Source organism: Dyella sp. GSA-30 (assembly GCF_027924605.1).
GTDB lineage: Bacteria > Pseudomonadota > Gammaproteobacteria > Xanthomonadales > Rhodanobacteraceae > GSA-30.
Window position 1 is genome coordinate 4,014,664 of record NZ_AP027042.1, and the last position, 57,671, is coordinate 4,072,334.

Annotated in this window: 38 protein-coding genes (2 of these 38 only partly in view); 14 read left to right on the plus strand and 24 right to left on the minus strand. The window is 61.4% G+C overall.

Translation table 11 applies throughout. The features are described 5' to 3' along the window. The 3 genes from QMG46_RS16800 to QMG46_RS16810 all read right to left on the minus strand — a co-directional run. Positions 1-2,024, minus strand: partial view of a glycosyl hydrolase family 95 catalytic domain-containing protein gene (locus QMG46_RS16800; protein ID WP_281848998.1) — the 5' portion only. It extends 403 nt beyond the left edge of the window; the window shows 2,024 of its 2,427 coding nt (coding positions 1-2,024); its start codon is at positions 2,022-2,024; its stop codon lies beyond the left edge, outside the window. 31 nt (positions 2,025-2,055) lie between these two features. Beyond that, the gene (locus QMG46_RS16805) at positions 2,056-4,308 is read right to left on the minus strand and encodes an alpha-galactosidase D (protein WP_281848999.1); all 2,253 of its coding nucleotides are present in this window, start codon (positions 4,306-4,308) and stop codon (positions 2,056-2,058) included. 1,006 nt (positions 4,309-5,314) lie between these two features. Next, positions 5,315-6,634 carry an MFS transporter gene (locus QMG46_RS16810; RefSeq protein ID WP_281849000.1) on the minus strand — a complete coding sequence of 440 codons (1,320 nt, stop codon included), beginning with the start codon at positions 6,632-6,634 and terminating at the stop codon, positions 5,315-5,317. A gap of 166 nt (positions 6,635-6,800) precedes the next feature. On the opposite strand from QMG46_RS16810, the gene cyoA reads away from it, so the two are divergent. The 5 genes from cyoA to QMG46_RS16835 all read left to right on the plus strand — a co-directional run bounded on the left by cyoA (position 6,801) and on the right by QMG46_RS16835 (position 11,608). After that, entirely contained in the window at positions 6,801-7,757 is a 957-nt protein-coding gene (gene cyoA, locus QMG46_RS16815) for a ubiquinol oxidase subunit II (protein WP_281849001.1), read from the plus strand. A gap of 69 nt (positions 7,758-7,826) precedes the next feature. Beyond that, on the plus strand, positions 7,827-9,800 hold the full coding sequence (cyoB, locus tag QMG46_RS16820; RefSeq protein ID WP_281852913.1) for a cytochrome o ubiquinol oxidase subunit I: 1,974 nt from the start codon (positions 7,827-7,829) through the stop codon (positions 9,798-9,800). After that, positions 9,793-10,425, plus strand: a complete 633-nt coding sequence (gene cyoC, locus QMG46_RS16825; RefSeq protein ID WP_281849002.1) for a cytochrome o ubiquinol oxidase subunit III — start codon at positions 9,793-9,795, stop codon at positions 10,423-10,425. The genes cyoB and cyoC overlap by 8 nt, the downstream gene beginning before the upstream one ends. Beyond that, positions 10,422-10,808, plus strand: coding sequence for a cytochrome o ubiquinol oxidase subunit IV (gene cyoD, locus QMG46_RS16830; protein WP_281849003.1), 387 nt, complete (start codon positions 10,422-10,424; stop codon positions 10,806-10,808). The genes cyoC and cyoD overlap by 4 nt, the downstream gene beginning before the upstream one ends. A gap of 32 nt (positions 10,809-10,840) precedes the next feature. Further along, entirely contained in the window at positions 10,841-11,608 is a 768-nt protein-coding gene (locus QMG46_RS16835) for an SURF1 family protein (RefSeq protein ID WP_281849004.1), read from the plus strand. 81 nt (positions 11,609-11,689) lie between these two features. Here QMG46_RS16835 and QMG46_RS16840 read toward each other — a convergent pair whose 3' ends face one another. From QMG46_RS16840 to QMG46_RS16850, 3 genes are all read right to left on the minus strand, one after another. Next, positions 11,690-12,436: a 3-keto-disaccharide hydrolase gene (locus tag QMG46_RS16840; protein ID WP_281849005.1), complete on the minus strand. Its 747-nt coding sequence runs from the start codon at positions 12,434-12,436 to the stop codon at positions 11,690-11,692. A gap of 85 nt (positions 12,437-12,521) precedes the next feature. Beyond that, positions 12,522-12,995: a hypothetical protein gene (locus QMG46_RS16845; protein WP_281849006.1), complete on the minus strand. Its 474-nt coding sequence runs from the start codon at positions 12,993-12,995 to the stop codon at positions 12,522-12,524. A gap of 73 nt (positions 12,996-13,068) precedes the next feature. Beyond that, positions 13,069-24,534, minus strand: a complete 11,466-nt coding sequence (locus tag QMG46_RS16850; RefSeq protein ID WP_281849007.1) for an autotransporter-associated beta strand repeat-containing protein — start codon at positions 24,532-24,534, stop codon at positions 13,069-13,071. An 894-nt stretch (positions 24,535-25,428) separates the two neighbouring features. Between QMG46_RS16850 and QMG46_RS16855 the strand changes: the two genes are divergently transcribed. After that, positions 25,429-26,178, plus strand: coding sequence for a dienelactone hydrolase family protein (locus tag QMG46_RS16855; RefSeq protein ID WP_281849008.1), 750 nt, complete (start codon positions 25,429-25,431; stop codon positions 26,176-26,178). 12 nt (positions 26,179-26,190) lie between these two features. On the opposite strand, the gene QMG46_RS16860 is transcribed toward QMG46_RS16855, so the two are convergent. The 9 genes from QMG46_RS16860 to moaA form a co-directional block, all read right to left on the minus strand. Further along, on the minus strand, positions 26,191-26,865 hold the full coding sequence (locus QMG46_RS16860) for a TorF family putative porin (RefSeq protein WP_281849009.1): 675 nt from the start codon (positions 26,863-26,865) through the stop codon (positions 26,191-26,193). 12 nt (positions 26,866-26,877) lie between these two features. Continuing rightward, positions 26,878-28,179, minus strand: coding sequence for a S8 family peptidase (locus QMG46_RS16865; RefSeq protein ID WP_281849010.1), 1,302 nt, complete (start codon positions 28,177-28,179; stop codon positions 26,878-26,880). Between the two features lie 2 nt (positions 28,180-28,181). Then, complete coding sequence (locus tag QMG46_RS16870; RefSeq protein WP_281849011.1) at positions 28,182-28,838, minus strand: anti-sigma factor family protein; 657 nt, start codon at positions 28,836-28,838, stop codon at positions 28,182-28,184. Further along, positions 28,835-29,425 carry an RNA polymerase sigma factor gene (locus QMG46_RS16875; RefSeq protein ID WP_281849012.1) on the minus strand — a complete coding sequence of 197 codons (591 nt, stop codon included), beginning with the start codon at positions 29,423-29,425 and terminating at the stop codon, positions 28,835-28,837. The genes QMG46_RS16870 and QMG46_RS16875 overlap by 4 nt, the downstream gene beginning before the upstream one ends. 463 nt (positions 29,426-29,888) lie before the next feature. After that, positions 29,889-30,227 carry a DUF7009 family protein gene (locus tag QMG46_RS16880; protein ID WP_281849013.1) on the minus strand — a complete coding sequence of 113 codons (339 nt, stop codon included), beginning with the start codon at positions 30,225-30,227 and terminating at the stop codon, positions 29,889-29,891. Further along, entirely contained in the window at positions 30,224-31,489 is a 1,266-nt protein-coding gene (glp, locus tag QMG46_RS16885; protein ID WP_281849014.1) for a molybdopterin molybdotransferase MoeA, read from the minus strand. Before glp ends, QMG46_RS16880 begins: the two co-directional genes overlap by 4 nt. 3 nt (positions 31,490-31,492) lie before the next feature. After that, positions 31,493-31,984, minus strand: coding sequence for a molybdenum cofactor biosynthesis protein MoaE (locus QMG46_RS16890; protein WP_281849015.1), 492 nt, complete (start codon positions 31,982-31,984; stop codon positions 31,493-31,495). Then, a complete protein-coding gene (locus tag QMG46_RS16895) occupies positions 31,981-32,223 on the minus strand; it encodes a MoaD/ThiS family protein (RefSeq protein WP_281849016.1) in 243 nt (80 codons plus the stop codon). The genes QMG46_RS16890 and QMG46_RS16895 overlap by 4 nt, the downstream gene beginning before the upstream one ends. A gap of 18 nt (positions 32,224-32,241) precedes the next feature. Beyond that, positions 32,242-33,297 carry a GTP 3',8-cyclase MoaA gene (gene moaA / locus QMG46_RS16900; protein WP_281849017.1) on the minus strand — a complete coding sequence of 352 codons (1,056 nt, stop codon included), beginning with the start codon at positions 33,295-33,297 and terminating at the stop codon, positions 32,242-32,244. A 225-nt stretch (positions 33,298-33,522) separates the two neighbouring features. Between moaA and QMG46_RS16905 the strand changes: the two genes are divergently transcribed. Genes QMG46_RS16905 through QMG46_RS16930 form a run of 6 tightly spaced genes read left to right on the plus strand, consistent with a single transcriptional unit; the run spans position 33,523 to position 41,212 of the window. Beyond that, positions 33,523-35,175, plus strand: a complete 1,653-nt coding sequence (locus QMG46_RS16905; protein WP_281849018.1) for an OFA family MFS transporter — start codon at positions 33,523-33,525, stop codon at positions 35,173-35,175. A 25-nt stretch (positions 35,176-35,200) separates the two neighbouring features. Then, positions 35,201-35,701: a formate dehydrogenase subunit gamma gene (locus QMG46_RS16910; RefSeq protein WP_281849019.1), complete on the plus strand. Its 501-nt coding sequence runs from the start codon at positions 35,201-35,203 to the stop codon at positions 35,699-35,701. Continuing rightward, positions 35,698-37,257: a formate dehydrogenase beta subunit gene (locus QMG46_RS16915; protein ID WP_281849020.1), complete on the plus strand. Its 1,560-nt coding sequence runs from the start codon at positions 35,698-35,700 to the stop codon at positions 37,255-37,257. The genes QMG46_RS16910 and QMG46_RS16915 overlap by 4 nt, the downstream gene beginning before the upstream one ends. A 12-nt stretch (positions 37,258-37,269) precedes the next feature. Beyond that, positions 37,270-40,152, plus strand: a complete 2,883-nt coding sequence (fdhF, locus tag QMG46_RS16920; RefSeq protein ID WP_281849021.1) for a formate dehydrogenase subunit alpha — start codon at positions 37,270-37,272, stop codon at positions 40,150-40,152. Further along, the gene (fdhD, locus tag QMG46_RS16925; protein WP_281849022.1) at positions 40,149-40,994 is read left to right on the plus strand and encodes a formate dehydrogenase accessory sulfurtransferase FdhD; all 846 of its coding nucleotides are present in this window, start codon (positions 40,149-40,151) and stop codon (positions 40,992-40,994) included. The genes fdhF and fdhD overlap by 4 nt, the downstream gene beginning before the upstream one ends. Next, positions 40,991-41,212, plus strand: coding sequence for a formate dehydrogenase subunit delta (locus QMG46_RS16930; RefSeq protein ID WP_281849023.1), 222 nt, complete (start codon positions 40,991-40,993; stop codon positions 41,210-41,212). The genes fdhD and QMG46_RS16930 overlap by 4 nt, the downstream gene beginning before the upstream one ends. Before the next feature lie 27 nt (positions 41,213-41,239). Here QMG46_RS16930 and QMG46_RS16935 read toward each other — a convergent pair whose 3' ends face one another. From QMG46_RS16935 to QMG46_RS16960, 6 genes are all read right to left on the minus strand, one after another. After that, positions 41,240-43,015: a glycoside hydrolase family 15 protein gene (locus QMG46_RS16935; protein WP_281849024.1), complete on the minus strand. Its 1,776-nt coding sequence runs from the start codon at positions 43,013-43,015 to the stop codon at positions 41,240-41,242. Positions 43,016-43,023: 8 nt separating this feature from the next. Next, positions 43,024-44,565 (minus strand): glucose-6-phosphate dehydrogenase, encoded by a 1,542-nt coding sequence (gene zwf, locus QMG46_RS16940; RefSeq protein WP_281849025.1) that lies wholly within the window; start codon positions 44,563-44,565, stop codon positions 43,024-43,026. A 117-nt stretch (positions 44,566-44,682) separates the two neighbouring features. Further along, positions 44,683-44,967, minus strand: coding sequence for a hypothetical protein (locus tag QMG46_RS16945; protein WP_281849026.1), 285 nt, complete (start codon positions 44,965-44,967; stop codon positions 44,683-44,685). A 329-nt stretch (positions 44,968-45,296) separates the two neighbouring features. Continuing rightward, positions 45,297-47,444 carry an elongation factor G gene (fusA, locus tag QMG46_RS16950; protein WP_281849027.1) on the minus strand — a complete coding sequence of 716 codons (2,148 nt, stop codon included), beginning with the start codon at positions 47,442-47,444 and terminating at the stop codon, positions 45,297-45,299. Between the two features lie 93 nt (positions 47,445-47,537). Next, entirely contained in the window at positions 47,538-48,908 is a 1,371-nt protein-coding gene (locus tag QMG46_RS16955) for a CoA transferase (RefSeq protein ID WP_281849028.1), read from the minus strand. 101 nt (positions 48,909-49,009) lie between these two features. Continuing rightward, complete coding sequence (locus tag QMG46_RS16960) at positions 49,010-49,402, minus strand: hypothetical protein (protein WP_281849029.1); 393 nt, start codon at positions 49,400-49,402, stop codon at positions 49,010-49,012. 157 nt (positions 49,403-49,559) lie between these two features. Here QMG46_RS16960 and QMG46_RS16965 point away from each other — a divergent pair, with 157 nt between their 5' ends. Together QMG46_RS16965 and QMG46_RS16970 are read left to right on the plus strand one after the other, a co-directional pair. Continuing rightward, positions 49,560-50,024 carry a MarR family winged helix-turn-helix transcriptional regulator gene (locus QMG46_RS16965; RefSeq protein WP_281849030.1) on the plus strand — a complete coding sequence of 155 codons (465 nt, stop codon included), beginning with the start codon at positions 49,560-49,562 and terminating at the stop codon, positions 50,022-50,024. 73 nt (positions 50,025-50,097) lie between these two features. Beyond that, positions 50,098-50,523 carry an organic hydroperoxide resistance protein gene (locus QMG46_RS16970; protein ID WP_281849031.1) on the plus strand — a complete coding sequence of 142 codons (426 nt, stop codon included), beginning with the start codon at positions 50,098-50,100 and terminating at the stop codon, positions 50,521-50,523. Positions 50,524-50,702: 179 nt separating this feature from the next. On the opposite strand, the gene QMG46_RS16975 is transcribed toward QMG46_RS16970, so the two are convergent. The 3 genes from QMG46_RS16975 to QMG46_RS16985 all read right to left on the minus strand — a co-directional run. After that, complete coding sequence (locus tag QMG46_RS16975; RefSeq protein ID WP_281849032.1) at positions 50,703-52,301, minus strand: GMC family oxidoreductase; 1,599 nt, start codon at positions 52,299-52,301, stop codon at positions 50,703-50,705. Positions 52,302-52,429: 128 nt separating this feature from the next. After that, complete coding sequence (locus QMG46_RS16980; protein ID WP_281849033.1) at positions 52,430-55,246, minus strand: TonB-dependent receptor domain-containing protein; 2,817 nt, start codon at positions 55,244-55,246, stop codon at positions 52,430-52,432. Positions 55,247-55,413: 167 nt separating this feature from the next. After that, positions 55,414-57,671, minus strand: partial view of a GH92 family glycosyl hydrolase gene (locus tag QMG46_RS16985; protein WP_345781773.1) — the 3' portion only. The gene runs 1,153 nt beyond the window's last position; only the last 2,258 of its 3,411 coding nucleotides appear in the window; its start codon lies off the right edge, out of view; it ends in the stop codon at positions 55,414-55,416.

Sequence of the window (57,671 nt, forward strand, 5' to 3'; positions counted from 1 at the left end):
GCCTTTTCCGGCTCACCCAGACGTGCCCAGCACATCGCACGCCAGGCACAGGCCCAGCCATAACCGCCCGTGCCTCGGTCTTCGAGTAGTTTGGCAACGCCTTCGATCACGTCCGGTGGGCTGGTATCGGTGCGGATGCGATCGCCAGGAAAGAAGCCCACCAGCGGCGACAGATGCCGATGTCCCGGTTCACCGAGATTATCCGGACTCATCCATTCCTCCAGCCAGCCATTCCTGGGGCTGACCACAGGCAGATACAGACGCGCCTGCAACTGCGCTATCGATGCGGCATAGCCCGCGTCCTTGCCCAATAGTGCACTTGCCTGGCGATAGTTCTCGAACAGATCCCAGACCCACTCCTGCGAATAGGTGTTGCCCTTGGCATCGAGCGGCCCCTGCTCCGGCGACCAGTCGGCGTCGTCGATCAGGACCTCGCGCGCGACACCCGTTTTCGGATCCGTCACGGTAGTGGTCAACAACCGCGCCTCCCAAAACTCGCAAGCCCCCTTGAGCAGCGAATAGATTCGCGCAAGGTAGGTGCGATCCTGGGTGTACTGATAGTGCTGCCACAGGTTGTTGCACAGCCACGCGTTGCCGGCCGGGTGCCACCGCCAGCCGCCACCACCATAGATATTGGTGGAAATGCCCATCGTCCAGCCGGCGATCTTGCCCGAGCTGTTGCGAAACACGTTACGCGGATCGTTGAAGTGTTGATGCGTTGACGCCGTCCAGGAGGTGACCTGGCTGAGGCAATAGTCGGTCAATGCATCGAAGCACGAAGGCAGGCCCGCGCGGTCGGGTAGCCAGTAGTTCATCTGGATATTGATATCGCTGTGATAGTCGGCCATCCAGGGCGGCGAGTTGTCGTTTATCCAGAGGCCTTGCAAGCCGGTCGGCAAACTGTCGCGCGAGCCGGCGATCGTCAGATAACGCCCGAACTGCAGATAGGACGCTTCAAGCTCCGGATCGGCCGGCGAGCCTGCCGCTGCCCGCGCCTGCAGACGCTCCCACGAGTCCATCTCGCGTTGCGCTTTCGTCGATGCACCCAGATCGACACGCATCGTGTCGAACAAGGCACGATAATCGACTACGTGCGTGTGCAGCAGCGTAGCCGGCGTCTGCGTCGCGGCAGCTTCGGTTTTCTGGATCGACCGCTTCAATGGATCGAGCGAGGCATCCATATAGCCCTTGGCGACGTCCGGCGTGTAATTGGTACCGCCGCAAAAGATGACCGTGAGCGCTTCGCAGTTGGCAAAGTGAAGACCCTTGGCGTCGGCCGTCACGGTGCCGGACGATGCAAAAGCCTTTATGTTCGATGCGTACTTGAGGCCATTGTCCAGAGCGCCTTCGAAATGGCAGCTTGCGCTTTCAGCGTCCGCACGCGAGGTATCGCCGTGCATCCCGAACAACTCGACGGTGCCGTTGTAGATACCGCCACCAGTTTGCGACAGATGGATCGCAACCATGTCATCCGGATAGCTGGCAAAGATCTCGCACGTATACGCGACACCGTCCTTTCGATACGAAACGCGAATACATCCCTGGCCTAGGTCCAGTTCGCGACGATACTCGGTGATGTTTGCGGCCTCATGTCCTTCCACCGCCAGATACAACTTGGCCAGCATCACCAGGCTGCCGAAGTGCTCCGGGGTGTAATCAAACTGGCCTTCGTCGCCCAGCACGACATCGCGCTTGCCCAGCCACATCGATGCATCGGTGAGGTACAGACAGTTCAGTGCGGGGTCGCCACCGACCAAGGCACCGAGACGTCCATTACCGATCGGCAAGCCTTCGCGCAATAGGTTCGACTCCGCTGCCGGCGTGCGATACCAAAGCGCGTGCTTTGAAGCGCCCGCCGGCAAGGGGCCGGCGGGGCGTTGTACAGGGCGGCTCTGGGCGAACCTGGGCAGGCCAAGCCAGGGCAGCGTGGCCATCATGACGCCGGTCGTTTTCAAGAACCGGCGCCGGGCGATCAGATCGACATGTTCTTCATCCAGGCACGCTTGCTGCACTTCGTTACGCATCAGCACTCTCTTGGAAAATAACGAGCAGCAACTACTTGCTACCCGGGCAAGTCTGGGTACTGACGCCGACCAAACCCGCACCGGGTGCCACCACGATGCGATCAAGATCGGGGGCATAGCCACCCGCGTTGGGATTGCCGATCTGGATCGTATTGGTACCGGCCTTGAGCGGCACGGTAATGATCGTCGGCACCGGATCGTCGAACGTACTTCCGTTCAGATCCAGCTGCCGCGCCTGGCCACCGTTGACCGTGACGAAGAACGTGCGCTGTCCGCTCGTCATATAGTCGATCTCCAGCTGATAGACGCCGGATACCGGGACGGTCACATTGGTGAAGGTGACGCTGTTGGCGGCACCGTTGCCGATATTGCCCGCCTTGGAAAGACCCGATGCGTAGTTGCTGAAACCTGCGGTCACCGTACCGCCCAAACTGGCCGCCTCGGCCTCATACACGGTGGCTGCCGGCAGCGGCGCGCGACCATCGCCGCTGATCACGATGCGATCCATATCCGGCGGATAGCTGGTCGGATTGCCGAACTGGATGCTGTTGTAACCGGCCTTCAGGCAGACCGGCACCGTGCTTGCCGATGGAATCTGGAAGCTGCCGCCACCGGAGTTGAAGGTCTGGAATGGACCGTCATTCACCTTGTACAGCGACGAACGCAGACTCAACGTCAACGAGTCGATCTGCATCAGATAGACGCCGGCATGACTCACATAGACATTGTTGAAGGTAACGGTGTTACCGGCGCCGAGGCCAAGACCACCGACCTTGCTGCCACCGGAACAACCGCTGCAACTGGCCACGCCTGCCGATCCGGCCAACGTCGCCGATTCGGCTTCGTAGCTGGTGCTGGGCGTCGATGCGGCATGCCCCGTCGCCGAGATCTTGAGCAGGCGCACGCCATGGCCTTCCAGTCGGGTCGAGAACGAACGCCATGAGCTACCGAGTTCGGTATGCGCCCACAAGTCGCGTACACGCCAGGCACCATTGATGCCGAGCTCATTCCACGGCAACTCGACCACCGCCGGTATCGCATTCATATTGAACAAGGCAACGTAATAGTCGCCGTGACCGAGATCGGAAACCCATACCTGCTGATCGCCGCCCCGTACCTGAGTGGCCGGCTTGCCGGACTGGTCGACGGCAAGCACCTCGTCGTTGGTCATCAGGCGTTTGCCGAAATCGTCGATCTTGGTGAGATCGCCACCCAGATACATCGGTGCATTGGCCATCGCCCATAACGTCACCGCCGAGCGCTTTTCATCCTTGGTCAGACCGTCAAGCGTGCCATCGCCGACATCGAGCGAATCCAAATCGTTCCATCCCAGCGTCGCATTGGTCGCGTGCTCCCAGCCGGGGATATCGCGAAAACGTTTGTAGATGCGCGGCCAGTCGGTCAATGTCGCGCAACGGCCTTCGCACTCGACGTCGTCATCGATACGGCGTGCATTGGAAAACTGCTGCCACGTGCTCAGATAGTCCTGATCGACTTGCCATGACACCGTCATCCAGATCGGCCGCCCGCTCTTGGCAATCGCCTTGGACCATGCGGCGACGTCATCGAGGTTGTTGATGCTCAGGTTGTCGCTATACGAGCCCGGCGTAACGCCGTCGAGCTTGATGAAATCCACGCCCCAGGACGCAAACAAGGCAACGACCGAATCGATGTACTCCTGCGCGCCGGGTTTGCTGAAATCGATCTTGTAGTGATACGGCGACGTACCCGGACCACCGAATGCATTACCGGCGGTATATGGCACCGCCAGGATGTCCTGGATGTGATACGACGTGCCGAGAATCGGCGAGTTCGCCAGCACCGCCGGCTCCTCGACACCGGGAATCCAGTAGATACCGGCCTTCTGTCCGTTCTGGTGGATGTGATCGATCAGCCCTTTGATATCCGGGAAAATCGCCAGATTGGGCGTCGGCCGACCATTGGCATCAAAACTCCCCTGCCACCCCGAATCCATATTGATGTAGTCGAAGCCGTGCGCCTGCAAACCCGACGACAGCAGCGCGTCGGACTGCGTGATCATGTTGGCCTGGGTCAGGTAATTCGAGTCGAGCGTTTGCTGGCTGAAACTGCTCCAGCCGAGATAAGGCTTATGCGCGACGCCATTGACTTGCGCGCTCGCCATCGCGGCAACGCCAAATAAGCCAAGCGCCAACGCGCAACGCGGAAAAAGAGAACTGACCGCACGCCGCAAGGAGAGGCTGCGACTGCGTACAGCGGGAGTAACTACGTTCGGATCGCGAGGCGCCCATACAGAGACATTCATCGAAGAATTCGTCCTTTAGGTATTAAACGGCCACAGGCGGGCTTTCACCGAAGCGTCCCCACGCCCCGACAAAAGTATATTTGTAGTACAAATTAAACTAGGCCCGCGCGGCTTACCCTGTCAAGAATTATTTGTAGGACAAATGAGAACTGCGGCATGGGGCGGTGGTATTGCGGCGGCGCAATATTTTTGCAGCGCAATATTTTTGCTGCGAAGAAGTATTGCGAGGAGTGAGTGGAGAGGAGTGAGTGGAGAGGAGTGAGTGGAGAGGAGTGAGTGGAGAGGAGTGAGGAGTAAGTAAGAGCGCAGTCGCACATCTCACCTCATTCCACCTATCCGTCATTCCGGCGAAGGCCGGAAGCGCTTTTCAACAGCGAAGCTGGTCATCTATTCCTCGGTCTCTCGCTCGTCAGAGGACATTTCGAAAACGGAAACGCTGAGGAATGGATTCCGGCCTTCGCCGGAATGACGAAAGGGATAGGCGAAGGTGAGAGGGCGAACGCTTTAAGTCCTCACCGCCACGACGCCTCGCGCACAGATTCGGCGTACCTCAGAAGCGCCAGAAGTGTCCCCTATCGGTTCGAGCAGGCGGCACGAACGGTTTTATCCCTCAATGCTGCTCAGAGCTCTTGATCCACAGGCCATTTCTCTTGGGTTACTTTCTCTTTACTCCGGACCTAAAGGTCCTCCGCCCTGCGGGCCGGCTTCGCCGTTCGCATGCGCTACGCGCAAGCGTGGGCCAGCAAAGAGAAAGTGACTCGCTCGCCGGCAGGCGAGTGAAACGCCCGCTGCGTAAGCGGCCAGGTCGCGAAAGCACCCAGGCAAGAACCAAGCACTGACGCCACTGGGTTCCGGCCTACGCCGGAATGACGATGTAGGAGGGTCTGCGTAAGCGGCCAGATCGCCCGAACACCCAGGTAAGAACCGAACACTGGCGTCACTGAGTTCCGGCCTACTCCGGAATGACGATGTAGGAAGGATGTCGATAATCCAAATTCACTGCAGCTCAGCCACGCGTCTCCAACGCCCGATTAACCCGCAACGCAATCAACGTACACCCCACACCCGAAAGCAAATAAACACTCACCGCCACCAGCCCAAACCTGGACGAAAGCCCAAGCGCAACCAACGGCGCAAACGCCGCCCCGATCAACCAGGCCATATCGGTAGTAAGCGCCGCCCCGGTATAACGAAACTTCGGTGCAAAGTTGGACGTCACGGTACCCGCAGCCTGCCCGTACGAAAGCCCCAACAAGGCAAAGCCAACGAGAATAAACGCGTCCTGCGCCGCCCGCCCGCCACCCAGCAACCAGGGCGCAAAAAGACTGAAGACACCAATCAGACAAGCCAGCGCACCAAGCGTATTACGACGACCAATCCGATCGGCGATGAAGCCGGAAGCGATCGTGCCGACAATCCCCAGAGCGCCACCGACGATCTGGATCGTCAACACCTGATCCACGGACTGTTCCGTACCCAACGAGATCCACGACAATGGAAATACCGTCACCAGATGGAACAGCGCATAGCTGGCCAGCGCAGCGAACGCACCGAGGAAAAGGTTGTAGCCCTGCCCTCTCAGCAACTCGATAGTGCCGATCGGCTCAAGCTCCCGCTCTTCGAGCAATTGGGAATATTCCTCGGTAGCGACCAGGCGCAAACGCGCGAACAGCGCAACCACATTGATGGCGAAAGCGACAAAGAACGGATACCGCCAACCCCAATCGGCAAAGTCGTCGACCGATAGATGCGTATGCAGATAAAGGAACAGCGAGCTGGCGATGACAAAACCGATCGGCGCGCCGGTCTGTCCCAGCATGGCGTACCAGCCGCGCTTTTGCGGCGGCGCGCTCAACGCGAGCAACGAAGGCAAGCCATCCCATGAACCACCGAGCGCGATGCCTTGCAGAAAACGAAAAAACGCCAGCAAGCCGATCGACCAGGCCCCGATCTGGTGATAACCGGGCAGGAACGACATGCCCGCCGTCGCGGTACCAAGCAAAAAAAGTGCCGCGGTCAATTTGGTGCTGCGGTCCCAGCGCCGCTGCACCGCCATGAAGATGGTCGTGCCCAGCGGCCGCGCGATGAACGCGAGGGGAAACACCGTAAAGGAATACAGAATACCGGTCAGTGTGCTTTCGAACGGGAAAAACACCGTCGGAAACACCAGCACCGCGGCGATGCCGAACACGAAAAAGTCGAAGTACTCCGAGGCACGTCCGATAACTACGCCGATCGCTATCTCACCTGGCGTGACGGCGACGTGAGCATCGTGATGCTCGTTTCCCGCGGAAAGATCTTGCGGATCGCCAAAGTTGCTCGACATGGCACGCCTCTCCCATTCGACTCAAACGGGGCTACAAAAAACCGTTCCCGGTAGTAGCATCTGGCGTGCATGCTACTACCGCCATGGGACATTGTGTCCTATGTCTTGTGCACATTCGATCGCGTAACGTTCGACACGGGATCTTTCTAGGGATGCGTTGCCGGCCATGTCCTTGAAACCTTTTCGCGGACTGCTTCCCATTGCCCTCGTCGTACTGGCGGGCTGCAGTACGGTCTTGATGTCCCCCTCGGGCGATGTGGCGCTCCAGCAGCGCAACCTGATCATCAACGCGCTGGTGTTGATGTTGATCATCATCGTCCCGGTGATCGCGCTTACCCTGTTCTTCGCCTGGCGCTACCGCGCCTCGGCCAAAGCCACCTACGCCCCGGAATGGGATCATTCCGTCATGCTGGAGCTGCTGATCTGGTCGGCTCCGCTATTGATCATCATCGCCCTGGGCGCACTGACCTGGGTCAGCACGCACAAGCTCGACCCGTATCGCTCGCTGGATCGCCTCTCCGCCGGGCGCCCCATCCCTGCAGAAGTGAAGCCGCTGGTCGTCGATGTCGTCACGCTCGACTGGAAGTGGCTGTTCATCTATCCCGAGCAGGGCATCGCCACCGTCAATGAGATGGCCGCGCCGGTCGACCGGCCGATCGAGTTCAAGATCACCTCGTCGACCATGATGAATTCATTTTTCGTCCCTGCCCTTGCTGGACAGATCTACGCGATGCCCGGCATGGAAACGCAGCTCCACGCCGTGATGAACAAGCAAGGACAGTTCGAAGGTTTCTCGGCCAACTACAGCGGAGCCGGCTTCTCCTATATGCGCTTTGCGTTTCATAGCTTGAGCGCCGATGCATTCGACCAATGGGTGGCGCAGGCAAGACAATCCGGTGACAAGCTCGATCGCGAGAGCTACAACGCGCTGGCCAAGCCCAGCACCAACGATCCCGTCCGACATTACGCGAGCGTGGCCCCGGGCCTGTATGAGGCCATCCTGAATCTCTGCACCGATCCTCAGCGCCAGTGTGTGAGCGACATGATGCATATGGGCGAGATGCGCCAGTCCGGCAAGTCCGGCGACGAACATCGGATGGATGCACCGGGAGCCGCCCAATGAGCCTGCACGTTGTTGAATCTTTGCGCAGGATGAGCCGCGATGCTTGACCATCCCGACATGACTCGAATGATTTTCGGCCGCCTGACCTGGGATGCCATCCCGCTGCACGAGCCGATCCTGCTATGGACCTTTATTGCCGTGGCGATCGGCGCCGTGGCCGTGCTCGGCCTCATCACCTATAACCGCCTATGGGGATATCTCTGGCGCGAATGGTTCACCAGCATCGACCACAAGAAGATCGGCATCATGTACATGGTGCTGGGATTGATCATGTTGCTGCGCGGTTTCTCCGACGCCGTCTTGATGCGTATCCAGCAGGCGATATCGTTCGGCCATTCGGTCGGCTACCTGCCACCGCATCACTACGATCAGATCTTCACCGCGCATGGCGTGATCATGATCTTCTTCGTGGCCATGCCGCTGATCACCGGCCTGATGAACTTTGTCGTTCCGCTGCAGATCGGCGCGCGCGACGTGGCGTTCCCCTTCCTAAACAATTTCAGCTTCTGGATGAGCACCGGCGGCGCCATCCTAGTGATGATGTCGCTGTTCGTGGGCGAATTTGCACGCACGGGCTGGCTGGCCTATCCACCGCTGTCGGGCATTGCCCAGAGTCCGGATGTCGGGGTGGATTACTACATCTGGGCGCTGCAGATAGCCGGCGTGGGGACCTTGTTATCCGGCATCAATCTATTGGTGACGATCGTCAAGATGCGCGCACCCGGCATGAACCTGATGAAGATGCCGATCTTCACCTGGACCGCGCTGTGCACCAACGTGCTGATCGTCGCCGCGTTTCCCGTACTGACTGCCGTGCTCGCCCTGCTCGCGCTGGACCGTTACGTCGGCACCAACTTCTTTACCTACGACCTTGGCGGCAACGCCATGATGTACGTTAACCTCATCTGGATATGGGGACATCCGGAGGTCTATATCCTGGTGCTTCCTGCCTTTGGCGTGTTCTCCGAAGTCACCTCCACCTTCAGCGGGAAGCGACTGTTCGGTTATACGTCGATGGTCTATGCCACAGTCGTGATCACGGTGCTGTCCTATCTGGTCTGGCTGCATCACTTTTTCACCATGGGCTCGGGTGCCAGCGTCAATTCGTTCTTCGGCATCACCACGATGATCATCTCGATACCGACCGGCGCGAAGGTGTTCAACTGGCTGTTCACCATGTATCGCGGGCGCATTCGCTTCGACGTGCCGATGCTCTGGACCGTCGGCTTCATGGTGACCTTCGTCATCGGCGGCATGACCGGCGTGATGCTCGCCGTGCCACCGGCGGATTTCTCATTGCACAACAGCCTGTTCCTGGTCGCACATTTCCATAACGTGATTATCGGCGGCGTGCTGTTCGGCCTGTTTGCCGGTATCAACTATTGGTTTCCCAAGGCCACCGGCTTCCGGCTGGATCCGTTCTGGGGCAAATGCGCGTTCTGGCTATGGCTGGTAGGTTTCTGGGTCGCCTTTACGCCGTTGTATGTGCTTGGACTGATGGGCGTGACGCGACGCCTCAGCCATTTCGAAGACCCGTCGCTACAGATCTGGTTCCAGATTGCCGCCTTCGGCGCCTTTCTGATCTTGCTCGGTATCTTCAGCATGATCGTGCAGTTGATCGTGAGTATCCGGCGACGCGAATCGTTGCGCGATATCACGGGCGATCCGTGGCAGGGACGCACGCTTGAATGGTCGACGTCGTCACCACCGCCGGCATACAACTTCGCCTTCACGCCGCAGATCCACGATACCGATGCCTGGTGGCAGATGAAGCACATGGGCTACCGCCGCCCCTTGCAAGGCTTTCTGCCGATTCATATGCCGAAGAACACCGGCGCAGGAATCATTCTGGCCGGCCTGAGCACGGTGCTTGGCTTCGCACTGATCTGGCAAATGTGGCTGCTCGTTATCGTGACCTTCGTGGCACTGCTGGTAGTCGCCATCGGGCATACGTTCAACTATGACCGCGACTATCACATCCCGGCCGATGAAGTCGCGCGCGTCGAAGCGCTTCGCACGGAGCAGCTAGCCAGCCATGTCTGAGACCACACTGTTACCCGCCGGAACACCGGGCTCGCCCCTGAGCTTCCAGGTTGCCGAGGACTACCATCCTCAGAACGGCACCTTGCTCGGGTTCTGGATTTACCTGATGAGCGATTGCCTCATCTTCGCCTGCCTGTTCGCGGTCTACGGCGTGCTGGGGCGAAGCTACGGCGGCGGCCCGACGGGACGCGAGGTGTTCGAGCTCCCGGTGGTTGCGCTCAATACGTCGCTGCTCCTGCTCTCGTCGATCACCTACGGCTTTGCCGTGCTGGAAATGCAGCGCAAACGTCAAAGCGGCACGCTGATCTGGCTGGCCATCACCGGCCTGCTCGGTGCCGGCTTTATCTTCTTCGAGCTGAAAGAATTCGCGCATCTGATCCATATCGGTGCCGGTCCGCAGCGCAGCGCGTTCCTGTCGTCGTTCTTTACGCTGGTAGGCACGCATGGCCTGCACGTTACCTGCGGCATCATCTGGCTGATCACCTTGATGGTGCAGGTCTCGAAGAAGGGCCTGATCGAAGCGAACCGGCGACGCCTGATGTGCCTTTCGATGTTCTGGCATTTTCTCGACGTCGTGTGGGTCGGCGTCTTCAGCTTTGTCTATCTGATGGGAGTGCTGCCATGAGCGCACCGACCGAGGTGACCGGCCACGGTCATGAGCATCATGAAGATGAAGCGGCGCACAGCACGCTCAAGGGTTACCTGACCGGATTCGTGCTTGCGGTGATTCTCACGGCCATCCCGTTCTGGCTGGTGATGAGCGGAGGCCTGGCCAAATCGAGCACCACGGCACTGGTCGTGCTTGGCTTGGCTGCCGTGCAGATCGTGGTGCACATGATCTACTTCCTGCACATGAACGCCAAATCGGAAGGCGGCTGGAACATGCTTGCGTTGATCTTCACCCTGGTGCTGGTGGTAATCACCTTAAGTGGCTCGATATGGATCATGTATCATTTGAACAACAACATGATGCCGGCAAGCATGCACGACATGTCGAACTTGCCCTAGCCCGATAGTCAGCGACCGATATGCCTCAAACCATGGAAGAACCGCGCACCCCGCGAGGGCTGTTTTCTCTCGCCCTGTGGGTCATTTTCGGTGCGATTATTTTTGCCGGCTTTGTCGCGCTCGGCACCTGGCAGGTCTATCGCCGTGCGTGGAAGCTCGATCTGATTGCCCGCGTCGATCAACGTATCCATGCACCGGTGACGACCGCACCCGGCCCGTCCCAATGGCCGCAGGTGAATGCCGCCAGCGACGAATACCGTCATGTGCAATTGAGCGGCTCCTATCTCTACGACCGGCAGGTCCTGGTGTGGACGTCCAGCGACCTGGGCAGCGGCTATTGGGTCATGACGCCGCTGCGGATGGCCGACGACTCGATCGTCATGATCAACCGCGGGTTCGTGCTTGCCGACCACTGCTCGACCACGGCCCCCTGCGTACCGGGAGCCACCGGCGACATTACGTTGACTGGCCTGATCCGCATGCCGGAAACCAGGGCGTTCCTGCGCCATAACGATATCGCTGCCGATCGCTGGTACACGCGCGACGTCGCGGCCATGGCAACGACACGCAAGCTTGAACACGTGGCGCCCTATTTTGTGGATGCGGACGCTCCGGTCAACGCGACATCGCAACCTGATACGTCCTGGCCACGCGCAGGTCTTACGATCGTGTCGTTCCCGAACAACCACCTGTCCTATGCGATCACCTGGTATGCGCTGGCGCTGCTTACGCTGGGCGCGGTGACATACGTCGTTCGCGATGGCCTGCGCTCACGCAAGACGCAAAGCAGATCCAACTAAGCGCACGAGTGCAGAGGGGTAAGAAGCAGGTACGAACTGTCGCACTCTCACTCCTCACTCCTCTCCACTCACTCCTGCTCTTCAAAGCGCCTTGATCTTGATATCCCGAAACCAGAGATGGATCGGCGTCTCGCCCTTGTCTTCGGTGCCCTGCAGGGAAATATGCCCCTTGTGAAACTTGGCGAAGCCCGGCATACGGGCGAACTTCGTGTGCGCCACCAGCTTGTCCCAGTCGGCGTCCCACAGATGCGTATCGACAACCTTGTGGCCGTTCTGGAAAAACTGCAGATGGCCGTGATCGGAAATAATTTCGAACTGATTCCAGTTGCCGGCCTCGCGCACACGTTCGACATCGGATGAAATCAAGTCGAAAAGATCGCCGGAGCGCTCGTAAAGCACCTGACTATCGGGCTTGGTACAGACCAGGTCGGCGATCTGCATCTCAGGTCCGGTCTCGTAGGTTTCATGGTATTCGGGCGATTCGTGCACGTTGAACATGATGCCCGCATCAGCGCAGGCGGTCATTTTCCATTCGAGCTTCAGGTCGAAATTCTCGTACTCGGCACTTGTCACCAGATCGCCGAAGTCCTTCTCGTCGCCGGTGCGACCGCGTTCGAGCATGATCGCGCCGTCCTGCACGCTCCAGTCCTTGCCCGGCGCCTTTTGCAGATACGAATGCCAGCCATCGAGGTTCCTGCCGTTGAAAAGCAGCTGCCAGCCATCGGCTTTTTCTTGCGGACTCAAGGTATTGACCGATTGCGCGGCAGCGACGCCGGACAGGGTGCAAGCGGCAACTATCACAGCGGCGAAAAGCGTCGATCGACTCACGGCTAGAACCCCTCTTAGGTGATTTCGCCGATTTTGCATCGATCTAAATGGCGCCACTAGTGACTATTGGCATACCCAGGAAGGGTCAGCGCGGTACGTGATATGCCGATGGCGACGAGATCCGCGGATCGGCGAATACGTGTATTTCCGTGGCGCAGCCCATGTGCGCCTCGGGCGCCAGCGGCACGTAGACATCCAGATTGCCGCCCGGGTAGGAGCGCGCATATTGCTCGAACCCGTCATGCCCGCCGTAATGAGGCAGTTTGCTCAGCTCGTACCGCGAGACAAGCTGATCCACACGCGGATCCGCCGATGGCTTGAGAAACAGCGCCAGGCGAATCACCGCTTGTGTGTCATCGATAATTTCCACGACGATGCGCGAGAACGCAGCGTCCAGACCGACATATCCATAAGTCGTGGTGCGATAACCGCCGAAGCTCAATGCTGCATCGGTGGTCTTGCTTATCGTCGCGCCCGTGTCGATGGCGCCCACCAGTCGGCTCAAGTCACGCAGATACATCGGCCGTGAAGCCGCAAGCTCCGCTTGAATCGCATCCATGGACACTGTCACTGACATGGGCGGCTTCGTTGCAAGATCGCGGCCGCCTGAATGGCGGCCGCGATGGATGGCCTCAGAAAGATACCGTCAGGGTCAACCGAGCTGATTGATCGTTCGCGTGACTGGCAAACTGCCCGAAGTAGCTCGCGTCGACCCAGGCATGCGAGCCCAGCGGCATGCGCAGACCCAGGTCGACAACACCGGCGTTGCTGGCAACGGCCACGCCCTGGATGTTGAAACCAGGACCACCTGCAACGAAGTGCTCGTTGCGGCTCGCCTGCGTGTCACCCCAGGCATGCTGCCAGCCGATACCGGCATAACCGCGCAAGCCGCTCTGGCCCAGGCTTGTCGTGCTGCGCAAGCCCAGCGTACCGATCGTCTGGTTGGCCGTTGCCGCATCGATGTCCAGATCGGCCGCACCGCCCTGTTCGCGGAAACCATCGGTATGCACCTGTACGCGCGCGAGGTTGGCATACGGCTCCAGGGTGGTGAACTGACCCAGGGGAATCACATAGCTGCCTTCCAGATAAGCCTGCGCGGTATGTGCGTCGTAGTCGCTGTTCGCACTCTGCGAGAAATCGGGGAAGCTGATCGAGCGATGGCCACGGATGTCCTGCCACGCGTAGATCACCGCACCGCGAAGCCGGAACGCACCCCATTCGGAATTGCCGTAGAAGCCGGCATACGTACTGTGGGCATTCGTATCCGAACCGAGCGAATCCACGCGCGTCGAATCCTGGCCGCGCGCAACCAGCACACCGAGCCGGGTCTGATCCAGCGGCAGATCGGCACCGACTACCAGGCCACTACCGTTCGATTGCATGTGCGAAGCATTGCCGTCGCCATCGTGATCGTCCCAATGTCCCCAGCCGGTGGTCCACACCACGACGCCGTCATGCGTTTCGCCGTTCGCCGTCTGGCCACCGTAGTCGATGCCCTGCAGATGCTGGTTCACCGCACTGCGGATATGGCTGCTGCTGTCGAACAAGGCGGTTTGCGTACTGGCATGCACTTCACCCGAGAGCTCGTTGAGCGCACGGCGTGCACCGTCTGGATCGAGCAAAGTCAACGCGGAATACACCGGATTGTCGAAGGTCAGGCCATCCATGCCGGTCGCGGTGTTCTTTTCGTTGTGCGTGTTGGCGATGTCGACAAAGCTCACCGCATTGCGCTGCAACGACAGATTCACCGCATTGGCGGTGTAGCTCAGCGTCGGCGTCAGGAAGGTCAGACTGGACTGCACGCCGGCAAATGTTCCGCTGACGCCCTGGCCACCGGTGATGATGGTGTATTCGGTCGTCGGCTTGTAGTTGCCGGGGCTGAGCAAGGCCAGCGCGGTGCCGCCCTGGATGGTGACCGTGCCCGCAACGGCGATCAAGCTGCTTTGGCCGGCCGCGTTCGCCGTGACCTGATACGTCGAACCGCTGCGCAGCAACGCATTGCCGCTGACATTGAGCGGATCGGTAAGACTGCTTGGCATGATCGTGCCTTGCAGATCCAGGCCGCCGATCGTGCCGATGCCGCTGAGCGTCGCACCGCTGTTGACGACGACGTTGCTATCGAGCGTCGCGCTCGCATGGCCGGCATCGCCGACAATCAGCGTGCCCGACTGCACCGTGGCTGTTCCGGTCGCCGAGTTGTTCCCATTCAAGGTCAGCGCACCGCTGCCCTGCTTGGTGATGCTGCCGGTGCCGCCAATGCTGCCATTGAATGCGCCGTCGCTGTTCTGGTTGAACACCAGTGCGGCGTTGTCGGTGATGTTGCCGGTCAGGCTGGTCGTGTCGCCCTGCAAGGTGCCTGCACTGATGACGGTACCGCCGGTGTAGCTGTTGGCACCGGCCAGTATCAGCGTGCCCGCGCCTTGCTTGGTGACCGTACCCGCGCCGGAGATAGCACCGGCAAAGCTGCCATCCGTCCCCTGATCGAAGACCAGTGCGGCGTTGTCGGCGATATTGCCCTGCAGGCTGGCCGAGTTGCCTTGCAACGTGCCCGCACTGATCGTCGTGCCGCCGCTGTAGCTGTTGGTGCCACTCAGGGTGAGTACGCCCGCACCTTGCTTGACCACCGCGCCGGCACCGGAAATCGCGCCAGCGAAACTTCCGTCGGTCGCCTGATTGAACGCGAGTGTCGCATTGTCGGCGATATTGCCTTGCAGGCTGGTCGTGTCGCCTTGCAGCGTACCGGCGCTGATCGTGGTGCCGCCGGCATAGGTATTGGCGCCGGTGAGCGTCAACGTGGCCGCGCCTTGCTTGATCAAGCTGCCGCTGCCCGAGATCGTTCCGGCAAACGTACCGTCGCTGGTCTGGTTGAAGGCAAGCGCGGCATTGTCGGTGATATCGCCTTGCAGGCTGCTGGTGGTGCCGGCAAGCGTACCCGCGCTGATCGTGGTGCCGCCGCTGTAGCTGTTGGTGCCGCTCAAGGTGAGCATGCCTGCGCCTTGCTTGGTCAACGAACCGCTGCCCGACACTGCGCCGGTAAAGGTACCGTCGCTCGCCTGGTCGAAGATCAACGCGGCGTTGTCGACGATGTTGCCCTGCAGGCTGGCGCTGTTCCCCTGCAGTGCACCCGCACTGATCGTGGTGCCGCCGGCATAGCTGTTGGTACCGCTCAGGATCAGCGTCCCCGCGCCCTGTTTCGTCACCGTGCCGCTGCCGGAGATAGAACCGGCAAAGGTACCGCCGGCTGCCTGGTCGAACACCAATGCGGCGTTGTCGGCGATGTTGCCCTGCAGGCTAGTGCTATTGCCCTGCAAGGTGCCGGCGCTGATCGTGGTGCCCCCGGTGTAGCTATTGGCACCGGTCAGGATCAGCGTGCCGTCGCCCAGCTTGGTCAGGCCGCCGCTACCGCTCAGTGCATTGCTCAAGGTGAACGCGTTACCTGCATCGGCAATGTCGACACCGCCGCCAGCCGCGCCCAGCGTGACCGCGCGTGCCGTGGTATTGAAGGCGGTGCCGGTAATGCGCAGCGTGCCGCCTTCGAAATCGAGGTTGGCCGATGCCGCGCCGAGATTCGCATCCGACGAGACCGAAAGTACACCCGCGCTCAACTCGGTACTTTGCGTGTACGTGCTGGCGCCGTTCAACACCAGGGTGCCCGCGCCGGTTTTATTGAAACCGTTGCCGGTCAGCACATTGTCGATGGTCGCCGTCCAGCCCGCGCTGGCGGAGCTGCCGTCGCCCACGCGTATTTCACTGAGCGGAGCCTGCGCTGTCCCGGTCAGACCGATCGCATCGCCATTGAGGTGATAGCCGTCGCTGGCGAACTGGATGCCCAGTGTCGTCACCGGTTGCGCTCCACCGGCATCGTCGACGGTGACCGTGCCCGGTGCGCCGCCGAAGATCACGAATGCATTGGCGGGCTCGCGCGTGGCCGTCACGCTGCCGGTGGCATCGGTCCAGTTCGCATTGGCTTGCGACCACACACCGCTGCCGCCACCCAGCTGACTGTTCGTCGCCAGACCGTTGGCATTCCAGAAGTTGAGATCCATCCCGGCGGTGGTGATGAGGTTGATCTGCTTGCTGCCGGTTAGGTTCTGAATGGTGTAGCCACCGGGCGGTGGCGTGATGCCGCCGTTGGCTTCGGTCAGCGTGCCGGTGTAGTTGAACAGGTTGTACAGGCCGGGGCCGAAACCACCCGCGTCGAGCGGATTGAGGGTGGCGCCATTGATGGTGAGGTTGCCGTTGACCTGAACGCTATGGCCCTGCCCTGGCGTGTTGATGTTGGGGCCCGGCGCGCCGAACGAGAAGTCCAGCTGGCTGCCCTGTTCGAGCAGCACGTTGCCATTGACGGTGAAACTGCCCACCGGATTACCCGGTGCCAGATGGCCGCCCGATTGGACGTCCAGATCGCCGTTGACTTGACCGAAGCCGCCGAGCGAGCCGGTATTGGCCACCGTGATACTGCTCTGCACGCTGGCCGACGCGTGCGCCGCATCGCCGCCAATGATCAGGCTGCCGGATGTCACCTGGGTCGCACCCGTATAGGTGTTGACCCCGTTGAGCGTCAACGCGCCGCTGCCGCTCTTCGTCACGCCGCCGGTGCCCGCGATTACGCCGGCAAAGTTGCCGCTGCCCACATCGAGCGTGGTGCCGCCCAGTTGAATCTGACCGCCCGTGCCGGTCAGGCTGGCCACGGTCTGATTGCCCGCGGCCGAGACATCGAGCGTGCCGTTGCCGCTCAAGCTCAACGCCGAGCCCGCCGCCAGGCTGCCACCGGCACCCAGCACCAGGGTGCCGTCATTGATGGTGGTACCACCGGTATAGAGATTGGCACCGGTCAAGGTTTGCGTACCGCTGCCATCCTTGATCAAGGCACCGCTGCCGCTTATCACGCCACCGAACGAGCCGTTCGCTGCGCTGTCGAGCGTTAGCGTGTTGCCGCCGATATTCACCGTACCGCCACCACCGTTCAACACACCGATCGTCTGATTGCCCGCGGCGGAGACATCGAACGTGGCGCCTGCCGCCAGATTGATCCCGCTCGATGCGGCAAGGCTGCTGCCGGCCCCCAGCGCCAACGTACCGGCATCGATGCCGGTGCTGCCGGTATAGGTGTTTGCACCGCTCAAGGTCAGCGTGCCGCTGCCTTGCTTGGTCACATCGCCGGTGCCGCTGATAACACCTGCATAAGTGCCGTTCGCGGTCTGATCGAAGATCAACGATGCGTTGTCGACGACATTGCCTTGAATGCTGGTCGTATTGCCCTGCAAGGCACCCGCGTCGATCGTTGTGCCGCCGCTATAGGTGTTGGCGCCACTCAAGGTCAGTGTGCCGGTGCCATCCTTGGTCAGGTTGCCTGTGCCCGATATCACGCCGGCAAAGGTTCCATTGGCCGCCTGATCGAAGATCAACGAGGCATTATCGACCACGTTGCCCTGGATGCTGGTGGTATCGCCTTGCAGTGCACCCGCGCTGATGGTGGTGCCGCCGCTGTATGTATTGGCGCCGGTTAGTGTCACCGTACCGGCACCCTGCTTGGTCAGGCTACCGCTGCCGGAAATCGCACCGGCCAGCGTTCCATTCGTCGCCTGATTGAGGATCAACGAGGCATTGTCGACCACGTTGCCCTGGATGCTGGTCGTATCGCCCTGCAATGCACCGGCGCTGATCGTGGTGCCACCGCTATACGTATTGGCACCGCTCAAGGTCAGCGTGCCCGCGCCCTGCTTGGTCAAGTCACCACTGCCCGATATCGCGCCGGTAAAGGTTCCATTCGTTCCCTGATTGAAGATCAACGACGCGTTGTCGGCGATATTGCCCTGCAGGCTGGTGGTGTCGCCTTGCAACGCGCCCGCGCTGATCGTGGTGCCGCCGCTGTACGTGTTGGCACCGCTCAGGGTCAACGTGCCCGCGCCCTGCTTGGTCAGATCGCCACTACCCGATATCACACCGGCGAAGGTACCGTTCGTTCCCTGATTGAAGATCAACGACGCGTTGTCGGCGATATTGCCCTGCAGGCTAGCGGTGTCGCCTTGCAGCGTACCCGCGCCGATGGTCGTACCGCCGCTATAGCTGTTGGCGCCCGACAAGACCAGGGTGCCGTCGCCCGACTTGGTCAGGCTGCCGGTACCGGTCAGCGCCTGGTTGACGGTGAAGGTGTTGCCTGCATCAGCGATGTCGAAACCGCCGCCGGTTGCGCCAAACACGATGGTGCGAGGCGTGCTGGTAAACGCCGTGCCGGTGACCTGCAAGGTACCGCCTTCGAAATCGAGATTGCCCGACGCCGCACCGAGATTCGCATCGGACGACACCGAAAGTACACCCGCGCTCAATTCCGTACCTTGGGTATACGTGTTCGCGCCATTCAAGATCAGCGTACCGGCACCGGTCTTCTGCAAGCCATTGCCGGTAAGCACGTTGTCGACGGTGGCAACCCAGCCTGCACTCGCCGCACTGCCATCACCCACACGTACCTCGGTGAGCGCACCGGGCGTTGCCGCCACCAGACCGAGCGGATCGCCATTGAGCAGGTAACCGTCGCTGGCGAACTGAATGCCTTGCGTGGTCACCGGCTGCGCACCACCGGCGTTGTCGACCGTGACGGTGCCCGCCGCACCACCGAAAATCACGAACGAATCGGCCGGTGCGCGTACCGCCGTAATGCTGCCGGTCGCATCGGTCCAGTTCGGGTTGGTCTGCGACCAGACGCCAGTGCCACCGCCCATCTGCGTCGCGTTGGCCAGCCCGTTGGCGTTCCAGATATTCAGCGACAGACCAACCGCGTTGATCAGATTGATCTGCTTGCTGCCAGTGAGGTTCTGGATCGAGTAACCCACCGGCGCGGTGATGCCGCCGTTGGTTTCGGTGAGGCTGCCGGTGTAGTTGAACAGGTTGTACAGGCCCGGGCCGAACCCGCCCTCATCGGTCGGGTTGAGCGCGGCGCCATTGATGCTCAGGTTCCCGTTCACCTGAACGTTATGACTTTGTCCGAGCGTGGTCGCATTCGCTCCCGGCGCGCCGAACGCAAAGTCGAGCTGACTGCCCTGATCCAGCGTGACGTTGCCGTTTACCGTGAAAGTGCCGACCGGAAGGCCGCCGGGCGCCAGATGGCCACCCGCCTGCACCTCCACATTGCCGTCCACGTGGCCGAAGCCGCCCAACGAGGCCGTCGTCGCCACGGTGACGTCGCTCTGTATGCCCGCCGTCGCGTGAGCTGCATCGCTACCGATGACCAGGCTGCCGGAAGTGACCTGCGTCGCGCCGGTGTAGGTGTTGCTGCCATCGAGTACCAGTGCGCCGGCACCGGCCTTGGTCAGGCCGCCGTTACCGCCGATCGCGCCGGCAAAGTTGCCGCTATCGACCGTCAACGCACTGCCGCCGCCAAGCAGGATCTGTCCGCTTGCGCCATTCAAGTTGGCAATCGTCTGGTTACCTGCCGTCGACAGATCCAGCGTGCCGGTGCCACCAAGCGTTACCGCTGAACCCGCCGCGAGACTTCCACCCGCACCAAGCGCCAGCGTACCGCCGGTGATCGTGGTGCCGCCGGTATGGAGGTTGGCGCCCGTCAATGTCTGCGTGCCGCTACCCTGCTTGATCAATGCGCCGGTGCCGTCGATCACGCCGCCAAAGCTGCCATTGCCCGCGCCGTTGAGCGTCAATGTATTTGCACCGATATCGATCGTACCGGCCGCACCGCCGAGCACACCCAGCGTCTGGTTGCCTGCCGCCGATAGATCCAGCGTGCTGCCTGCCGTCAGGTTGACGCCACTGGAGGCAGCCAGACTGCTTCCTGCGGCAAGCACCAAGGTGCCAGCATTGATCTGCGTCGCACCGGTATAGCTATTGGCGCCGCTCAGCGTCAACGTACCCGCGCCCTGCTTCACCAGACTGCCGCTGCCGCTGACCGCGCCGGCAAAGTTGCCGCTGGCCGTCTGGTCGAACACCAGGCTGGCGTTGTCCACGATATCGCCTTGCAGGCTGGTGGTATCGCCTTGCAATACCCCGGCACTGATCGTGGTACCGCCGGCATACGTATTGGCGCCACTGAGAATCAAGGTGCCGGCGCCATCCTTGGTCAAACTGCCGGTGCCAGAAAGCACACCTGCATACGTGCCGCTGGTGGCCTGATTGAACACCACGGCCGCGTTGTCGAGGATGTTGCCTTGCAGGCTGCTGCTGTCGCCTTGCAAGGTGCCCGCGCTGACGGTGGTGCCACCGCTATAGCTGTTGGTTCCACTCAAGGTCAGTACGCCGGCACCGCTCTTGGTCAGGCTGCCTGTGCCGGAGATGGCACCGACGAACGTGCCGTTTGCCGCTTGATTGAAGATCAACGAGGCATTGTCGACCACGTTGCCCTGGATGCTGGTTGTATCGCCCTGCAAGGCACCGGCGCTGATGGTGGTACCGCCGCTATAGGTATTAGCACCGCTGAGCGTAAGTACGCCCGCACCCTGCTTGACCAGCGCACCGGTGCCGGAGATGGCACCGGCGAAGGTACCGTCGGTACCTTGATTGAACGCGAGCGTCGCGTTGTCGACGACATTGCCCTGCAGGCTGGTGGTATCGCCCTGCAAGGTGCCGGCGCTGATCGTCGTGCCGCCGCCATACGTATTGGCGCCACTCAAGGTCAGCACACCAGCACCGCTCTTGGTCAAGCTGCCGGTACCCGACACCACGCCGGCGAATGTCCCGTTGGCGACCTGATTGAAAATCAGTGAGGCATTGTCCGTGATGTTGCCTTGCAAACTGCCGGTATCGCCCTGCAGCGCACCCGCGCTGATCGTGGTGCCGCCGGTATATGTGTTCGCGCCGCTCAGCGTCAGCGTACCCACGCCCGTCTTGCTCAAGCTGCCACTGCTCGATACGACGCCTGCGTAGGTACCGTTCGTCGCCTGATTGAAGATCAGTGCCGCGTTGTCGACGATATTGCCTTGCAAGCTGGCGGAGTCGCCCTGCAAGGTGCCTGCGCTAATGGTGGTGCCGCCGCTGTAGCTATTGGCGCCATTCAATGTGAGCACGCCCGCGCCCTGCTTGGTCAGCGAGCCCGTACCGGAGATCGCACCGACGAAAGTCCCGTCAGTGTTCTGCGCAAAGATCAGCGCGGCGTTATCGAGCATATTGCCCTGCAGGCTGGTCGTATCGCCTTGCAGCGCACCTGCGCTGATCGTCGTGCCGCCGCTATACGTATTGGCACCACTCAAGGTCAACGTTCCCGCGCCAGCCTTGGTCAGGCTGCCCGTACCCGACACGGCTCCCGCATACGTCCCATCGGTCGGCTGATTGAAGATCAGCGATGCGTTGTCGAGGATATTGCCGGTGATATTGCCGGTGTTGATCTGCAAGGCGCCGGCACTGATGGTGGTGCCGCCGCTATACGTGTTGGTGCCCGTCAGGGTAAGCGTGCCCGCACCTTGTTTGATGAGGTTGCCGGTCCCCGATACGACGCCCGCAAAGGTACCGTCGACGGCCTGGCCGAAGATCAGCGATGCATTGTCGGTGATATTGCCCTGCAGGCTGCTCGTATCGCCCTGCAGCGCACCGGCCGTAATAACCGTGCCGCCGCTGTAACTATTAGCGCCGCTCAAGGTCACCGTACCGGTACCCAGCTTGGTCAGGCTGCCGGTACCGGAGATGCCACCGACAAACGTGCCGTTGGTCGCCTGGTTGAACACCAGCGCCGCGTTGTCGACGATGGCGCCGGTCAGGCTTGCGGTCGTGCCCTGCAAGGTACCCGCGCCGATCGTGGTGCCGCCGGTATAGGTATTGGTACCGCTCAAGGTGAGCGTGCCCGCGCCTTGCTTGTTCAAGGTGCCGGTTCCGGAGATGGCTCCGGCAAAGCTGCCATCGATCGCCTGATTGAACACCAGCGCGGCGTTGTCGACGATATTGCCTTGCAGGCTGGTGGTGTCGCCCTGCAACGTGCCGGCGCCGATCGTGGTGCCGCCGCTATAGGTATTGGCGCCACTCAAGGTCAGCACGCCCGCACCCTGCTTGCTCAGCGCACCCGTACCGGAAATGACGCCTGCAAACGTACCGTTGGCTGCCTGGTTGAAAATCAGCGAGGCGTTGTCCGCGATATTGCCCTGCAGGCTGGTGGTATCGCCCTGCAACGCGCCCGCGTTGACGGTAGTGCCGCCGCTATAGGTATTGGCGCCGCTCAAGGTCAGCGTACCGGCACCCTGCTTCACCAATCCGCCGCTGCCGCTGATGACGCCGGCAAAGGTGCTGTTGGCTGCGCCACCCGTGGTCAGCGTACGCGCTCCGAGCAGCACTTGGCTGCCGGCTACGCCAATGAGATTGCCGATCGTCTGGTTGGCGCTCGAACCGGAGATATCCAGCGCGCTGGTAGCGCCGATCGTCACAGCACCATTGGCGGCAAGCGCACCACCGCCACTCAGCGCCAGGATGCCCGCATTGATATTCGTGCCGCCGGAATAGGTGTTGACGCCACTGAGCGTCAACGTGCCCGCACCCTGCTTGACGACACCGCCTGTACCGGTAATCGCGCCGGCGAAGGTCGTGCTGGCTGCGCCGCCTACGGTCAGGTTGTGCGCACCCAGCGCAACCTGGCTTCCCGCCACGCCCGTCAACGAACCGAGCGTCGTGTCCGCTGCGGCGGCGGAAATATCGAAGCGACTCGTGGCACCGGATAAATTCATGCTGCCAGTTGGCAGCAACGAACCACCGCCACTGAGTGCAAGCGTTCCGGCACTCACTATCGTGCCACCGGTATAGGTGTTGGCACCGGTCAAACTCAGGATGCCGCTGCCGCTCTGGGTCAACCCGCCCGTACCCGACAACACACCCGACAAGGTGAAGTTGTTGGTTCCCGCCGCGGTAAGTCCGCCGGTGCCCAGGGTCACGTTGTTTGCGATGGTCAGCCCGCCGTTCGACGCGGCGATGGCACCGCCGTTGGCCGAGATCGCGCTAGCACCGAAGACGCCACCGTTGTCGAAATTGACCAGGCCGCCATTGAGCGTGGCATCGCCGCTGACCAGCGGGCCCTGCAGATTCCAGGTACCGCTATTGACGAGCAGATGCTGGAAATTGATATAGGTGCCGCTGGAAAGCGTGGTTACCGCGCCACCCGTGCCCGTACCGGTGCCGCTGGTCGGCAAGACATTTTGCAGGACCAGCGTGTTGTTGCCGCCGGCACCGCCGTCGACGACGCCGGTCGGCGCGAAGCCGAGCGTTACGCCGACCAGGCCAAGCACGTTGAGATCCAGACCGATGCCACCGGCCAGATTGACCGAAGAGCCGGACACCGCGGTAAACGTATTGGTGCTACCGGCGCCCATCGAGACGCCGCCATTGATCGTGCCGGAGTTGGCAAACGTATTGCCCAGACCCGGCGTAGCGGACGCCTGGAAGGCGACGCGGCCGGTGATAGTTCCCGTATTGACGAAATTGACGCTGCCACCGCCGTAGACCGCCGATACGGGTGCATCCGAAGGAATCAGACTGATGCCAAGCAGGGCATTCGAGCCGATCGAACCGTCATTGCGGATATTGGTCACGCCCCCCGTGCCGTTCTGCACTGCCAGCGCCATGCCGGTCAGGCCATTGATGCTTACCCCGAGCAGACCCGAGGTTCCGTTCATCACGCCGGTGGCGGCGTTGTTGACGTTGACGGTGCTGGCATTGCCATTGCCGATAAAGGTGCCTGACGAAAGCAGGCCGAGGAGGCCGAGCAGGCTGGGATCGACCGTGCCGGCATTGTTGAACGTGACGTTGTTACCGGTCAGCGACATTGCGGTGCCGCCAAGACCTAGAAGCACGCCCGCGCTTGCGCCCGTTTGTACGTTAACTGTGATGTTGTTCGCGGTCGCCGCGTAGCTGGGAGCGAGAGGATTAGCAGCCCCGGTGCAGGTAACGGTAGCGCCAGCCGTTGGGTTGGCGGGCGTACAAGCGGCATATACCGATGAACTCACCCAGGGCATCGCAATCGCCAACGCCATGGCCAGACGCCGTCTGGGCCAGCTTGGCAAGGGGGAATCGCAACGCCCCGAGGACAATCCCGCATGCATCTGCGTCGTCAATTCGGAAGCCACTTGCCAAGCGTGCAACGCACGATTCCACACGAGCCTGTAAATGCGGTTCACGGTGTATCTCCTGATCTGGGCGGTAGACCAATCAATCTGCACATTCGAAACGCGACACTCGACCTCACCTCGGCGATCGGCTATTGCGGCTATTCACCCTGATGAATAGGCAACAAGCGACCGTCGCGCACGCATTAAGCGCGCACGTGATTTATCCATCCTCAAAACGAACTCAACTAAATCGTGGCAACTCGATTTTCAGACAATACGCACCCCTTCGCGCACAGATCGGCGAATTGAAAATGGATGGTGCAACGAAAGCCGACCCTCACCTCAAGGTGTTGGTCAAACGTCGCTAGTGGTGTTCAAGGAAATGGAATGAGCCAAGAACTAGCTTGGCGGCCCCTGACAACACCTGCACGAGAGAACCTGGCACTCCTCAGGCTCCAATACGGGTGTTCGAAAATTTGCCGTTTCCGGGTAGAACATGGATGTTGCCCTCCTTGTCGACCAGCGTGGGTATCGGCCACGCTGATGAATGCCACGGCACATCTGTGCCACGCGCATGCACCCTGAACTTCCCTGGTCAAATCGATGCCTCGAAGAGGAAATCGATTTTTTTATGTGAACCTCACCGGCAATGAGGTGTAGCGATTAATACACCAAACAATTAAAGCTAGCAACCGATAAAATCGTAGGACAACTTATGTATACAATAAATAAAAATAAGCACCTTCTTCACGGATAAATATTATTTAATGCGAATGTCTTGGATCGATAAAAACCGGAGCAATTAATCGATTCGAGCTTGACGCTCGGGCTTCGCCGCAGCGCACAAGATGATTGCATTGGCCAAAAAATCCACGGATAGTCCGGCTGGCGCCCACTCGCTCCGCTCGTGAAACCTGCGGCCGTCGGGCCACCCAGACGCTCCACAATCCAAGGATTAGCCTCATGTCACGCCACCTCCTGCGCTGCCTCCTCGTGCTTCTCGGCGTTCTGTTGACCGCCGTCTTGCCGGCTTATGGAGCTCAGGGCGCGACATCGACAAGCTTCAAGGCCAGAGACGGCGTGGTCGTGCACGGCAACTATTATCGAGCCGCCCATCCCAAGGCGCTGATCCTGCTGTTCCACCAGGCCGGTTCCAGCAAGGACGAATACGCCACCATCGCACCTCGCCTGGTCGAAGCAGGCTACAGCGCCCTGGCCATCGATCAGCGCTCCGGCGGCGACCTGTTCGGCCCCAACGAAACGGCGGCGGGCTTGGGGCGCAAAGCGGACTACCTGGAGGCCAAACAGGACCTTGAAGCCGCGCTCGCATGGGGGCAGCAACAGAAACTGCCGGTCATGCTCTGGGGCAGCAGTTACTCCTCGTCACTGATTTTCCTGGTTGCGGCGGAACACCCCGACGTGAAAGCGGTACTGGCTTTCTCTCCCGGCGAGTACTTCGATAACAAATCGCAGGTGCGCGACGCGGCTTCTCACGTGACCGTGCCTATCTATGTCACGTCCGCCAACACCGATGAAGAGATCGAGGCAGCACGCAGCATCCTTGCCGCGTCCCCGTCGTCGTCCAAGCAGCAATACATACCGCGCACGGGTGGCGTGCATGGTTCGTCCACCCTGATCGAGGCGCGCGATCCCAAGGGCGCTGGCGATAACTGGAAAGCCCTGCTGGCTTTTCTTGCGCATACGTCGCCATAACACCGGCGTGGCTCACCAGGCGTAGGACACACTCACTACCCAGGCATCGCGACCGGCGCCCCAGGCCACCGGATAATGCACGTACTCGGCTCCGCGCACCGTCGTCCAGGCCAGTTGCACATCGCAATGGCTCAATGACACGCCCATGCCGGCACGATAGTCCATGCGAGCCTGGTTGGAGGGATACCCATTGCGCCGGAGCAGGCCCATATGGCCGAACGCATACCAGTGGTCGGTAAAATTGCGACTACCATTGAGCTCGGCATACAACACCGGGACACCGACACTGAAGTAATCATTGGTGTAGTAAATGCGCGCGCTGATCTGCCGGTAGGTCAGCCCGGCATAGATCTCGGGGTATTCATAATGGTGCGGCCCGCTGTACTGCGTGTATTCCGCCCCCAGCTCCCAGCTGAATTCCGGTGCAAAACGACGACTGATGCCGGCATAACCCAGTACCTGCACGCCGTTTTCCCGCGCAAGCCGCACGTTGGACGCCATGCCACCGGCGTACCAGCCTTCCGTCGGGGCATCGTAAGATAGGGACAGCTGTGCCGCAGGCTCTCCGTCGCTGAGCGATACGCCGCGATAGCGATAATCCGAAACGAACGCAGCCGACGTCGAGACCTGCGCGTGGGTCTGGGAAACACACAACACCGCGGCAACCGCCACCAGCTTTCGAACCACGAAACGAGACTCTTATCGGCGCGGCGCCGAGGATGTCACGCTTACCGCAGTGCAATCGCACGCACAGTGTCCACTGGCACGCGCCACCGCCGCGCACGCATCGATCATCGCAGGCCGCTGTGCCGTCAAGCCTAGCGTAGTTTCCGGCTCCATGGCGTCACGCAGACGCGCCGCCGTGATCTCTGGCGACAATTCGCGCATCAACGCCACCAGACCACTGACCTGCGCGGCGGCGAATGACGAGCCGGTAACGAAGTCCCAGGCACCGCCGGGCGCGGTGGCGGGGATATCGTGGCTGGGCGCGTACAGCACACCGGGCGGGCCATGCTCGACGTGATCGCCCGCCACGGCGAACACACCCGGGTACGAGGCGGGAAAACCACCCCCGGCCAGGTTTTCGTCGACCGCGCTGACCACCGTGATATGGCGTGCCATCACCACGTCCAGCAGGCGTCCGAGCAGGCGATCGTCCGGACCGGCCAGACTCATGTTGAGCACGCTGGCCCGGCTTTCCATCGCAAACTGCAGGGCCTTGGCCAGCGTGAAGCTGCTGCAGATCGCCGTCGTGTCATGGGCGGGGTCTTCCCAGCAAGCGCGCAACGCCAGCAGATGCGCGTCCGGCGCGATGCCGGCAATGCCCAGGCCGTTACCCTCGTGCGCCACCATGATGCCGGCCACTTCGGTTCCGTGCTTTTCCGGGCGATAGGGGTTGTCGTCGATAAAGTTGCGGGTCTGCACGACCTGCCCTTGCAGATCCGGATGCACGGCATCCACACCGCTATCGATCTGGGCAATCGTGACACCCTTTCCGGTGGCGGTCTGGTGCAACTCCGACAGGTGCCAGCGCGATGCAGCCGGCTGCAGGGTGTATAGCGGGTCGCCCTTCTTGTCCGACTGACTCGTTTCGGGCTGAGCCAGCACGTGGAACAACTGCATGGGCTGTGCCGACTCGACACGCGAGTCCTTGGCCAGCAGATCGGCCAATGCAGCGGTGGACACGCCGTCGGCCGCACGCATCACAAAGCAATCGAGGCCCAGCGAAGGCATGGGCCAATCGTCGATCAGTACCAGGTTGTGCTCGCGCGCCAACTGACGCGCCACACGTCGACGCGCCGCTTCGTCGGAGGACGAACGGTAACTGCCGCCATAGACGCTGGCAGGCTGAAAGTGTTGCGGCGGCGCACGCAGCATGACCAGCAATTGCGCATGTTCGGTCGACGCATCGTGCGCGACCGGTAGAGCCGTACGCGGCGTGTTCGATGCACACGCGACCAGCGCGAAACAGACAAGCGCCATGAGAAACAGGCGTTGCATCGTCAGCGTTCTCCGCCTACATCCATGCGTTCGGCCAGGGTCACGCCATGCGCAGTACGCAGATTGTCGCGTACACGATTGGCGCGCTCCGGCGATACGCTGAGCAGATAGGCACCCGCCTCGGTGGGACCACCGACAATACGCGTATCGTTCGAACGCACCAGTTCGCGCATCTGCGCTTCGGTCAATTGCGGATCGAATGTCACCACCAGCAAGGCGCCACGCGTATCGGGCGAACTGAGCGTGCGGTAGTCCCCGCTTGCCTGATGGTTATGCATCAGCATGCCGCCCAGCCCAACCACGACGACGGCCTGTGCGGCAACCACCCAAGCCAACCAGCGATTACGGCGCCCCCAACCCCGACGTGGCGTAGCTGTCGATGGTGCGGAACCCTGCGACAGCGCCTGGGCGCTGCGCATGCGGCGATGCAGGCGCTGCATCGCACGCGGCGCATCGGTCGATACCGCAGGCTCGCTGGCCAGCTCCGCCTGCAGCGTGCGCAGCCACTCGACTTCACGCTGGCACTGCGCACAATCGGCAAGGTGTTGCGCCACTTGCTCGCGCTCTTCCCCTTCGAGCGTTCCATTGACCCACCAGGGCAATAGACGGTCCGCCTCCGCGTGTACCGATCCTTCGAATTTCAATACCCGTCCGCTCATATCGCCTCCCGACGCGACGCCAGCATCGTCTTGAGCTTGCGTCGTGCGTAAAACATGCGTGTTTTCACCGTATCGACCGGACAGTCGACAATCTCGGCAATTTCACGGCAACCGTAGCCGAAGTAATAGGTCAACTCGATCACCGCACGTTGCTCTGCCGATAACCTGTTCAAGGCGTCGCCCAGATGCTGACGCAACTCCTGCTGCTGTAATTCGTCATCCGGTCCCACATGCGTGCTGCCGCCGTGCTCGTCCTGGTCGAACTCCACCGTGTCGTCGATGCCACGCAGCGACTTCAGGGACTGTCGATACGCGATCGCGAAAATCCAGGTCGACACCTTGGCTGTATGGTTGAAGGTATACGCCTTGCGCCACACCACCATCATGGTGTCGTCGATGATTTCCTCGGCCAGGCTGGACTGCTTGGTCATGCCGCGAACAAAGCGCTGCAGCCGCGGGTGATAGATTCGATAGAGCGTTTCGAACGCCCCCATCTCTTCGGCAGCGACACGCATCAGCAAGGCGACTTCGTCTTGCGCGTCGTCCCCGCCGTTCCTGGTCCCGCCTTCGTCTTGCCGTCGCCGCATGCATCGCTCCCGGAGCGCATTGACCCCCAGTGCCGGTGGATACCGGGGCAAAGGAGTTCGGTTCAATCGTGGCTATTTTGAACCGATCGGGCCCAGGCCGATATCTATGTCGCAATCGGCGTCTGACGAAGTTTGCAAGACGGCGGCCGTGCCGGTCGGGGTCCCTTCCTCCTCTCCGCTGGCACGGTACGCCTTTTGTGCGCATCCTGAACGGTAGGCTCGTCCGCTCCACCCGCGGACCCACGATCCGGCACCTACCTCCCCGAGGTATGCGCAAACGGGGCGATCCCGAGGTGCGGGCTGAATCCCACAGCCGGCCCTTCGATACGGTGATTGCCCCGGTTCTTTTCTTGGCTGGGGAGGTTGGCTGGGCTGCGGTCGCGACTGAAGTCGCTCCTACAAACTCAGGCAGGCCCGGCTAGCTTGTAGGAGCGACTTCAGTCGCGACCGTCCCACCACAACTTTACCGCCGCCGCCTGACGCTATCGCGCACGTCCACGTCAAAGAGCAATTGCAGGTTGTCCTCCTCGCGCTCACCCGGCAAGGCGAACTGCAGGCCCTCTCGCGTCGGCAGCCTCGCGACATGCTCGCGTACCCGTTCTTCAGGGATGGCGATGCGCCAGGCTGCCGGCGAACCCGACAGGTTCGCGGTGTCGGCAGGGGTCAGTTCGAGCGAGTATCGGACTGCGAACACCTCGGCAAATTGCGTCATCGCCTCGATCGCCTGGCCTGCCAATAGCTGGGCCAGCTCTTCTTCACCAATACGAACGCGCAGATGCTGCCCTTCGATCTGTAACTTCATGGCGACGATCCCTGATGAGCCGCGTGCACCGGTAAACCGTTGCCGGGATGCAAGCTTGCCACTTGAACGATGCCGCCCAGCGGTACCTCGCCCGATTGTTCAGGCAATATCACCCAGCCATCGGCTTGTGCGAACGGCCCAATACGGAACGGCTGTTGTTGCACGGATACATCGGCATGCAAGCGGCCCTGCGCATCGAGGCCCAGCTTCGCGCGAAGAAAATGGCGCAGGCCGGCCTTCGGTTGCTGGGGCGCATCGAGCAACGCATGAAAAACAGGCTCGGCCGCCTGCCCGCTCATCGCGCGCAACACCGGTGCCACGAAAAAGCGCAGGCCGACGGCGACGGCCATCGGCGTACCCGGCAGCGCCATTACCAGAGGGCCTTCGCGCAGCTTCGCGGCGAGTTGCGGCTTGCCCGGGCGAATCGCCACCTTATGAAACATCACGTCGGCATCGAACTGACGCAAGGTATCGGGCACGAAGTCGTAACGTCCCATCGACACCGCGCCGGTGCTGACAACCAGATCGGCACCCGCGGCGATAGCCCGCTTGAGCGCGGCGGCATAGTTCACCGCGGTGTCATCCACCGTTTCGCAAGACAATACGTGTGCGCCGCAGGCAGTAAGCGATGCCGCCAGATACGGGCCGTTGGAGTTGTAGATGCGCTCGGCCGCAAGCGGCGCCCGCAGATCGGATTGAAGCTCCTTGCCGGTGCAGACGATAGCCACGCGCGGACGCCGCACTACCGTCAATTCGGCAACGCCCAGTGCCGCCAACAGCATGATGTGCGACGGTTCGATGCGCGTGCCTGCATCGAGTGCGGGTGCACCCTTGGCGATGTCACTGCCGGTATAGCGCACATTTTTCCCGCAGACGATGTCGTCAAGCAGCCGGATGCGTTCGGGTGAGCCGTCGCCGTGGCTGGAGAGCAACTGCGTGCGCTCGACCGCAACAACTGCATCGAGCCCGTCCGGCAAGCGCGCACCGGTCATGATTTCCCAGGCCGCGCCGCTGGATGCCACCGCGACGTCGCCGGCTGCCTGCGAACCCTGCACGACATGTTCCGAACCGGCGGGCACGGTGTCGTTTGCCGCCAGGGCATAGCCGTCCATCGCAGCGTGATCGAACGAGGGCAACGCCAGAGGACTGACCACGGCATCGGCGAGGATACGCTGCGATGCATCGGCCAACGCGCAGGTTTCAGTCGATAGTCGCGGCGCGTAGGCTAACAGTCGGTCGATAGCCTGGGCATAGTCGATCATGACTCAGCCGTGCGCCTTGTCGTGATGATCGTGCCCGTGATGCGCGTGCGGCGGTTCGTGCTCATGCGCGCGTCCGGTGTGCGAACAGGCCACCCAGGCGGTATCGCCGGTCACATAGTGTTCTTTTTTCCAGATCGGCAACCGATGCTTGATCTCGTCGATGATGTAGCGGCAGGCACGAAACGCCTCGTCGCGATGCGCCGAGGCCACACCGATCCAGACCGCCAGATCACCGATCGCCAGATGGCCGGTACGGTGCATGCAGTGCGCAGCCAGCACTCCGTAGCGCTCGACCGCCTCCTGCACGATGCGCTCGCCTTCGGCATGCGCCAGCTCAGCATAGGCTTCGTATTCCAGGCCGCTGACCTCGCGCCCATCGTTATGGTTGCGTACCCAGCCTTCGAAACTGCAGAAACCGCCTGCCGCCGGATGCTGCAACGGATCGCGCAGCGTCGCGATATCGACCGCCTGGTCACAAAGACTGAAACGGCTCATCCGCCAGCCACCGGCGGGATGAAGACGACCGTATCGCCATCGCGCAGCAGGTGGCTCCAATCGCTGAACTGCTCGTTCACCGCTACCTTCAAGGCATCGGCAGGCAAGGTAAAGCCATGGCGATGGCGTAGCTCGTCATACAACTCGCGCAACGAGCTTGCCGATGTCACCACCTGCTCGCCGCTGCCGCCCGCTTGCTCGCGCAGTTGCGCGTAGTACTTCAGGTTAACCGTGGTCATGATGTCTGTTCCGGGCGGTCAACCGCCGATGTAATGCATTTCGATTTTATGACGTGCACCGGTACGGCGCTGCGCACGTTCTTCGCTGTAGCGGTCGGTGCGACGCAGCCATACGTCACGCAACCTTGCCAGCAGCTGTTCGTCGGTGGCGCCGTGGCGCAGCGGCATGCGCAGATCGGTGCCCTGGGTCGCGAAAAGGCAAGTATAAAGCGTGCCCTCCGACGACAGCCGCGCACGCGAGCAGGCGCCGCAGAACGGTTGGCTGATCGAGGAAATCACCCCTACCTCGCCGGCCCCGTCACGGAAGCGAAACCGCGAGGCGACCTCGCCGGGATATTGCGCGGGCACCGCCTCCAGCGGCCAGCGCGCATCGATACGCGCGATCAGCTCGCTCGAGGGCACCACCTGGTCACGTGCCCAGTCGTTGCGGTTGCCTACGTCCATGTATTCGATCAGCCGCGGAATGATGCCGGTGCCGCGAAAGCGCTCGATCAGGTCGAGCACGCTGTGTTCGTTGACGCCACGCTGGACGACGGTATTGAGCTTGATGCCGCCAGGAAACCCCGCCGCCTGGGCGGCATCGATCCCGGCCAGCACATCCTCGAGTGCGCCGCGCCCACCGCTCATGCGATGGAACAGGGCCGGATCGAGCGTGTCCAGGCTGATGGTGACGCGATCCATGCCGGCCGCGCGCAAGGCCTCGGCATATCGCGCCAGCAGCACGCCATTGGTGGTCATGGCCAGATCGTCGATGCCAGGAATGCGGCGCAGGCGCTCGACCAGTTCGGGCAGATGGGGCCGCAACAAAGGCTCGCCGCCCGTGAGACGCAGCTTGCTCACGCCGAGCTGGGCGACAAGCCGGCTCAAGCGCTCGATTTCGTCGAAGCTCAGCCGCTCGTCGTTCCGCAAGAAGCTGAAGTGCTCGCCGTAGGTCGCCTCCGGCATGCAGTAAGGACAGCGAAAGTTGCAGCGATCCATCACCGATATGCGCAGATCGTGCAGCGGACGCCCGTGCCGGTCGCGTGGCATTGCCGCAGCATCGAGCGGTTCGAGGAGGGTGTGGGGAAGGGTCATCGTGGAGAAATCATGGGTGCCGACCGGTGCTTTGACAACTGGCAGGCCTGGCGCCCCGGGCTGGCTTGAACCAAATACCCGCCATCAGGCACCACAGATCATGCTGCACCCGGGAACGTTCGACCTTAGTCGTGTAGCGCGTCATACGTGTTCACTTAACTATCGTGTATACATAGCCCGCTTCATCCATGACACCAACAAAGACATCAAATAAGGGGAATGCTTATGGCAGGGGTACCTGAAGCAGAAGTCCTGAACAAGGCGGGTGGGGGCTCGCCCGGTTTGCTGGCCAGGGAACGCACGATCGCCGGCCCGCGCTTCAACCGCTGGCTGGTGCCGACGGCAGCGCTCGCCATCCATCTATGTATCGGTATGGCCTACGGTTTTTCGGTGTTTTGGCTGCCGATGACCAAGCTGGTGCCGGGGACCGATGCGGCCTGCGCCAACCTGGGCTTCTTTGCGCAATTGTTCAATGGCACTTGTAACTGGACCGTCCCGTCGGTCAACCACATCTTCGAGACCTTTATCGCCATGCTGGGTATTTCGGCGGCGATCTGGGGTGGCTGGCTGGAACATGCCGGCCCGCGCAAGGCCGGCTTTATTGCCGCGCTGTGTTGGGGCGGTGGCCTGATCATCGGAGGCATCGGTGTGTCGATGCACCAGTTGTGGCTGGTCTATCTGGGCTGCGGCGTCCTGGGCGGCGTGGGACAAGGCCTGGGTTACATCACACCGGTCTCGACCCTGATCAAATGGTTCCCGGACCGGCGCGGCCTGGCCACCGGCTTTGCCATCATGGGCTACGGCGGCGGCGCGCTGATCGGCGCACCGATTGCTGTGGCGCTGATGCAGAAATTCACCGTGAACGGTATCCCCGGTGTCGCCAGCACGCTGATGTGCATGGGCGTGATCTACCTGGTGGCGATGTCGCTGGGTGCCTTCGGCTTCCGCGTACCGCCCAATGGCTGGAAACCGCTTGGTTGGACGGCGCCGACGCAGTCGACCAGCAAGCTGATCACCCAGCGCCATGTGCATCTCAACCGCGCCTGGAAAACGCCGCAGTTCTGGCTGATCTGGGTAGTGCTGTGCATGAACGTGACTGCGGGCATCGGCGTGCTGTCGATGGCCAGCCCAATGCTGCAGGACGTCTTCGGCGGCAAGCTGCTGGGTCTTAGCGGCACCGGCGATCTCACGACCGCGCAGAAGGCCGCCATTGCCGCCTCCGCCGCAGGCCTGGTCGGCTTGATCAGCCTGTTCAACAGCCTGGGCCGTCTGTTCTGGGCGTCCACGTCCGATTTCCTCGGCCGCAAGCGCACGTACTTCGTCTTCTTCGCGCTGGGCATCGTGCTGTACTGCCTGTTGCCGACGCTTGGGCATCTGGGCATGGCGGCCATGTTCGTCATCGCGGTCTGCCTGATCCTGTCGATGTACGGCGGCGGTTTTGCCACCGTGCCCGCTTATCTGGCCGATATTTTCGGCACGCAGATGGTGGGCGCGATTCATGGCCGCTTGCTCACCGCATGGTCGGTGGCCGGTGTGGCCGGTCCCTTCCTGATCGCTGCGATCCGCCAGACGCAGCTGGACGCAGGCGTCGCCAAGAACCTCGTTTACGACCACACGCTGTATATTTTGGCCGGCCTTTTGCTGATCGGCATGATCTGCAATTTCCTGGTCAAGCCGGTCAAGGAAAGCGCTCTGATGACCGACGAGGAACTGGCGCACGAGCGATCGCTGCAGAAGGAAGCCGGCACGGCCGCCAACGCCAACGATGCGGCGCGTGGCAGTTTCGGTGTCGTCGGCTTTATCGCCTGGGCCTTGGTCGGCATTCCGTTCCTGATCGGCGTGTGGATTGCCATGACCAAGGCAGCCGCGCTGTTCTGATGATCGACGTGATGAAGGTGATCGCATGAAACGCCCCGCGAACGTCGCCAAGCTGCCGGATCTCCCCGAGGAGATCCGTGCAGCGGTGCTTGAGGTGACGGACCGGCTGAAGGACTTGCCCGGTGCCCTGCTTCCTGTCTTGCACGGCGTGCAGGAAGCACTGGGTTATGTCCCTGAAGATGCCGTGCCGTTGATCGCCCGTGAAATGAATCTTTCGCGGGCGGACGTGCACGGCGTCATCAGCTTCTACCATTTCTTTCGTTCGCACCCCTCCGGGCGACGCGTGATCTACGTCTGCCGGGCCGAGTCCTGCCAGGCGATGGGCGCCGTCACGCTGGAAAAACATATCAAACAGCGCCTGGGCGTAGACTTTCATCAGACCACCGCCGACGGTGCGTATACGCTTGAGCCCGTGTATTGCCTGGGTAATTGCGCCTGTTCGCCGGCGATCATGGTCGACGACGAGCTCCAGGGCCGGATGACACCAGCACGTTTCGACGCCTGGCTCGACGCGGAGGCGACATGAGTTTTACCGTTTACGTACCACGTGATGCCAGCGCGCTGTCGCTGGGAGCCGAAGCGGTCGCACACGCGATCGCCGCTGAAGCCGCGCGACGCGATATCGACATCACCATCGTGCGCAACGGTTCGCGCGGCCTGTATTGGCTGGAGCCGATGGTCGAGGTCGCGACATCCACAGGCCGGGTCGCCTACGGTCCAGTGCAGAAGTCCGATGTCAAAGCATTGTTCGATGCTGATTTCGTCAACGGCGGCAAGCACGCACTGTCGCTTGGCTTGACCGAAGAGATCGCGTTTCTCAAGAACCAGCAACGCCTCACCTTTGCGCGTGTCGGCATCGTCGACCCGCGCAGCCTGGACGATTACCGCGCACATGGCGGTTATCGCGGGCTGGAAGCGGCCTTGCACATGGACGGCGCAGCCATCGTCCAGGCGGTTACCGACGCAGGCTTGCGTGGTCGTGGCGGCGCGGCGTTCCCTGCCGGCATCAAATGGAAGACCTGCCACGATATCCAGGGTGGTCAAAAGTACATTGTCTGCAATGCCGACGAAGGCGATTCGGGCACCTATTCCGATCGCATGATCATGGAAGGCGATCCGTTCGTGCTGATCGAAGGCATGACGATCGCCGGCGTCGCCGTGGGCGCAACCCAGGGTTATATCTATCTGCGCGTTGAATACCCGCATGCGCAGCGCGCACTGGAAGCGGCGATCGCCGCGGCCGAAGCTGCCGGTTATCTGGGCGACAACATTGCCGGGAGCGGCAAGTCATTCCGCCTTGAAGTACGCATGGCCGGCGGCGCGTATATCTGCGGCGAGGAAACCTCGCTGCTCGAATCGCTCGAAGGCAAGCGCGGTCAGGTGCGTTTCAAGCCGCCGCTGCCGGCAATCCAGGGCCTGTTCGGCAAACCGACGGTGATCAACAACGTGATCACCCTGGCGACCGTACCGATCATCCTGGAAAAAGGCGCAGCGTATTATCGCGACTACGGCGTCGGTCGTTCGCGCGGCACCTTGCCGATCCAGCTGGCGGGCAATATCAAGCGGGCCGGGTTGGTCGAACGCGCTTTCGGTCTCACGCTACGCGAATTGATCGAAGGCTACGGCGGCGGCACCGCCAGCGGCCGACCGGTGCGTGCCATCCAGGTGGGCGGACCGCTGGGCGCGTATATCCCGGCATCGCAACTGGACGTGCAGATCGACTACGAAGCCTTCGTCGCCATCGGCGGCATGCTCGGCCACGGCGGCATGGTGGTGTTCGACGACACCGTCGACATGGCCGCGCAGGCGCGTTACGCGATGGAGTTCTGCGCGATCGAATCCTGCGGCAAGTGCACGCCCTGCCGTATCGGTTCGACCCGTGGCGTCGAAGTCATCGACCGCATCGTGGCCGGCAATGCCGCCGAGCGTGAACGCGAAGAAGTGCTGCTGCGTGATCTATGCAACACCATGCTTGCCGGTTCGCTCTGTGCATTGGGCGGTATGGCACCGTTCCCGGTGCTCAGCGCACTCGATCATTTCCATGAAGATTTCGAAGCCAGCGCCACGACGGCAGCCAGCTGAGGAGTAAGACCCATGTTGTCCATTGTCGAGATCGACTACGGCACCCCGAAGTCTCCGTCCGAAGCGATGGTGACCCTGGAGATCGATGGCCGCAGCGTGCAGGTGCCCGAGGGTACCTCGATACTTCGCGCCGCGGCACAGGCCGGGATCAACATCCCCAAGCTCTGCGCCACCGAGATGCTCGACGCCTTCGGCTCGTGCCGTTTGTGCCTGGTCGAAATCGAAGGCCGCAAGGGTTATCCGGCCTCATGCACGACACCGGTCGGCACCGGCATGAAGGTCAGCACGCAGACGCCCAAGCTCGCCGACATTCGCCGTGGCGTGATGGAGCTGTATATCTCCGACCATCCGCTGGATTGCCTCACCTGCCCGGCCAATGGCCATTGCGAGCTGCAGGACATGGCCGGCGTGGTCGGTTTGCGCGAAGTGCGCTACGGCTACGAAGGCGCCAACCACGTCTTTGCCAAGCAGAAGGACGGTACGGCCAATCCGTTGTTCGCGGCGAAGGACGAATCCAATCCGTATTTCACTTTCGATCCATCCAAGTGCATCGCCTGTTCGCGCTGCGTACGCGCCTGCGACGAAGTCCAGGGCACGTTTGCACTGACCATCCAGGGGCGCGGCTTCGAATCGAAAGTGGCGGCCAGCCAGGACAACCGTTTCCTCGACTCCGAATGCGTTTCCTGTGGCGCCTGCGTGCAGGCCTGCCCTACCGCGACGCTTTCGGAAAAATCGCTGATCGACAAGGGACAGGCCGAGCACAGCGCGATCACCACCTGTGCCTATTGTGGCGTCGGCTGCAGCTTCCGCGCGGAAATGAAGGGCGAGGAACTCGTGCGCATGGTGCCGAACAAGGACGGCCATGCGAACCATGGGCATTCGTGTGTGAAAGGTCGCTTTGCGATCGGTTACGCCACGCATCCGGACCGCATCAACACGCCAATGATCCGCGCGAAGATCTCCGACCCGTGGCGCATCGTCAGCTGGGACGAGGCCTTTGCGCACGTCGCCAAGGAGTTCAAACGTATCCAGGCGACGCACGGCCAACATGCGATCGGCGGTATCACCTCGTCACGTTGCACCAACGAAGAAACCTACCTGGTGCAAAAGCTCGTGCGCGCTGGCTTCGGCAATAACAATGTCGACACCTGCGCACGCGTCTGCCATTCGCCGACCGGTTACGGCCTGAAAGCGACGCTGGGCGAATCGGCCGGCACGCAGGATTTCGATTCGATCGAATCCACCGACGTGGTGCTGGTGATCGGCGCCAACCCGACCGATGCGCACCCGGTATTCGGCTCGCAGATGAAACGCCGGCTGCGCCAGGGCGCCAAGTTGATCGTGGTCGATCCGCGCCGCATCGACCTGGTACGCACGCCGCACGTAAAAGCCGACTATCACCTCAAGCTGCGTCCAGGCACCAATGTCGCCATGCTCGACTCGCTCGCGCACGTGATCGTGACCGAAGGTCTGGTCGACGAGGATTTTGTCGCCCGTCGTTGCGAACCCGAAGCGTTCAACAAGTGGCGCGACTTCGTCTCACATGAGCGATACAGCCCGGAAGCGATGGAAGCGACCACGGGCGTGCCGGCTGCACTGGTGCGCGGCGCGGCGCGCATGTACGCCACCGGCGGCAACGGCGCGATCTATTACGGCCTGGGCGTAACTGAACACGCGCAAGGCTCGACCTCGGTAATGGCGATCGCCAACCTCGCCATGGCTACCGGCAACATCGGTCGCGAAGGCGTCGGCGTGAATCCGTTGCGCGGCCAGAACAATGTGCAGGGTTCGTGCGACATGGGTTCGTTCCCACACGAATTCCCCGGCTATCGCCATGTCAGCGATACGGCAACGCGCCAATCGTTCGAGCAGGCCTGGGGCGTCCCGCTCTACGCCGAGCCGGGCTTGCGCATCCCGAACATGTTCGAAGCGGCACTGGATGGCAGCTTCAAGGGCCTCTATATCGAAGGCGAAGACATCGCCCAGTCCGATCCGGATACGCAGCATGTCACCGCGGCGCTGAGCGCGATGGAATGCATCGTGGTGCAGGATCTGTTTCTCAACGAATCGGCCAAGTTCGCGCACGTTTTCCTGCCGGGCAGTTCGTTCCTGGAGAAGGACGGCACCTTCACCAATGCCGAGCGCCGCATCTCGCGCGTGCGCAAGGTGATGGAGCCCAAGGGCGGTCTGGCCGACTGGCAAATCACCCAGCGACTGGCGCAGGCGATGGGCTATCCGATGGACTACTCGCATCCGTCCCAGATCATGGACGAGATTGCCCGCCTCACGCCGACCTTCCACGGCGTCAGTTTCGACAGGATCGACGAGCTTGGCTCGATCCAGTGGCCTTGCAACGAACAGCACCCGACGGGAACGCCGGTCATGCACGTGGAAGAGTTCGTGCGCGGCAAGGGCCGCTTCATGCTGACCGAGTACGTGCCGACCACCGAAAAGGTCAACGCCGAGCATCCCTTGATCCTTACTACCGGCCGCATCCTGAGCCAGTACAACGTCGGCGCGCAGACGCGTCGCACCGCGAACGTGATGTGGCATGACGAGGACCGGTTGGAAATCCATCCGCACGATGCCGAGGAACGCGGCATCAACGAGGGAGACTGGGTCGGTATCCAGAGCCGTTCCGGCGAGACCGTGCTGCGCGCGATGGTGTCCGAACGCATGCAACCGGGCGTGGTGTACACCACCTTCCACTTCCCCGGCTCCGGCGCCAACGTGATCACCACGGAGAACTCGGACTGGGCGACCAATTGCCCGGAATACAAGGTCACGGCGGTGCAGGTGACGCGCGTGACGCAGCCGTCCGAATGGCAGAAGCGTTACTACGCCTTCTCCGATGCGCAGCAGGCGTTGCTGGAACAATCGGTGGATAACGCTTGATCGAGACGGATACCGCGAGCTCCGAAGGCTATGTGACCCGCAGCGTCGAGCGCTGGCGCGATGGGCGGGTCATCCAGGAAGACGACGCGGTGGCCGAGGAAGTCCCCGTCGCCATGGTCTACAACGGCGACACGTTTGCTGTGATGATGGCCACGCCGCATGATCTTGAGGATTTCGCGCTCGGCTTTTCGCTCAGCGAGGGTCTGATCGCCACGCCCGAGCAGTTGCTGGATGTGCAGGTCAGCACCCTGCTCGAAGGCGTCGAGATCGCCATGCATGTGCCCGACGATACGCCCGCCGCACATATCAGTGCGGAGCGCCAGCGCCTGCTGCCCGGGCGCAGCGGCTGCGGTATCTGTGGTACGCGCGATCTCGAACAAGCCATACGCCAGAGTGATCCGGTCGGCATCGGCGCGACGCTTACCCGCGAGGCGCTCGAACATGCCCTGGCGCAGCTGCAGAAGCTTCAACCGATGAACATCGCGACGGGTGCCGTGCATGCCGCCGCATGGGCGGATCGGTCCGGTGCTATCCAACTCGTTCGCGAAGACGTGGGTCGGCACAACGCGTTGGATAAATTGCTCGGCGCCATGCGCTATCGCGCGCTCGACCCGGCCGACGGCATGGTGCTGGTGACCAGCCGAGCCAGCTACGAAATGGTGACCAAGGCCACCAGTGCGGGAGTGACGTTGCTGGCTGCGATCTCGGCACCGACGGCGCTCGCCGTCGAACTGGCCCGCAGCGCCGGCATTACCCTGGTGGGCTTCGCGCGTCGCGGCAGCCACAATATCTACACCCACCCTCACCGCCTTGCCGCCGCAAACCGAACGGAGTCGCCATGAGAATCGAACGCCTCGTCGCCATGGCCAACGATATCGCCACCTATTTCACCATCGAGCCCGATCACAACGCCGCGGTGGCCGGCGTGCGCGATCACCTGACGCGCTTCTGGGATCCGGTAATGCGCCGTGAGATCAAGGCGTATCTCGATGAAGACGGCAAAGACTTGCTGCCGCTTGCGCGCGAAGCGGTCGACGGGCTCAAGCTACCGCCAGCGTGAAAGCCGCTTCCAGAAAGAAACTCAGCTTCACAACCTGGCCTCCATCGCTCGCGCCAAGGCAAAGGCGGCATTGACCAACGCCACATGACTGAACGCCTGCGGGAAATTGCCCAGGTGGCGCTTATCACGTGGGTCGTATTCCTCGGCAAACAGCCCCACATCATTGCCTAGTGCAATCAACCGCTCGAAAAGTTCGCGCGCCTTGTCCAGCTCGCCCTGCAGCACATAGTTCTCGACCAGCCAGAAACTGCACGCCAGGAACGCACCCTCCCCTGGCGGCAAGCCATCGACACCGGTCGCGGTTTCATAGCGCAGCACCAGGCCTTCGGTCAGCAGACGCTCCTCGATACGCGCCACCGTATTCCTGATGCGCTCATCCTCGGGCGGCAGGAAACCCACGGTAACGAGTAACAGCAAGCTGGCGTCCATTTCCCTGGAACCATAGGCCTGGGTAAAACAGTTGTGCTCCGGATCGATGCCGTGCTCGCAAACGCTTGCATGGATACGGTCGGCGACGTCGCGGTAATGCTGGCGCATGGATTTATCGGTGGTGTGGTCGCTATGGGCAGCACGATCGAAAGCGACCCAGGTCATCACCTTCGAATGCACGAAATGGCGAGGCTCCGCACGGATTTCCCAGATGCCTTGATCGGGTTCCTGCCAGATAGTTTCCAGACGGTCCAATAACGCATCGCGTACAGCCAGGCCATGTTCCACCACCGGCAAGCCGCGCTTGATGGCAGCAGCCATGGCATGCGAAAGCTCGCCGAAAATATCCAACTGCATCTGCTTGGCTGCCGCGTTGCCTACGCGGACCGGACAGGATCCTTCGTATCCCGACAGCCAGGGAATCGTCCATTCATCCAGACGCCGTTCGCCCCGCAAGCCATACATGATCTGGATCTGGTCCGGGCTGCCGGCAACGGCGCGAATCAACCAGTCGCGCCAGGCCAGCGCCTCGTCGTCGTAACCCGCATTGAGAAACGCGAGCAGGGTCAGCGTCGCATCGCGCAACCAGCAATAACGGTAATCCCAGTTGCGTTCGCTGCCGATAAATTCCGGTAGCGATGTGGTTGGCGCAGCGACGATGCCGCCCGTCGGCAGAAAACTGAGCCCCTTGAGCACGATCAACGAGCGCTTGACGATGGGTGCCCAGGGACCGGCACCCACACACCGCCCGGACCAGTCGTACCAGAACGCCTTGGTCTGTTCGAGCGCCTTGTCGGCATCGATCGGTTCGGGCGCATCTACATAAGAGGGTGCGTGGCTCAATACGAAAGACACCGACTCGCCTTCGGAAAGCGTGAAGTCGGCCACCGAATGACCATCGTCGCCACGAATTTCTACTGTCGAGCGCAGAATGAGCTGATCGGGACCCGCGACCAGCCGATGCGTCTGCTCTTCGACCTTGCTCACCCAGGGCACCGTCGTGCCGTAATCGAAACGCACCACCAGCTTCAGATGCATGTCGACCGTGCCCTTGACGCCGCGCACGATGCGTACGATATGGCTGCGCACGGGATCGGTCGGCATGAAGTCGACCAACTCGACCTGCCCCTGCCCGGTTTCGAACAAGGTCTGCAGCACCAGGCTACCGTCGTCGTAATGGCGCGTCGCCTTGATCACATCGGCCACCGGCGCAATGCACCAGCAGCCGTTTTCATCGTCACCGAGCAGGGCGGTAAAGCAGGAGCCGGAATCGAAATGCGGCAGGCAAAGCCAGTCGATCGACCCATTGATGCCGACCAGCGCTGCCGTCTTGCAGTCGCCGATCATGGCGTAGTCTTCGATGCGGAGCGCCATGGCCGGCCTCAGCCGATCTTGCGCCATGCACGCCCATCGCGCTGCAACAGCGCATCCGAACAGGACGGGCCGTCGCTGCCGGCCGCGTAATCGGGAAAGCCAATGGATTTGCGACTGCTCCAAAGGTCCAGAGCCGGTTGCACGACGCGCCACGCACCTTCGACCTGATCGGCACGCTGAAACAGCGTTGCATCACCGATGAGGCAATCGAAGATCAGCGTCTCGTAACCATTGGCCGGCGCCTGCTGAAACCAGTCGGCGTATTTGAAATCCATCGACACGCTGTCGAGTTCCATCCGTGTACCCGGCTGCTTGGCACTGAAGTGCAGACGAATACCTTCATCGGGCTGGATCTGGATGATCAGCCAGTTGGCGCCCAGCTCTTCCACCGGAGCGTCCTTGAACAAGGCATACGGCGCCGCCTTGAAGCGCAGCGCGATCTCAGTCCAACGCTTGGAGAGACGCTTGCCGGTGCGCACATAGAATGGCACGCCGGCCCAACGCCAGTTGTCGATCTCCAGCTTCATCGCGACATAGGTTTCGGTATCGGAATCGGGCGCCACATTCGGCTCCTCGCGATATCCCGGCACCTCGGCATCGCCGATCCTGCCGGCACCATACTGTCCACGGCAGACATTCTCGGCTTTTACCGGATGCATCGCCGAAAACACGTCGGCCTTCTTGTTGCGTACATCGTCGGCGGCAAACGACACCGGCGGTTCCATCGCCACCATCGCGATCAACTGGAAGACATGGTTGGGCACCATGTCACGCAAGGCACCGGTGACTTCATAGAAACTGCCGCGCTTTTCCACACCCACCGTTTCGGCGGCCGTCACCTGGACGTGGTCGATGCGGTCGCGATTCCACATATGCTCGAACATGCCGTTGGCGAAACGAAACGCCATGATGTTCTGCACGGTTTCCTTGCCGAGGAAATGGTCCATGCGGAACACCTGGGTCTCGTGGAGCACCTTGAGGATGCGCTCGTTCAACGCCTTGGCCGAATCGAGATCGTGGCCGAACGGTTTCTCGACGATGACCCGGCGCCAGTGCTCGCCCTCCTCCTTGGTAAGGCCAGCGGCGGCAAGCTCGTCGATGATCGGCCCGAAGAAGCGGTCGCCTACCGCAAGATAGAACAGGGTATTGCCGCCGAGCTGGTGCTGCTTGTCCAGCTCCGACAGGACATCGCCCAGATGCTTATAGGTATCGGCCTTGGTGATATCGCCGACGACAAACGTCGCATTCGCGGTCAGCCGCGCCCAAACCTGCTCATCGACCTGATTGTTACCCGCCGGCGCGTTCTGCAGCGTGGTGGCGAGAAACTCTTTCAGCCCTTGCGTCCACGCCTTGGCGTCGCTGTCGTTCCGATCCACGCCAACCAGCACGAAGTTATCCGCCAGCTTGCCGGCACGACAAAGGTTGTACAGCGCCGGTACTACCAGGCGCTTGGTGAGATCACCGTTGGCGCCAAAGATCACCATGGCTGCGGGGGGCGCCACTTTGCGCGGCGCCGAAGACTTCGCAGACTCTTTCGATTGATCGCTCATGCATCCATCTCAGCAGGCTTAAAACCCGCATAGCATGCACAGATCGGGTCGAGCGAAGCGTGAACAAACCGTTCACGGCTGGCTGAGCGTCAGGCGCTCTTCTCGTTCGGTTTCACGTCAAGCCAGGTAGGCGGCAAAAACAGCGATGAGAACCGGAACATAGAGAATCAACATCGCGCGAGCTACATAAAGGCCGTATTTTATTTTCGCACCCAAATGACCCGGCAACTTCGAATCGAGCATCATGTCCCAGATCGCGATCGCGCGTTTCATGCCGACCTCGGCGTCAGGCTTGAAATACGTCGGATCGGCCCGTGCTACCTCCGACCTGACCCATCTGACAAGGACATAGTAAATCGCGGCATAGCCCCACATGATCAAAATAACGACATTGGCGCTCACATCATCCCCCCCGGGTCAACATTTCGAAAATCCTATTCCGCGGGATCCGCGCAGATCGTCGCCCTGTCGGAGCGAGAAACGGTCACAGATCCCGGGATGGCATCATTTTTCAAAGCTTGTCTTTTCAATCGTGCCATCCCGCGACCACAAGCCACCTGGGCGTGTATGCCGTGAAGAACGCTAGCGCTAAAGCTTCGTCGCCACAACTGGTAAGACTTTTTTTCGGACAAATCCGATAATTCTTGAGGGCTGCTACGACGCCCTGGCTAAAAAAAACAAAAAGCCGGCTAGTCACCGGCTTTTTGTATATCAACCACCTTAGCCAACGATTACTTGGCCTTGGTTTCCTTTTCCATCAACGTGGCGACCATATTGGCCGGCACTTCCTGGTAACGGTCGAACTCCATGGTGAAGTTGCCGCGGCCGCTGGTGGCCGAGCGCAGGAAGTTGATGTAGCCGAACATTTCGGCCAGCGGCACATAGCCCTGGACGAACGACGACGTACCACGCTGGCCCTGGTCGCTGACCGAGCCACGACGACGGTTGATGTCGCCGATGACGTCGCCGAGGTAATCGGCTTCGGTCACCACTTCGAGCTTCATCACCGGCTCGAGCAGCTTGGGCTTGGACATCTTCTGCGCTTCGCGGAAGCAGGCGCGACCGGCGATTTCGAAGGCCAGCGCCGAGGAGTCGACGTCATGGAACTTGCCGTCCACGAGGCGTGCCTTGAAATCCAGCACTTCGTAACCGGCGATCTGGCCCTGGCGCGACTCCACCTTGATGGCGTGCTCGACGGCCGGGATGTATTCGCGCGGCACGCGGCCACCGACCACTTCGTCGGAGAACACCACGCCCGAACCCGGCTCGCCCGGCTCGAAGATGATCTTCACTTCGGCGAACTGACCCGAACCACCCGACTGCTTCTTGTGGGTGTAGACATGTTCGACGGTCTGACCAAAGGCTTCGCGGAAGCTGACCTTGGGCTTGCCCATGTTCGCTTCCACACCCAGCTCGGTGCGCATACGATCGATGGTGATTTCCAGATGCAGCTCGCCCATGCCCTTGAGCACGGTCTGACCGGTTTCCTGGTCGACTTCCATGCGCAGCGACGGATCAGCCTTGACCATCTTGTAGAGCGCGGTGGACATCTTGTCGATGTCGTTGCGGCTCTTGGGCTCCACCGCCACGCTGATCACCGGATCGGGGAAGCGCATGCGCTCCAGCAGCACCGGATGGTTCGGATCGGTGAGCGAGTCGCCGGTCTCGGTTTCCTTCATCGACACGAAAGCGCAGATGTCGCCGGCGCGGACTTCGTCGATTTCCTTGGTGGTGTTGGCTTGCACTTCGACGATACGGCCGATGCGCTCTTTCTTGCCGCGGGTGACGTTCTGCAGCGTGTCGCCCTTCTTGATCACGCCCGAGTAGATACGGGTGAAGGTCAGCGTACCGAACTGGTCGTTGATGACCTTGAAGGCCAGCGCGCGCACGGGTGCGTCGTCGGTCACCAGCTGTTCGCCGATGACGTTACCGTCTTCGTCCACCATCGAGATGCCGCCGTTCTCGCCCGGGTACGGCATGTAGTCGATGACGCCGTCGAGCAGCTGCTGCACGCCCTTGTTACGGTACGAGGAGCCGCAGAACACCGGCACGATCTCGCCCTTCACGCAACCCTTGCGGATGAACTTCTTGAGGTCTTCGATCGACGGCACGGTGCCTTCGCCAAGATAGGCGTCCAGCGCGGCTTCGTCCTGCTCCACGGCCGTCTCGATCGACTGCATGCGCAGCTCTTCGAGCTTGGACACCCACTCCTTGTCGGCGGCCGAGGCGAAGTTCTTGATCTTGTCGTGGCCGGCGATGTCGGCGAGCGGGATGGTTTCCCACTTGCTGTCCTTGTCGTCGCCCAGCCAGATGTAGCCGACGCCGGCGATCAGGTCGGCCATGCCGATGAATTCGTCGTGGCTGCCCAGCGGGATCTGGCACAGCAGCGCGTTGGCGCCCAGGCGGTTACGGATGCCGTCGACGCAATGTTTGAAGTTGGCGCCGATACGGTCCATCTTGTTGACGTAGCACATGCGCGGCACGTTGTACTGGTCGGCCAGACGCCAGTTGGTCTCGGTCTGCGGTTCCACACCGGCCACGCCGTCGAACACCACCACGGCGCCGTCGAGCACGCGCAGCGAACGGTTCACCTCGATGGTGAAGTCCACGTGTCCGGGGGTATCGATCACGTTGATCTGGTGACCCTTCCACTCGGTCGACACGGCGGCCGACTGAATGGTGATACCACGCTTGCGCTCCTGCTCCATGTAGTCGGTCGTGGTCGAGCCCTTGCCGTCCTTCGTGTCATGCACGTCGACGATCTGGTGCTTCTTGCCGGTGTAGTACAGCACGCGCTCGGTCGTGGTGGTCTTGCCGGCGTCGATGTGCGCAATGATGCCGATGTTACGGTAAAGCGAAAGCGGTTTCTGGCGTGCCATAGTGGCCGGCTCCGAGATTTATCAGACGATGGTAAACCGCTAATTATACGCGCAAATGATTGCCAGTGGTGGCTTGTGTGACGCCGAAGTGCGTCAGGGCGCCTGCCAGGCAGGCGTAGACGAACCCAAAGCGCTCGCAGGCCTTGAGAAATGCAGGCCGAGCCCTCCCATCGATACGGGCGATATCAGCCTCTGCGCCGGCCCCCATGCGGTGGTTTCGATGTCCGGAGCCCGGTCGAGTTCGGTTTCCGGCGCCAGCGCGGACGAATCTGACTGCCGGCCCAGATCGAGCAGCAGCTTGGCCGTGCGAGCGAGGGAGAGCCGCGTGATGCAGCCGAAGCCATCGCGCCGGCGATGCGCAAGGCCACGGAGCGCCGCGGCAGCCATCACATAACCGGTACCGTGATCGAGTGCCTGCACCGGTAGCGGTACCGGCTGCTCGGCCCCACGCCAGTCCATGCCGTCGTGCGCGATGCCTGTGCTCATTTGCACCAGGCTGTCGAACCCCCGGCGACCGGACCAGGGCCCGGTCGCCCCGTAGGCGTTCAGGCTAACGTCGACCAGGCCCGGACGAAGCCTTTGCCGTGTTTCGGCGTCATAACCAAGCCGGTCCAGGGCGCCGGTACGGTAGCCGTGAATTAGCACATCCGATGTCGCCAGCAGGGATTCGAAGATGGCGCGATCGCCCGTCGAGCGCAGATCGAGCCGCGCGCAACGCTTGCCCGGCGTCACCTCCGGTATCAGCGCGGGCTCGTCCCAGTCAGGCGGATCGATGCGCAACACCTCGGCACCCCAGCCGGCAAGAAAACGCGTCGCGACCGGTCCGGCCAGTACACGCGTGAGGTCCAGCACGCGAATGCCGGCGAGCGGACGCAACGCGTCGATCGCTGAGCCGCCATCGGCAGCCGATGTACCTCGTTCGTTATGTATCAAGGGCTCCGCGTTCACCGCCCTGCCCTGGGGATGATCGCTCCACTCGGCGACGCTGTGCATCTGTGCGGCACAGCCGCCGGCCTCGACGATCGCTTGCTCCAGCTCCGTCGCATTCCACCGGGATACCGCCGATGCCATGGCCTGCTTGTCCGCATGCGGCCCCAATACCCGCTGGGCGGCAGCCCGATGCGCCGGCGCATTGGTATGTAGACGAATCCAGCCATCCTGCGCACGGTAGTCTCCCGCCAGCGCATCCCATGGCGCCGGCGGCATCCAGCCTTGTGGCCGGATAGATGCGTAGAACCACATCGAGGCAAGCCGGCGATCGATGACAATGCCTTCGCTGTGGCTATCGATCCATTCGTCCAGCGCCAGCGCGGCGGCCGCGATGGTGGCGCTGGCAAAATCAGTCACGAAAAAGGCCGAAGGTAACGCGCCTTCCGAGGTCAAAGACAGCGTATCCAGGCGGCTGTGATCGCCACCGCATGCCGACCATACCGTCTCGGTCAATGCGTATGCCCTGTCGCTCATCGCCTGCTTTCCCGCCGGTTTTACCGCGGGCGATTGTGCAACATCAGCTGCACAGGTATCGAGTGAAGCAGTCGCTGTCTTGACTGAAGAGTCAGGCGCGGCTAAGCCGAGGTATTCAACAAAGTGCCCGAACTGCTGTCCCCCATCTGCGTCAAAGCCTCGGCCAGCTTCTGCATGGCCGATTGCAATTGGCCCAGTGTCGTCGCAACGCCGGACTGCGCCGCCGTCACCCGGGCAAGCGTTGCCGGGTTGTCCGGGCTGCTTTGCGCGGTGGCCGTCTTGAGTTCCTGCTGTTCGCGCTGTAACTGCTTCTCAAGCTGCTCGATCAGCTTGAGCAAGGCCTCGACCGCCGGACTGCTCTGCGACTTGGCGCTGCCGCTGTCATTGGAGGCCTGCGTCGTGGGACGCGACTGGATATCCACATGTGCGCCACTGCTGCCGTTCGCATCGGCAGACGAGATCGAACGGACATCCACTTTGGGTGGGGTGATCATCGAACTTCCGCGGATTAGTCCCTTAATGCGTTTCTCATCGTCCACGTCGGCAAGAACTTTAGCCGCAGTTCGATCCATGCCGCCAAAATGAATGAATGATAAATATTCCATATTGATCGCTTGCAATTAAATAGCACGCTATGTAAATTACGAGCCCATGAAGACCCAGCCCTCCATCAGCAAGAACGATCTGCCTGCGCCGACGCTCGATGGCCAGTTGTGCTTCGCGCTGTATTCGGCCGGTCTGGCCATGAACAAGGTCTACCGGAAGCTGCTGCGCGAGTTGGACATTACCTATCCGCAATACCTTGTCATGCTGACCCTGTGGGAAAACCCGAGCATGAGCGTGTCCGAGATCGGCGAACGCCTGTATCTGGATTCGGCAACGCTCACCCCCTTGCTCAAACGCCTGGAAGCTGCCGGCTTTGTGTTGCGCCAGCGCTCCCGTGAAGACGAACGTCAGGTTGTCATCACCCTGACCGAGCAAGGGCGCAAGTTGAAGTCAAAAGCCAGCGATGTGCAGTTCGGTGTTTTTTGCGCAACGCAATGCGCGCCCGACGAGCTGATGAAGCTCAAGGACGATCTGCAGATGTTGCGTACCAAGTTGTCCAGCGAGAATTGAAAGCAAACCTTTTTTCGATCATAAACATAGCGCGCTATTAAATAGCTAGCTATCCATACCCAGGAGAGAGACCATGAGCATCCAGAACGTTCTTTATCGCGCCCAAGCCAAAGCCACCGGTGGTCGTGACGGCCGCGCCGTTTCGTCCGACGGCGTCCTCGATGTACAGCTGACCACCCCCAAGGAGTTGGGCGGTAACGGTGCGCATGGCACCAATCCGGAACAGCTGTTTGCCGCCGGTTACTCGGCTTGCTTCCTCGGCGCGTTGAAGTACGTCGCCGGCCAGGAGAAGAAGGCGCTCCCCGCCGACACCTCCATCACCGGCCAGGTCGGCATTGGTCCGATTCCGACCGGGTTTGGTATCGAAGTCGAATTGACCATCTCGATCCCGGGGCTGGCTCGTGAAGAAGCCGAAGCGCTGGTGCAGAAGGCGCATATCGTGTGCCCGTATTCGAATGCTACGCGCGGCAATATCGATGTGACGTTGACTGTGGTTTGATTCGATTAAAAGAATGAAGAGGAAGGCCGCCTGGTGATGCAGGCGGTTTTTCTTTTTTTGGTGTGGCGAGGCTTAAGAGCCCCCCCCCCCCTCACCCCAACCCTCTCCCCTGGCTTTGCCGGGGGAGAGGGTTGGGGTGAGGGGGGAGCTGGAGGCGATGCGAAGCGAGCCTGCTGGCCTCAAGAAAGCATCAACGAAGCCGCACGCTCGGCAATCATGATCGTAGGCGCATTGGTATTACCGCTGATCAACGTCGGCATCACCGATGCATCGACAACACGTAGACCATCGATACCGCGCACACGCAACTCGCTGTCGACAACGGCGTCGTTGTCATTGCCCATCCGACACGTGCCGACCGGATGATAAATCGTCTCTGCACGGCGACGGATAAAGTCCTCGATATCCGCATCGTTCTGCAGCACACGCTCGGGATAGCGCGGTTCGCCGCGATGCGGCGCGAATGCCGGCTGATTGAGAATGGTCCTCGATACCTTGGCCACCTCGATCATCAGCTTCAGGTCATGCCCTTCCGGATCGCTGAGATAGTTGGCGTCGATAGACGCCGCCCTGGTCGGATCGGGCGACGCCAGGCGGATACGGCCGCGGCTACGCGGGTGCAAGTAGCACGCATGCAAGGTGTAACCCCGCCCCGGCAATTCCCGATTGCCGTGATCGTCCAGCTGCGCGGGAATGAAGTGAAACTGGATATCGCAGCGGTCGTCCTGGGCAAAGCGGCTCCGCACGAATCCGCCGCCCTCGGCGGCGTTGCTCGTGCCTGGTCCATCGCGATGCATCAGATAGCGCAACGCCACCGCCGGTTCGTTGAGGTGATCGTACGTCACCGGCCACGTGGTACCGGTGACCGAGCAGATATCCAGATGATCCTGCAGATTGCCGCCCACACCGGGCAGGTCCGCAGCAACATTGATACCCTGACTGCGCAGATGATCGGCAGGACCCAGCCCCGATAGCATCAACAATTGCGGGCTGTTGATCGCACCGCCGGCAAGAATGACCTGGTTCGCCTCGATCCGGCTGCCATCGACAAGCTCCACGCCATAGGCCCGACCGCGATCGATCAATACCCGCGCCACCTGCGCGCGCGTGCGTACCTCGAGATTGCCGCGTGCCCGTGCCGGTTGCAGATAGGCGGTTGCCGCCGAGCATCGGCTGCCGTTGCGCTGGGTAACCTGATAAAGCCCGAAGCCCTCCTGCGCGGCGCCATTGAAGTCCGAATTGCGGGGGTAGCCCGCCTGGACCCCGGCCTCGACAAAGACGTCCGACAACGGATGGTGATAACGCAGATCCGAGACCCCAAGCGGGCCGTCCGCGCCATGCAAGTCGTCGGCGCCGCGCGTATTGCCCTCGGAACGACGGAACCATGGCAATACCTGATCCCAGGACCAGCGGGCATCGCCGGTCGCCTGCACCCAGGCGTCGTAGTCCTCGGGCACACCCCGGATGTAGCACATCGCGTTGATCGAACTGGAGCCGCCCAGGGTCTTGCCGCGCGGCCACCACAGACGCCGGCCGCCCAGTTGAGGCTGCGGCTCGGTGAAATAGCTCCAGCCGAACCAGCGCCCGCCATACAGACGCCGCAGCCCGCGTGGGTAGCCGACCAGTTTGGCCAACCCGATGGGCATATGGATCAAGGGATGCCAGTCGGCCGGCCCGGCTTCCAGCAACAAGACCTTCTGGGCAGGCAACTCGCTCAATCGATGCGCCAGTACGCAACCGGCCGAGCCGCCGCCAACGATCACGTAGTCGTACGTCATGCCGTCCCCTTCCCTTGAGCGTCGAGGGATCATGCGCGAGTACGAGGCACTTGGAAACTTGCGGCGCAGCGAAAAAAAACGTGCCGCCCGAAGGCGGCACGTCGCTATGGTCTGCCGGGACTCAACAATCAGTTGTCGAAGTCGTAGCCCATTTCCACATAGACCGCACGGCCCAGGGCACTGTAGTTGCCCTCGTCGAAGTACGGCCAGTTGCCGTTGGTGTTGTCACGCGGCGGCTTCTTGTTGGCGATGTTGTTCATCACCAGCGAGATCGATGCCTTCGGCGTGATCTTGTAGTTCACGCTGCCATTGAAGGTGATCCACGGACCAATGTCCTTTTCCGTGCCGATCGCGTTCCAGGTCTTGCCGTTGCGGATACCGAATACCGTGGTGCTCCACTTGCCGATATTCCAGGTCGCCGTGCCGGTGACGCGGCTCTTGAACTCATCGGAGTTGTCGCAGCACAGGTAGTTCAGCGTCTGATCGCCCGCCTTTTCCTGATAGGTGTGCTTGAACTCGTCGTAGTAATCCAGACCCAGCAGGAAGCTACCGAAGTTCGCCGTCTTGAAGTGGTAGTTCAACGACGACTGGACGCCAGTCTGGTACTCGGTTGCCACGTTGATCGGGTAGGTGTCGACTTCGTTGACCGCACTGGGGTTGATCGGCGCGGTCGCCGAGTTGCGCTTGACCTCACCGATCACCTGCTGACAGGTCGGCGAATTGATATCGAAGGTGGTCTGACCATTCTCGGACACGCCCAGGCGGCAGTTCGCTTCCTGGTTGAGGATTTCGTCGCTGCTCAGCGTGACCACTTCGTTGGAGATGCGGATGGCGTTGTAGTCGACAGACCAGCTCAACGCATTGTCCGCCGTCGACCAGACGAAGCCGTAAGTGAACGTCTTGGCCGTGATGTCCTTGAGCTTGGTATTGCCCTCGGACACCGCCAGCGTCTGAATGCCAGACTGCGGGCAATTGTTGTAGTTGGAAGAGTTATACCCGCCCTGGCGACACAGATAGTAGTCGGTGTTGGTCGAGTACCCGCTCGAATGCGACGAGAACAGGTAGAACATGTCCGGCGCACGGAACGCGGTCGAGTAACTGCCGCGCAGCAGCAACGTATCCATCGGGCGGTATTCCAGACCCAACTTGTACGTGCCCTTGCCCGGCGTCTGGCCACCGTACTTGTAGCGGTCGAAACGGCTGGAAAGATCGACCGTCACCGTCTCCAGCACCGGCACGCGCATTTCCGCACCGATCGCATAGGAGCTGCGCTTGCCCGAAGCGACCGTCGTGCCACCCACGCCACGGAAATAGCCTTCGGCCGCCAAGGGGCTGGCCGAGTGGTTATCGAACCGCTCGTTACCGTTCTGCGCGATCAAGGCAAAACCGACGTCGCCAGCCGGCAGGGTGAACAGGCTCGGCGTGTTGGCGGTGATCGTCTCGTTCTGTGTCCATGACATCGAATCGGCGCGATCGGTGGCGGTGAACTGGTTGTAAAGCGCACGGGTGATCGGCTGATACAATCGATCTAAATTCGGGGCGTAAATCGCATAGCCGTTGGCATCGGTGCCCAGCTGCGGCCCGAGGTAGTACTGGTCGACGCCGTTATTGGCCAGGAAGTCCTTCGAATTGCGGACCACATTGGACTGCGAGCGGTTGTAGTACGCGTCGTAGTTCCAGCTCGACGAGCCGATCTGGCCCTTGATGCCGAATGTGACGTCATAGGTACGCGTATAGACGTGCTGATAGGTCGCGTCCGCACCCACTTCTTCCGGTGCATAGATGCGCTGCCACTCTTCGTACTGGCCGCTGGTCTGGTTGTAGAAGGTGTTGTTCCAGAACGGACTGCCACCCGAATAGGTCGGGTTGCTGAAGCTGTACAGCATTTGCGAATACAGCTCGGTGGTGTCGTTGATGTGGTAGTGCATGTTGAGCAGACCGTTGGCTTCGGTGCTCTGGTTGCTCAAACTTGCCTGGGCCACGTTGTTCGGACTGCCGCAGTAGTAACCGAGGTTGGAACCCGCACGGAACGAATAAGCCGTGCTGTCGCGATACAGATAGCTCAACGGTGCGCAGGTCGCCGCACCCGGATCGATATAGTGCGCATTGTCGCCCGCGGCCATGCGCAGGAAGGTGCGCGACGGCACGCCCGGCTTGCCGGTCGGGTCGTCGTTATACGAATCGATATAGCTGCGCTGGTAGGCCCAGACCGGATCTTCTTTGGAAATCTGGACGCCGCCGCTGATGTCGAAGTTGCCCCAGGTGTGGCCCGAGCTGACCTGCAAGCGCTTGTTCAGACCGCCACCGTCGCTGTAGTCGCCCACACGCAAGGAAACGTGCGTGCCATCGACGTGGTCCTTCATCACGATGTTGACCACACCGGCAATCGCCGACGAGCCGTAGATCGACGACTGGCCACCGGTCAACACGTCGATATGGTCGATCAAGCCGACCGGAATATTCGCGATATCGGTGATGTTGTTATTGCCGTTGTATGCGAGCGGATAGCTCGCCATCGGACGGCCGTTGAGCAGGGTCAGGGTGAAGCTCGGACTCAGGCCGAACAGACTGATGGTCTTGGCGCCCGGCGTAAAGCCGCCGGTGAACTGCGGGTCCTGCACCGAGCCATTGGCGATCGGCAAGGCACGCAAGGCTTCGAACGTGTCGGCAAAACCCTGACGATCGATATCCTTGGCGGTAATCGTGGTCTGCGGCGACGGGCCTTCGATCTGCGCACGCGGAATCAGGGAGCCCGTAACCTGCACGGCCTCCAGCTTCTTGACCTTCTTGTCGTCGGCGCTGCTCGTGGTGCTGCTGTCATCCTGCGTGGCGGTCTGGCCATTGCCGGCAGGCGGTTGCGCCGGCGGTGCATCGCCAGCCAGGGCCTGCGCAATGGACAACGCCAGGATGGACGTTGCAAATGCGTATACGAATTTCGGTTTCATAAAACGACGGTACTCCCCAATAACGTGTCGAAAAGGCCGTCTATGCGACGGCACCACCACGAACAACGTCCTTTTATTGGCCGCAACACAGCGAGCAGCACGATCGAGTCGCACTACCCAGGGCGTCCCCTGCGGCCTCCAGCTCCTGTCCTATAGCGACCCGGTTCCTAAGATGGATTCCCGAGCCACTCGATTTCTGCAACCACCACGCCATGCGCGCCTTGCACGTGCCAGCGGTAGTAGCTGTAGTTCCCCGGATGGGCGACCCCGAAGGCACGCGTCTGTCGACGCCATGCGAACTGCTCGCCCTGCCGCTTGTCGATCACCGTCCAGTGCTTGCCGTCGGTCGAACCCTCCAACACCCAATCGGAAGGATCGCTACCGGCCTTGGCCGAGGACGTCAGCGTGTACATCTGCACCTGTTGCGCGGCGGGCAGCTGCAACCGCACCTCGCCGTTCTTCAGACTCGCTTCGGTATCGGACGTGTTGTCGCTGATCGCCTTGGCCGCGGCGGCATCGCCATCGACTGTGACCTGCGCACCGCTCACATCGGCAAGGTCGGTCATCGGCGACGGAGCGCCGTTGCCGTTAGTCAACGATGGCAGACGAGCATCGTCACCGGTGCCCCAACGCGATGGCGTCGGGCCCATGTCAAACACCAGGTGCGCGCCGTGGGCCAAGTCATCCTGGCCGATCCAGGTCTTGTCGTAAGGTTTGCCGTTGAGCGTGACGCTCTGGATATACCGGTTGCGATCGCTGACCTGAGGTGCATCGATCACAATCTCCGCACCGCCTTGCACGTGAATCTGCATATGCGGGAAATACGGTGCGCCGATCGCATAGGTCGCCGTGCCGGCACGCAGCGGATAGAAGCCCGCCGCACTGAACACCCACCAGCCCGACATCTCGCCGTTGTCCTCGTCGCCCGGATAACCCTGGCCGATCTCGCTACCCACATACAGACGCGACAGCGCATCGCGCACCTTATCCTGCGTTTTCCACGGTTGGCCGGCGACGTCGTACATGTAGAGGATGTGATGCGACGGCTGGTTGCTGTGGCCATACTGGCCCATGCGCACGTCGCGCGCTTCGAGCATCTCGTGGATCACGCCGCCGTATTCGCCGACGTGGAAGTAGCCCGGCGCACCGAAAAATGCGTCGAGTTTCTTGGCCAGGCCGTCGAAACCACCGTACAGATTGGCCAGGCCCTGCCCATCCTGCACGCCGCTGTCGAAGGCCATGTTCCATGCATTGGTTTCGGTATAGTCGCCACCCCAGGCAAAAGGATCGAAGTTCTTGGCGTCGATGCGCCACTGACCATCGGGTTTGCGTCCCATGAAGAAGCCGGCGTCGCGATTGAACAAACGCACATAGTTGCGCGCACGGCTGCTGAAATAGCGCGCGTCATCGGCGTAGCCGCGATAGGTATCGCCGGGCACGGGATGTTCGGCGAGGTTCTTCGCCAGTTCGGCGATGCCGAAATCGTTGAGGTAACCGGCCATCGACCACGACAGGCCTTCATCGGTCGAGTTATCGGTATAGCCGGTAAAGATCGAACGCTGCACGCCCTTGCGCCCGGCGCCGGCGATATCGCTGACGACGGTCGCATCCTTCAGGGCCGCCTGATAGAACGAGCGCACGTCGAAACCATGGATGCCCTTGTTCCAGGCATCGGCAAATGCCACGTCCGCACTGGTACCGACCATCAGGTCGGCATAGCCGGGCGACGACCAGCGCGCGATCCAGCCACCGTCACGGTACTGCTGCACGAAACCGTCGATCAAATGGGCAGCGTCATGGGGCGTGAGCAAGGTATAGGCCGGCCACGCGGTGCGGTAGGTGTCCCACAGACCGTTATTGACATACGGCTTGCCCGTGACGATGCGCGCACCCGTCTTCGTCGGCGTGTTCTCGCCCGTCGCTGAGGAGAACGGACTCGCATAGCGATAGTCCGGCTTCGCTGCGGTACCGACGTTTTCGAACGCCTCGTTCGGATACATGAAGAGGCGATACAGATTCGAATAGAGCACGGTCTTGTCGCGGCCGCCGGCACCGGGGATCTCGACAATGTTCAGCAGCTTGTCCCAGCTAGCAGCCGCGGCGGCCTGCACACCTGCAAAGGTCGCGTCGGCAGGCAACTCCATATCGAGATTGTGCTTTGCCTGATCCACGCTGATCAGCGAAGTCGCAATGCGCATGCTCACGGTCTTGTTCGCATGCGTATCGAAGCCGAACCAGGCCGCGACATGGTCCCTGCCCTGCCCGGTCAATCGACCGCTTTCCTTGACCGGCTGATCGAACACGGCATAGAAGAACATGCGCGTCGCGCCGGTCGACAACTGGCTGGCAACATCCGAGTAACCGCTGATGCTCGCATGCGCGGCATCGAGCTCGATGCCACCCTTGTCGTTGCGGTTGTCGAATA

What these genes read in the sequence shown, in the direction of transcription:
- glp (WP_281849014.1), bottom strand. Translation starts at nt 31,489, where the DNA reads ATGATCGACTATGCCCAGGCTATCGACCGACTGTTAGCCTACGCGCCG.
- QMG46_RS16835 (WP_281849004.1), top strand. Translation starts at nt 10,841, where the DNA reads ATGGAAGAACCGCGCACCCCGCGAGGGCTGTTTTCTCTCGCCCTGTGG.
- QMG46_RS16870 (WP_281849011.1), bottom strand. Translation starts at nt 28,838, where the DNA reads ATGAGCGGACGGGTATTGAAATTCGAAGGATCGGTACACGCGGAGGCG.
- QMG46_RS16965 (WP_281849030.1), top strand. Translation starts at nt 49,560, where the DNA reads ATGAAGACCCAGCCCTCCATCAGCAAGAACGATCTGCCTGCGCCGACG.
- QMG46_RS16875 (WP_281849012.1), bottom strand. Translation starts at nt 29,425, where the DNA reads ATGCGGCGACGGCAAGACGAAGGCGGGACCAGGAACGGCGGGGACGAC.
- QMG46_RS16975 (WP_281849032.1), bottom strand. Translation starts at nt 52,301, where the DNA reads ATGACGTACGACTACGTGATCGTTGGCGGCGGCTCGGCCGGTTGCGTA.
- QMG46_RS16880 (WP_281849013.1), bottom strand. Translation starts at nt 30,227, where the DNA reads ATGAAGTTACAGATCGAAGGGCAGCATCTGCGCGTTCGTATTGGTGAA.
- QMG46_RS16970 (WP_281849031.1), top strand. Translation starts at nt 50,098, where the DNA reads ATGAGCATCCAGAACGTTCTTTATCGCGCCCAAGCCAAAGCCACCGGT.
- QMG46_RS16960 (WP_281849029.1), bottom strand. Translation starts at nt 49,402, where the DNA reads ATGATCACCCCACCCAAAGTGGATGTCCGTTCGATCTCGTCTGCCGAT.
- QMG46_RS16980 (WP_281849033.1), bottom strand. Translation starts at nt 55,246, where the DNA reads ATGAAACCGAAATTCGTATACGCATTTGCAACGTCCATCCTGGCGTTG.
- QMG46_RS16915 (WP_281849020.1), top strand. Translation starts at nt 35,698, where the DNA reads ATGAGTTTTACCGTTTACGTACCACGTGATGCCAGCGCGCTGTCGCTG.
- QMG46_RS16890 (WP_281849015.1), bottom strand. Translation starts at nt 31,984, where the DNA reads ATGAGCCGTTTCAGTCTTTGTGACCAGGCGGTCGATATCGCGACGCTG.
- fdhF (WP_281849021.1), top strand. Translation starts at nt 37,270, where the DNA reads ATGTTGTCCATTGTCGAGATCGACTACGGCACCCCGAAGTCTCCGTCC.
- QMG46_RS16895 (WP_281849016.1), bottom strand. Translation starts at nt 32,223, where the DNA reads ATGACCACGGTTAACCTGAAGTACTACGCGCAACTGCGCGAGCAAGCG.
- QMG46_RS16805 (WP_281848999.1), bottom strand. Translation starts at nt 4,308, where the DNA reads ATGAATGTCTCTGTATGGGCGCCTCGCGATCCGAACGTAGTTACTCCC.
- moaA (WP_281849017.1), bottom strand. Translation starts at nt 33,297, where the DNA reads ATGACCCTTCCCCACACCCTCCTCGAACCGCTCGATGCTGCGGCAATG.
- QMG46_RS16865 (WP_281849010.1), bottom strand. Translation starts at nt 28,179, where the DNA reads ATGCAACGCCTGTTTCTCATGGCGCTTGTCTGTTTCGCGCTGGTCGCG.
- QMG46_RS16935 (WP_281849024.1), bottom strand. Translation starts at nt 43,015, where the DNA reads ATGGCGCTCCGCATCGAAGACTACGCCATGATCGGCGACTGCAAGACG.
- cyoD (WP_281849003.1), top strand. Translation starts at nt 10,422, where the DNA reads ATGAGCGCACCGACCGAGGTGACCGGCCACGGTCATGAGCATCATGAA.
- zwf (WP_281849025.1), bottom strand. Translation starts at nt 44,565, where the DNA reads ATGAGCGATCAATCGAAAGAGTCTGCGAAGTCTTCGGCGCCGCGCAAA.
- QMG46_RS16930 (WP_281849023.1), top strand. Translation starts at nt 40,991, where the DNA reads ATGAGAATCGAACGCCTCGTCGCCATGGCCAACGATATCGCCACCTAT.
- QMG46_RS16955 (WP_281849028.1), bottom strand. Translation starts at nt 48,908, where the DNA reads ATGAGCGACAGGGCATACGCATTGACCGAGACGGTATGGTCGGCATGC.
- QMG46_RS16905 (WP_281849018.1), top strand. Translation starts at nt 33,523, where the DNA reads ATGGCAGGGGTACCTGAAGCAGAAGTCCTGAACAAGGCGGGTGGGGGC.
- QMG46_RS16845 (WP_281849006.1), bottom strand. Translation starts at nt 12,995, where the DNA reads ATGGATGCGATTCAAGCGGAGCTTGCGGCTTCACGGCCGATGTATCTG.
- cyoA (WP_281849001.1), top strand. Translation starts at nt 6,801, where the DNA reads ATGTCCTTGAAACCTTTTCGCGGACTGCTTCCCATTGCCCTCGTCGTA.
- QMG46_RS16855 (WP_281849008.1), top strand. Translation starts at nt 25,429, where the DNA reads ATGTCACGCCACCTCCTGCGCTGCCTCCTCGTGCTTCTCGGCGTTCTG.
- QMG46_RS16910 (WP_281849019.1), top strand. Translation starts at nt 35,201, where the DNA reads ATGAAACGCCCCGCGAACGTCGCCAAGCTGCCGGATCTCCCCGAGGAG.
- fusA (WP_281849027.1), bottom strand. Translation starts at nt 47,444, where the DNA reads ATGGCACGCCAGAAACCGCTTTCGCTTTACCGTAACATCGGCATCATT.
- QMG46_RS16810 (WP_281849000.1), bottom strand. Translation starts at nt 6,634, where the DNA reads ATGTCGAGCAACTTTGGCGATCCGCAAGATCTTTCCGCGGGAAACGAG.
- cyoC (WP_281849002.1), top strand. Translation starts at nt 9,793, where the DNA reads ATGTCTGAGACCACACTGTTACCCGCCGGAACACCGGGCTCGCCCCTG.